This window comes from Nonomuraea antimicrobica, assembly GCF_039536965.1.
GTDB classification, from domain to species: Bacteria; Actinomycetota; Actinomycetes; order Streptosporangiales; family Streptosporangiaceae; genus Nonomuraea; species Nonomuraea antimicrobica.
The window spans coordinates 1-55,223 of sequence record NZ_BAAAZP010000212.1 but is presented as its reverse complement, the minus strand read 5'-3'; the positions used below and the strand labels follow the sequence as shown (position 1 = coordinate 55,223).

Sequence of the window (55,223 nt, the reverse complement as noted above, 5' to 3'; positions counted from 1 at the left end):
CCAGCCGACGATCGCCCGGGAGTAGACGTCAACGACGAACGCGACGTAAACGACGCCGCACCAGGCGGCCACATGGGTGAAGTCGGCCACCCAGGCGGCGTTCGGCCGCTGGGCGGTGAAGTCGCGCCGCAGCCGGTCGGCAGCCCGCTCATGCGCAGGGTCGGCCGTCGTGGTGCGCACCTTCTTGCCCCGCCGGGCGCCTTGCAGGCCGAGCGTGCGCATGCGTCGCTCGACGGTGCAGCGGGCCACCCGATGCCCTTCTCGCAGGAGCTGCTGCCAGACCTTGCGGGCGCCGTAGACGCCGTAGTTGGCGGCGTGGATGCGCTGGATGTGGGCATCCAGCTCGGCGTCGCGCACCGCACGCGGCGACGGCGGGCGATTCTTTGCGGCGTAGTAAGTGCTGGTGGAGATAGGGCAGCCGTGTCCGGTCAGGACACGGCAGATCGGCTCGACACCGAACACGTCGGCGTGCTGGTCGATGAAGGTCACGAGTGCGTGTGTGGCCGGTCGAGCTCGGCCGCGAAGAAAGCCGAGGCGGCCTTCAGGATCTCGTTGGCGCGGCGGAGTTCGGCGTTCTCCCGGCGCAGCCGCTTCAGCTCGGCCGACTCGTCCGTGGTGCGGCCGGGCCGGCTGCCTTCGTCGATCTGCGCCTGGCGGACCCAGGTGCGCAGTGTCTCGGCGGTGCCGATACCGAGCTTGGTCGCGACCGCGTTGATCGTGGCCCACTCGGTCGGGTAGTCCGGCCGCACCTCGGCGACCATCCGCACCGCTCTCCTGCGCAACTCATCGGGGTAGGGAGACTTGCCTGGCATGGACTCGATCCTCTCAAGAGATCAAGTCTCCACCGAACCCGGGGCGATTCACTCCTCCCAGTCGCACGGTCCAGGCGGGTAGCCGTGATCGGGCCAGGTCCGGCTCCGCTCGGCGCGGAGCAGCACGCTGTCGCGACCCAGGGGGCGGACGGCGTTGACAGTCTCCAGGTCGTACGGCAGCGTGAGATCGGCGGACGTGACCCGGTGGGCAGGGTGCCGGAGATCCACTCTCTTCAGCTGGTGGCGCAGGTTTTCCACATCCCTCAGCCGGACGACGCTCACCGCCTCATCGCCCAGCACCACGGGGTGCGTGCCATCCTCTGCATCATCCTCGCGGTGGGCCACCGAGAACGGAGACCTCCAGTTCTTACGGACCCGTAGTTCCTCACCGGCCAGCACGGTGACACGGCCGCCGTCCGCGCGCGCCTCCAGAAGGTCGCGGTCAAACTCCACGCCGACGCGGAGACGCGCTGTCGAGGCCAGATCGATCAGCTCGCTCCCGCGGCCGGCGTTCCACACGAACAGCAACTCGCCGTCCCCATAGAAGCTGAGCTCGACGTTCCACGAGTCGTCGCCGGGCCGGTACACCCTGGTGGAGACCCGCTTGGTCGCCCCGCTGGCGAGGTCTCTGACAACCAGGACACGGTCGGAACGCTGGAGATAGGCGAAGCGCCGGCCGTCGTCGCTGATGGCGAGGGGCGACACCGCCTGCCCGCCGTCCTTGGGAACGAAGCCGAGCGCCTCCTCGATCCGCCACTCCTGGCCGGAGCCGCTCCCCGCCCTCCAGGAATGGTGCGTGGCCGCGGGTTCCCGGATGACCCGCGGGTCGTACAACACCGTGTACTCGAGGCGCGGCGCCTTTTTGCCTGGCAACACGGGCAGTTGTGCCGCTGGCCGTACCGTCGGCGGCGGATCTGGATCTTTCTCAGGCCCGGCCTGTACGGCGAGCACGACACCGGAACCGACGAGACAGATCATTGCCAGCCAGGGCACGAGACGCCTCATGCCGCACCCTTACGCAAGGCATCGGCGGCAACTCCCTGCTCCAACATGTTCCGGCCTGCGCGTACGAAGGTGAACCCTTTCGCCGGCTCCTCGCCGTGGCGATGAACATCAGAACGCCGACGGCGTACGGGGTTGGGATCATCGACCGAGACGGGTGGCGTCGCGGGTTGAAACCACAGCCCGATCGGGCCGAACACCAGGCTGGCCAGCATCGCGATGATGCTGGCACGCTTGTCCGCCACCTCCAGGACCAGCTCCGGCAGCCCCAGCGGGTCGGCCAGGAAGAACACCACCGCTCCGGCCACCAGCAGTACCAGCGCCACCGCCGCCAGCACCGCGCCGACCCGCCGCCATACGGTGCGGCCTTGCGGGGCAGAAGTCGTCATCCCTCCACCATGGGAGGTCTTCCACGACAGGGACATCCGTTGCGGCGAACCGTTACGAATCTGCTTGGCAGCGCTGGTCAGTGTGCGCTGGCGCTTGTGACATCTCCCCGAAGCGACTACGATCCCGGGGGCCGGGGTAACCTTCGATCACACCACGCGGTTTCGCTAGCAGGAGCCCGGCCCTAACCACTGGCTACGCGGCTCCCGGCCGGCCTCGACACACTCTGCCCGCAGATGGTCCGGCGCGAGAACACCAGCCTGCTCACCCAGATGATCGCCGACCTCGAGGCCCGGCTCACCGAACCGGCGGCAGGCTGACCACGACGGCGGCGCCAGGCCGAGCTGGGCGGCTTGTCGAGCCCGGTCACCTTGACCAGGACGGCGAAGCCACCGTCGATGCCCAGCGAGCCGCCTGCAACCCGTCGCGGCGGACGACCCAGTGCAAGCACGGCGGTGACGATGATGGCGTCGTCGGCATAGCCAAGGATCCCGATAGCGCTGGCTGTGGGACGCCCGACCGCCCGCTCAACACCGAGCAGCAGCGGGTCCAGCTTCGGGGGCCCTAAGGAGGAAGTGAGCTCACCAGCAGGAGAAGTCACACACCAACTAACTATCCATAAATCAGTTTGAAGACGTCATTAGCGACGTAGTACGAGCCACCATCCTGCATGAGCACGAACGTCTGCGCGAATTTAAAGGGGGAACCGTCTGCTTCGATCTCCCCTGTCACCAGAACGAGTATGGCGCCGTCTGCCGCGGGCTGCGCGTCGTTGGTGTGGACCTCGTGCTTGACGTTCACGAAGGAAAGCCCGGCCAGCTTCTCCGCGATGGCCGCCGCGCCTTCGGTCTGACTGGATTCAAAGGTCAGAACCGAGTTATCCCGATACAGGCCCTCGAGGGCCCGGCGATCTGAATCGAACGTGTTGTAATAGTATGGAATGAACTGCTCGGCAACGGATGCATAGTCTCCGCCCACAGTCTTCCTTTCAATTAGCCCAAGTACGGACCCCTCTTACTTGAAGGGCTGGAGTTCTGACAGCACAGCCTCGGCTGGACGTCACTCCACCCTATCGATGTTAACGATCATCCTCCTGCACCCCAACCCCCTTGGCGATGGAACGGAAGCCGCTCCGGCCAGAGGGCGGCCGCAGCCAGCCAAGGTGCAGCGCCCCCCGCATCGGCCGTCAGTGGGCGCAGTGCTGCCAGTGCGTCGCTCAGGGCCCGGCCGACGGATCGCCGTCCGGGCCCTGAGCTACGCAGCGCGCCGTGAGGGCGTCAGGCTGTCCTGGTGTCGGGCACAGTGCCGGGTGCGCCGTCCGACCAATCATCTATCAGGCGGTTGTAGTGGGCGGGCTCGCCGTGGTCGACGTGGCCGCGATGGCCTTCGCACTGGATCCACTGCCCGAGATCCTTCTCGACGTCCGGCAACTCCGGGATCTCCCATACCAGTTTCAGCGCGCTGCAGGACCTGTCGGAGGCGATGGCTTCGGCTCCGGGTTTGACGTAGCGCATGGCGGTGCGGGGGTTCTTGTGCCGGGTCTTGCCCATGATGAGCTGCAGCGGGATCTCGGCCTCGCCGAGGTGGGTGGCGGCGCTGTGGCGCAGCTGGTGCAGATCGAGCCCGGCGTACTTGTCGAGCAGGACGCGGGCCCGGTCGTAACCGAGCCGGGCGCGGCAGGTGTGCGGGCAGATGTCGGCGGCCGCGGAGCGGCGGGCCGGCACGGGGCGGCGTTCGGACAGGAACAGCGGCCCGTGGATACGCACGCTGCCGTCGGGGAGCCGGAGCAGGCGGGGCAGCAGGTGGGCGGTGCCGCTGTCCCAGTACACCCACTCGGTGGCGCCGCCCTTGGAGCGGACGGGAGCGCGCCGGTGCTCCAGGTCGAGGTCCTCGACGTTCAGCGCGAGGATTTCCGCGGCCCTGGCCGCCGTTGTGACGGCGGCACGGTTGCGGTTCCAGGTCGCCGGCGCGCTCGCCCCCCACAGCTCGGCAAGCGCATGGCCGACCTCCGCGTCAGTGACCTCGGCCAGCGGCCGGTTCGCGGCCGAGTCGCTCGTTGGTGCGGTCGATGGCCGAGGCGTAGGCGCGGTGGGTGTTGGGGTTGGCGGTGCGTGGGGTGGCCAGGAAGGCGTCGGCGGCCGCGACGAGGGTGGCGCCGCCACCGCGCAGGGCGGTGATCTTCGGCGCGGCGCTCATGCCGGCCGCCGCGCAACGTCCATCGCGATGTACCGGATAACGTGCCGGAGTCGCGCACCGTCCCGGGGAGGAGTTCTCCTGGTCGCCGCGCCACCATGATCGCTCATGTACGTGATAAGAGATCATTATCACGTACATGAGTATGGCCGGGTAGGCCCGGCGTCGATGACGAAGGTGTCCCAGTCCTCCCCGATCAGCACAATGCGCCCGCCGGGGGCGAGCATGCGCTGTGCCTCGCCGGCCACGCGAGTGGGTCGTCCAGGACGTGGTTCACTTCTCCGCCTACCTGAGTCCACCGAGACGGAGGGCGTCCCTGATCTCGCTGAGTTTCGCGGTCGTTGCTGGGGTCCACTCCTTCGCCTGCTCCCCGAGGCGGAGGGCATCCTCGATCTCGCTGAGTTTCGCGGAGGACAGGACGCCCGCTTGCTCGATCAGGTCGTCCCGGGACACCGTGGTCAGCCACGTGCAAGGAGTCATGCCTGGACGAGGGAACGCTATTCGCAGCACGCCTTCAAAGGGCAGTCCTTCCCCGGCTCCTACTGCCACTTCGACGCCCAGACCGCTGAGGTCGACGCCCGCCGGAGCGACGACCTGCATCGCCCGGATCCCGGACGCGTCGTCTCCCGACAGCAGGACGACCGGCCGCCGCTCGTCGAACGCGACCCACCAGACTTCGCCACGTTGCACATGTCCTCCTGACACTGGGTGGCAGACCCGGACGGCGGTCAGGGCATGCCTCTTGGGTGACATCGCCGCGCATCGGCGATGCGGTGCCGTGTTCGGTCGGTTCTACGAGTTCAGGGAGGACGTGTTGGCCATGGCAGCCATTCGGTCGTCGCTGGTCGTGTGTTGCTCGGCCCGACCCACACAATAGCCGCTACGACTGCACTCCCCCTCAGCGCATGAACGGCCTCCCTACCCCGTCCAGGTCAGCCGCGGCCCAGGGGAGACCCCTAAGCGGCGTGCACCGCGACGCCGAACACATCGCCGCCCCGCTGGCCGTCTACGGTTTGTAGCGCGGGATCCGCAGGCGGCCACGCCACCGCCCGACCCGCTCCCACTGCCGGGCACGGGCCTGTCCCATCAGCTCTCCGGCGCGGGCGGCGTCCCCGTCAGGTCCAGCCTTCGGTCAGGGCGAAGCTGCACGGTCCCGCACGGGGAGCGGGTCAGGAGCCCGCCGATGCCGTTCCTCTTCCAGCGCCGGTATGGCCCAGAGCACCGCGCCATGTCCCGCAACTACGTGCACACCTGCCTGGAGCAAAGCCTGGCTGCCAGCGGCCTGACCGACGCCACCGGACAGCCGCTCTCCTTCAAACCGCACGACTTCCGAAGGCTCTTCCTGACCGATGCCATCCGGTCCGGCCTGCCGCCTCACATCGCCGCGAAGATCGCTGGACACAAGGTTCTCGACACCACCATGGGATACGCCGCGATCTACCCCGAGGACGTGGTCGCCCACCATCGCGCCTTCATCGCCCGCCGCCGGTCCCTGCGTCCCTGCGAGGAATACCGCGAGATCATGCCTGAAGAATGGCAGGATTTTCTCGGGCACTTCGAGCTCCGCAAGGTCGCCCTGGGCATCTGCACACGCGACTATGGAACTCCTTGCGTTCATGAACACGCCTGCATCCGTTGCCCCCAGCTGCGACCGGACCCGGCCGAGATGCCCCGTCTGCAGGGCATCCGGGCCAATCTCCAGGATCGCCTGGCAGAAGCCAAGGAGCATGGCTGGCTCGGCGAAGTCGTCGCGATCGAGGCAAGCCTCACTGCCGCCGACCAGAAGCTCGCCGGCATGCGTCAGCTGGCCAGCAGGCACACCACCATCCACCTCGGCATGCCCGACTTCCGCCGGGACGTCGGCCGCGCGAGCCGCCCCTCCTGACACCTCTCGGAGCGACACGCCGACGACGGACACCAGCCGAAAATCTTCGCATCACGCTCCGTGACCCTGCGCGTCGATCACCTACCAGAAGCAGCCTTCAAGATCATTTCGGTTAAGATCAACTAGCGGCTCTGGGCCTCGTCGTCAACGCGGTCGCGCTGTGGAACTCCAAGTACCTGTCGGCCGCGGTCGACCGGCTGCGCGCCGAAGGCGTCCCGGTCAAGGATGAGGACGCCGCCCGGCTGTCCCCGCTCGGCCACGCCCACCTCAACGTCCTGGGCCGCTACTCCATCTCTTCCTCTGCACCGGCCGAAGGCCTGCGGCAGCTCGGCGAGACCCCCGACATCCCCGCTCTCCCCGACGGCGGCGGCGTGGAGGAGGAGGGGTAGACCCCAGGGATCCGGAGAATCGTCCGCCGTGCGCGGCCTGGCTGCGCGATCCTGTCCTTTTGGCCGATCTTTCGAAGGATGCACGGACGGCTGAGGAGGTGCACCCGGCGTGGGGCGAGGTCGTCGACGTTCCTACCCCGTCGCCAAGGGGTGATCACAGCGGAACTGCGGGGAAGTCTCGTAGCCGCTCACTCAGCCTGTCACCTCGCGGGCGAAGCTCGGTTCCGCCGCCTCCAGTCGCGGTACCGCGACCCCCAACCGGCGTGCTTCCGCCAGGGTGTCTCGGCAGATCTCACGCGGCTCCTCGGCCTCGGGGTCGGAGTGCGCCGTGAAACTCACGCGCGCCGGCGCGACATGAGCAGTCAGCCAGGCGAACACGGGGGCCGTCAGCCAGGTAGGCGCCCGGAACAGCAGCACACCGCCCCGGTGCCGTCGCAGGTCAACGCCGCGCGCATCGAGGAGCGGCAGCAGCTCGCGGCCGGCCAGCAGCCCCTCGCGAAGGTCGCCCGTCGCCCCGGCCAGCTTGGACAAGGAACCCAGCCGCAGGCCCTGCGAGAACAGGCCGGCATCCGACACGAAATGGACCCACAGCCAGCCACGGAAGTCAGGCCGCTCCTTAATCCGGAGCCCGGCCTCGCGAAACGCCTGGCGCACGGCCCGCTCCCGGTCGGTCGGAGGCTGGCCGAAAGTGCCGAAGATGACCGACGGCAGCAGCGCCCCACGGAGCACGCCGTCCGCGCCGAAACCGCCACCGGCCTGGGGAAAGCCCCAGGCGATCTGGTCGACAGGGAGTGCGCCGATCGCGGTCAGCGGCTCGGTCCAGATGTTGCCGAAGACCAGCACCGTGGCCTGGCCGACTCGCGGGGACAGGAAGGCCGTCGCCTCCGCGAGGCGGTGGTGCGGCACGCTGAGCACGATCAGGTCGAAGCCGTGGTCCGGCTCCAGCGCCTCGCGGTAGCGCACCGGCCACTTCTCGACGACGCGCTGCCCCCACACCCGGCGCCGCGTATCGAGCAGGTCGAGGTCCACTGCGTCTCCGTACGTCGCAGCGCGGCCCGGCCGGACGTAGAACTCGACGTCATGTCCCGCCTGTTGCAGGGCCCAGCCGTAGACGGTGGCGATCACGCCTCGGCCGAACATCAGGATCTTCACGCTGCACCTCGTGAGATACGATCGATTTGGAGGCCATCTCCATTTTTCAAAATATGGAGGTCATCTCCACTTGTCAACGTGAGGTAGCGCATGACCACCGACAAGCCGCTGCGGGCCGACGCCCAGCGCAACCGCGAGGCCTTGCTCGCCAAGGCCCGGGAGGTCTTCGATGCCGGAGGCTTCTTCGACCTGCGCTTCGATGACTTCGCCCGCCTGGCCGGAGTGGGCACCGGCACGCTGTACCGCCACTTCCCCACCCGGGAGGCACTGGCCGAGGCGGTCTATCACGAGGAGGTCGCCACGCTGTGCGACCGCGCCCGCCAGTTGCAGGCCACGCTGCCTGCGGAGGAGGCCTTGGCGACCTTCCTGCGTGGCATGGTCGGCCACATGGATGCCCACCAGGGCCTCGCCCGGACGCTGGCCACGCTCATGGCCACCGGCTCGGGTGCGCTCGCCGAGGGTAGTCGGGCGCTGGAGCAGGCTGTCACCGACCTGGTGGCCGCCGCCGTGAAGGACGGCGCCGTCCGCGACGACGTGGGTGCCGGTGCCGTCATGATGGCACTGCATGGCATCGGTGCGGCCCATGACCGCACCGGTTGGCGGGCCGAGGCCGACGGTGTCATCACCCTCGTGCTGGACGGGCTGCGCCGATCGCACTCAGGCGACGGTCAGCGCGAGCACGAGCAGGAGAGTGTCGTTGATCAGAGTGGTGTTCCGTAAGGGGATCCCCCACCGGAACACCAACCGCCCGGACAATCGCCCCAGGTCAGGGTGTTCCGTAGAGGTGTTCCGCGAACTGTTCCGGTGAAGGCCCCCTATCCGGAACACCTGGAGCCGTGAACGGAACCCGTGTCGGCTACGCCCGCTGCTCGACCGACGAGCAAGACGTGATCATCCAGACCGAGCAACTCCTGACCCTCGGCGTCCCCGAAGACCGGATCTATATCGACCACGGCTTCTCCGGCACCACCCGCCGCAACCGCGCCGGCCTCGACCAGGCCCTCGCCGCCGTGTGGGATGGCAGCGTCTTCACGGTGACCAAGTTCGACCGGTTCGCCCGCAACATGGCCGAGGCCAACGAGATCCTCACCGGTCTGTCAGGACGCGGCGTGCTGTTCGGCCTGGGCGCGTCCGTCTACGACTGGAACGACCCGTTCGGGCGGCTGTTCCTGCAGACCCTCGCCATGGTCGCCGAGTTCGAGGCCAACCTCGGGCACCTGCGCACCCGCGAGGGCATGGCGCTGGCGAAGAAGAACGGCAAGCTCAAGGGCAAGCAACCCAAACTGCCCGAACCCGCCCGGCGCTCCATCCGCCGGCGATACGCCGCGGGCGAGGTGTCCCTGGCCGACCTGGCCACCGAGTACAGCGTCGGACGCTCCACCATCCACCGCATCATCCACGGGCCAGAGACCTCCGGGTAGAGCGGTCACATGTGAAAATTGGACGTCGCCCTTCGCGCAAGATCATTCTCAGCGCCAACGGCTGTTCCCAGGTTCCCCGACCCCGATCCCCTGCTCTTTAACCACCAGGGGGTCGGTCGCCTCCCACGGCACGTCGGCCCAGGAGGCGTTCTCGGCGATCTCGACGGCCGCGCGGTGGGCGGGGGGGAGCCGTGCTGGCGGGGCCCGTCGGCCAGGGGTTCCCAGCACGAGGCGCACCGCACCCACGCGACCTTGTCGAGCCGGCCGACGTCGGTGTCGACGACGACGTCAATCGTTATCTTGGGTTGTCAAGCAAAATAGCTGGTCAGCCGCTTGAAGGGCTGTCGGGCACGTCAGGCAAGTAGATGGCGCTGACGTCAGGTGTGGTGGGCCATCTTGATGGCTGAGATCAGCCTGCCGCCGGCGTACTACCCCGCCGTCCTTCCCAGCCGCCGAAGGTCGGCAGCAGCTCCTCCAGCTCCGTCATGGCGTGGGTGATGTTGATGCAGATGCAGCCCCCGCGTGGAGACTGTTTGGACACAGTTGGGACGGACCCGCACCGGAGGTTGTGGTGCTCGCCGACGTGGACGCCGACGCGTTCCCGCCCGGTCACTCGGGCCTGATGGCCAGCACGGCGTCGGAGACCGCTCGGAGGGTGGCGATGGGGTCGTCGCCGAGGGGGTAGACGCCGACGTGGTCCGCGCCGGCATCGAGGTGCGCGGTCAGGCCGCGCGCGAGGTCGGCCGGGTCGCCGTGGGCAAGCAGTGCGTCGATGACGCGGTCGCTCCCGGTGCCGGAGAGGTCCTCGTCGGTGAAGCCCAGCCGCCGGAGGTTGCTCGCGTAGTTGGTGACCTGCAACGCCTTCCCGGGCGGTGCGGCCCGGGCGACGGCGCGGGCCCGCTCGACGTCGGGCTCCGCAAGCGCGAAGTGGCCGGGAAGTAGCAGCTTGCCCGCACCCAGGACCTCCCTCGCCCGCCGGGTGTGCTCGGGCGTGACCATGCAGGGGATGACACCCGCGGTGCGGTCGCGGGCCAACCCCATCATTCTCGGACCGAGGGCGGCCAGCACCACCCGCTCGGCCGGGACGCCGGCCAGCGCCAGTTGGTCCAGGTAGGACACCAAGGTGTCATATGGCGACGCCCACTCGGCGTGGACCTCGCGGTGCCCGACCCCGACGCCGAGAAGGAACCGGCTGGGGTGCCTGGCGACGATTCGGTGGTAGGAGGCGGCGACGGTCTCGGCGTCGGCGGTCCACACGTTGACCACGCTCGTGCCGACCACCAGCCGGGTGGTGGCGTCGAGGAGCTTCTCCGCGAAGGCGAGGTCGGCCGGTGGCGATGCGTCCAGCCAAAGCGTGCCATAGCCGGCCCGCTCCACCTCCATCGCGCTCTGCGGGCTCACCTCATGCTCGCGTAGGTGGGCGCCGAGCAGACCCAGATCGATATCCATGATCCGATCCCAGCACCACGCCCCATTCGGAAACCAGGACCAGTTCCGACGCGCTCGATAACCTGGAGGCATCGTCGCAGAACAGGGGGCTCGGTGGAACTGCGGTCACTGCGCTACTTCGTTGCGGTCGCCGACGAACTGCACTTCGGGCAGGCCGCCGAGCGGCTGCACATCGCCCAGCCCGCGGTCAGCAGGCGGATCGCCCAACTGGAACGGGAGCTGGGAGTCCGGCTGCTGGACCGTTCACCGCGCCGGGTTCGGCTCACTGCTGCGGGGCACCGGGTGCTCGTTGCGGCGCGTGATGCGCTGGCGGCCGCGGATCGGGTCCAGGCCGCCGCCGGTGTGCCGGCGGGCACCATGCGCATCGGTACCGCCGCCGGGTTCACCGCTCGTCTGGAACGCGGGATCGACGCGCTGCGCGAGCACTCCTCGGCGCTCGGCGTCGACGTCGTGCTGGTCGACCTTCCGCTGGCGGCTCGTCTGGACACCGTGCGACGGGGGGAGATCGATCTGGCACTGGCCCGGGGGGTGCGTTCGGCACCCGGGCTGCGGGTGCTGCCGACGTGGACGGAGCAGCTGTTCGCGGTCGTGTCCGTGCAGCACCTCGCCGCCGGTCGCTCGACAGTCGACCTGGCCGATGTCGCCGTCGGCGAACTGCGGATCCCGTCGCGGGACCACGGCCTGTTCCTGCCGGAGGCCTTGAAGGCCGCAATACGGAAGGCCGGGGTCGAAACTCGGGTCGGCCGCCTTGCCGGGACGGTCCAGGACACGATCGTCGAGGTCGGTTTCAATCCGCGTAGCTGGACCGTGCTGCCAGGCGACCAGGTCGCGGAGATCCGCTCCACCCGGGTGCGGGCAATCCCGTTCACCCCGCAGACCACGATCACCGGCAGCGTCGTGGTACCGGTCGACCTCCCGCACACCTGCGTCGCTGCCCACCAGGCAGCCTTCGGAGATTGACCCGTCGGATCAAGCGGGCCCGGCGGTGGTGACGACCAGCCTGTACGGCACTCAGGTCGTGGTGCGGGGGGTGGACGACGGGCTGCTGCGCCTCAAGAACGCACCCGGGCGGCGTACCACGATCAAGCGCGGGCGCGTCGTGGGCGGCTCTGAGTCGCGGGTGTGGACCCGGGGCGGCCCGTTCCCCCGAGGTGACCGCCGAGCTCCCTGACCACTTCGTTGTGCTACGCCCCGCCGGTCGCGGGAAGGGCGCGACGGACTCCAGGGTTCAACGCACGCCGATACCCGGATCAGCCCATCAACTACACCCGGCCAACGGGGCGCGAGCCGGCCCGGCTTTCTCGCTTGCGTCCACGCCGACAAGCGCAGTCTCGGTCTGCCGTCAGGCCGGTCCGGCTTGATCAGCTCGGTCGCGATCTCCGCCTCGGTGCCGTACTGCGACGAACGACTAGTTCTGGGTCGAAGAGCAGTTCATGGGGGACAGCTGGGCTGCCGGCGGCTTCGGCCGTGAGAAGCGAGACAGCCGCCTGGCCCATCGCCCCGATCGGCTGGCGGATCGTGGTCAGTGGTGGATCGGCGCAGGTCATGAGGGCCGAGTCGTCGTACCCGACCACGCTGACGTCATCCGGAACGTTCAGCCCGTTCCTGCGGGCGCCCCGGATCGCACCAAGGGCGAGCACGTCGCTGGCGCAGATCAACCCGGTCGCACCCCGCTCGATCAGCCGGCACGCCGCGAAGCGCCCGCCTTCCATCGAAAGGATCGTGTGCTCGGCCAGCTTCGGGTCGCCGGGGAATGCCTGAAGTTTGCGCCGCGACGGTACGTGGGCCGCCGGGCCGACGATGATGCCGATACGCTCGTGACCGAGGCTGCGCAGGTGGCCGTACGCTTGCGCGACCGCCACCTTGTCATCCGCGGACACCCGCGAAAAGCCGAGGCCGTCTGTCGCGGCGTTCATGAGGATCACCGGCAATCTGCGGTGCAGCAGCACCCGGTAGTGATCGTGATCAGCATCGGCCTGCGCATAGTTGCCGCCGGCGAAGATCACGCCGGACACCTGCTGGCCGAGCAGCATACTGATGTAGTCCGCCTCGGAAACACCCCCGTCCGTACGCGTGCACAGCACCGGCGTGAACCCTTTCCTGACCAGCGCGCCCCCGACAATGTCGGCGAACACCGGGAAGATCGGGTTGAGCAGATCCGGTAGCACCAGCCCGACCAGGCGCGGGCGTTGGCCGCGCAATTTCACCGGCTGCTCATATCCGAAGTCGTCAAGCGTCGCGAGCACGGCGTCCCGGGTCGAGTCGGAGATCCCTGAGCGGCTGTTGAGCACCCGGCTCACGGTCGCCTCACTGACCCCGGCGTACTTGGCGACATCGGCCAGTCGTCGCGTCACGGCTCGCTCATTTGAGCCCCGAGTGGGCCAGGCCCTCGACGAACTGGCGTTGCGCGATGAGGAAGACGATGAGGACGGGCAGCACCGTCATGGTGGCGGCCGCCAGTTGGGTGTTCCACATCTCGCCGCCGTAGGCGTCGGTGAATCGGGTGAGCGCCTGTGGCAGCGTGAACAACTCCGGCGAGGTGAGGTAGACGGTGGGTTCCAGGTAGAGGTTCCACGAGGAGAGGAAGGTCAGGATCGCCACGGCGGACAATGCGGGCTTGGCCAGCGGTAGACAGATCCGCCACCAGATGCCGGGGCGGCCCAGGCCTTCCACCCGGCCCGCCTCCTCCAGCTCGGCCGGGAGAGCGATGAAGAACTGCCGCATGATGAAGGTGGCCAGGACACACGGTGCGGCCAACGCGGTGACAAGGATCAACGGCCAATGCGTGTTGATCATCCCGGCCCCTTTGAACATCTGGAACAGCGGCACGATCGTCACCTCGCTGGGCACCAGAAGACCGATGAGCACCACCACGAACAGGGCGTTCACGCCCGGGAAGCGGATCCGGGCGAAGGCGTACCCGGCAAGGCTGGAGACCAGGAGGGTGATCAATGTGACCAGCAGGGCGATGTAGACGCTGTTCAGATACTGCTGGGCGAACGGCTGGAAGGTGAACACCTCGGTGTATGCCGCCAGCGTGGGCTCATCCGTCCACAGCGACGGCGGGGATTTGAAGATCTCGGGCAACGGCTTGACCGAGGCGCTCACCATCCAGACCGTCGGCACCACGAACGGTATGGCCAGGACGCCGAGCGCCGCCACCAACAGCGCCCTTCGCGCCAGTGCAGGCAGCGCTGAGGGCCGCACGGACTTACTGCTCATGGAAGACCCACTTCCGGCGAAGCTGCCATTGCAGCAGGGTCAGCAGCATGACGAACGACAGCAGCATCAGCGCCAGCGTCGAGCCGTAGCCGATGTCGTTGAATTCAAAGGCCTGCTGGAAGACGTAATAGACCAGCACCGTAGTGCTCAGTTCCGGGCCGCCGCCGGTCAGGACGGCGATCTGCGCGAACGATTGCAACGCGCCGACGATGGTGATGATCGCGGTCAGCAGCACTGTTGGGGAGATCAGCGGCAGGGTGATCTTCGCGAAGATCACCCTGCTTCCTGCCCCGTCTATCCGAGCCGCTTCGTACAACTGTGATGGCACCCCCTGCAAGGCAGACAGGAACAGCACCATGTTGACGCCGACACTGCGGATCACCTGGGTGATGATCACCGACAGCATCGCGGTGTCGCCGTGCTGCAGCCAGTTCGGCCCGGTGATGCCGATCGCGGCGAGCAGACCGTTGATACCGCCGTTGTCCTGCAGCAGGAACCCCCAGACCAGGGTCCAGGCCACGACGGAGACGACGACCGGAGAGAAGAACAGCGTGCGGAACAGTGTTGCTCCGCGGAACCGGCGATTGAGCAGTACGGCGATCAGCAGGCCGAGGCTGATGTTGAGGATCACAACTCCGCCGGAGAAGACGGCGGTTGCCAGTAGCACTGACGGCAGCTGCGGGTCGGCGGCCAGGGCGGCGTAGTTGTCGGCTCCGACGAAGGTCTGCTCGCCGGTGAAGACGTTCCAGTCGTTCAGGCTGTACCAGATCGCCAGCCCGACCGGGATCAGCACGAACAGCACGACCCCGGCCAGCTGCGGTGCGATGAAGAGGTAGCCGGCCAGAGCATCTCTGCGACGGGTGGTCCAAAAGGACGGCCGGGACGTGCCCCGGGCGCCGCCGGCCCGGGACATGTCAAGCTCCTTCGTGAGCGTAGCCATTACTTGGTCAGGATCGGATCGATGGCGGCGCAGACCGAGTTCAGGACGGCGGGGATGTCGGCGTCGGCCTTCCACATCGCGTCCAGCGCGGTCGTGGCCTTCTGGGCGATCTCGGCAGGGCTGGTGTGGTTGGGCAGCGTGACGGCCTTGGGCAGCTGGTCGACGACGACCTCCTGCAGCTGCGCGGCGGACAGCACCTCGTTGTTGGCGGCAAGCTTCGCGCCGGTCAGCAGCGACTTGCGCGGCGGCGGGAAGAACTGCGCCAGCTTCTCCGCGTTGACCGGGTTCGTCAGGTAGGCGAGGAAGTCCGCGGCCTGCTCTTTGTGCTTGCCGGCGGCGAGGACACCCACGCCGGCCTGGCCGAGAACGGCGTACCGGCCGATCGGGCCCGCCGGGAGCGGGTGCAGCGCGAAGGTGAACTTGCCGTCGAGCAGCGAGGCGCGGGAGACCTGAGCGACGGTGAACGCGGCGTCGCCGGCGAAGAAGTCGGCCTTCGTGCCAGGGCCGGGCATGGCCTGGGTCTTGAACGCGGCGTTGTGCAGGAAGGTGAAGGCCTGCTGCATCTCGGGGCCGGCGAAGGTGCAGGTCTTGCCGTCCGGGCTCCATGCCGCCGCGCCGAAGCCGGTCCACACCGTGGCCAGCGTATTCCACGACTTGTAGTCGAAGTCCCGGATGACGAAGCCGGCCTTGCCGGTCTTCGCGTGGACGGCGGCGCCGGCGGCGGCGACCTGGTCCCAGGTCAGGGTTTCCGGGTCGATCTTCTGCCCGGCCGCCGCGAGGAGGTCGGTGTTCACGTACAGCGCGAACGGTGAGTTCGAGAACGGGTAGGCGTACAGCGTGTCGTCCCGGCTGAACTCCTTGGTCGCGCTGTCCAGCAGGTCGTCGTAGTTCCAGCCGTCGGTCGCCTTCAGCTTGTCGGTCAGGCCGACCAGTGCGTCGGAGGCGATCAGGTCCCTCGACAGGTCACCCATCCAGGCCAGGTCGGGGGCGTTGCCGCCGGCGATCTGGGTGGTCAGGGTGGTGTTGTAGTCGGCGAAGGGCAGGCTCTCGAACGTGATCGAGGAGACCTCCGGATGCTGGGCACGGTACGCGGCGGCGATCGTGTCGAACAGCTTGAGCTGATCTTCGTTCGAGGTCCAGACCGTCATCCGCAGCTGGACGCCGGTCGCGTTCGCCTCCGTGCCGGTGCTCGACGCGCCGCAGGCGGACGTCAGCGCCAGCGCCGTCGTCAGCGCGACCGCGCCGAACAACTTCCTTGCTGTGTTCATCGTGTGGGTCCTTACGTGCTCTCGGCGCCAGCGCGCCTGGATACCTGCTAGTAGCCGGCGATCTGCGGCCAGTGGAGTTCGACCCCGGCCTCGGTCAGCCTGCTCTGAAGGCGATCGACGAGCTCCGCGTCGAGGGCGACCTGCTGCGGGCTCAGGCCGCGGGCGAGGCAGAACGCGACGAGCTCGCCTGCCGATTCGCCGATGTTCCACTCGACCGGATGCAGCCGGTAGGCGCCGTTGGTGATGTGGGTGGTGCCGATGTTCTTGGCGGCCGGCACCAGGTTCTGGGTGGTCACCGGGACCAGCGCGCCGAGCGGGATCTCGAACGGCGCGCACTCGACGTCGATGTAGTTGTCACCACCGGTGGAGGGATGCAGATCGATCCGGTACATCCCGACGCCCACCGAGCCGTCGAACCGGGCGGGTCCGTCGTAGCCACGGGCCTTGATCGAGATGTCCTGCTCACGCACCGTGGTGAGCGCCTTGATCCGTCGCGATTCACGAATGTACGGCGCCTGCGCGAAGCCGTCGGTGGTGCCGACGAGATCGCCGCGCAGCCGGAGCCCGGGCCAGCCGCGGCCGCCGTCCGGGCGGGGCGCCTCGGTCTGCAGCCAGTACGCGTAGGCGCGGGACTGTGCCTTCGCCGCGGCCAGGTGTGCCGGCCGGTCGTCGGTGTCGATGATCGAGCCGCCGACGTAGTCCAGCTGCGGCCAATTGGCCAGCACGATGTCGCTGTCGTAGAAGTCGTCTGCGAAGGTCTGCCGGGCGGCGATCCGCCGGAACTGCCAAAGATCCTGGTCGCCGGCGTCGAACCGGGGGTCCCCGGTGACGTCTCCGGCGGGGTTGACGTGCATGGTCCGTTCCTCGGGCACGAGCGTCCGGGGATTCGGGGCGACGAACGACAGCATCGGCGCACCCCAGAACGGCGGCTCGAACGAGCGCCAGTACTCGTAGTCGTCCGGCCTGGCGATGGTGTGATCGCCGGCGACGTGATCGAAGACGAAACACCACGCGATCGATTGCACGTTGCCCGGATCGGCGACCTCGGGGGCGCTCGGCTCGCCGGTGTCGGATCGCGCCTCGGCCCCGACGACGTAGTCGGTCCCGGTCAGCGGCAGCACGTCGCCGGTCTCGGTCCCGTCCAGGAAGTACTCGGCGGCGATCACGGTCTCTGCTCCGGTCCGCGGGTTCGCGACCGTGACCGTGCGGACCACCGCGTCGCTCACGTCGGCCGCGACGGGCACCGCGGGCTGCAGGACGGTCAGCCGCCCGGACGACAGGTACGGCGCCAGCAACGCGGTGATCACCGCATGGGCCACCCTCGGTTCGTGGCACAGTCTGCTGACCCGGCCGCGGCCGGGATTGAGCTCCCGATCGGCACGGGCGGCCTCCGACAGCGGATAGTGATCCCGGTAGTAGCGGCGGATGCCGTCGCGCAATGCGCGGTAGCGGGCGGTGACGCCGAACTGCTCCACCCAGATGTGCTCGTCGGGCGGCACCGCCTGGGAGGTGAGCTGTCCACCGAGCCAGGCGTACTCCTCGGTGATCACCACGCGGTGGCCACGCTGCAGCAGGGTCAGCGCGGCGGCGACGGAGCCGAGGCCTCCGCCGATGATCGCCACCTGGGTCGTGATCCTGGTGGTCATGACGGCACGTCCGTCCGCGTGACGATGGTGTCCCCTGGCTCGACCTCGGCGACCAGAAGCCGCCGGGTCTCCAGACCGGCCCACTCCTGCGGGTCCGTGGTGATCAGGAGCTGCAGAAGATCGAGCGCCTCGGCCGCCAGCTGTTGCCGGGGGACGTGGAAGCCGGCCATCGCCCGGCCGTCGATGCGGTGGCCGGACACCTCGCCGAGAGCGGCGACCGACATCTCGTCCGGCACGGCGACCCCGGCGCCGAGCAGGGCGTGCACGACGTCCTCGGCCAGAAACGCGTCCTCCGTGATGATCAAGGTGGCCTCGGTCGCCCGGGCCAGGCGGGGCAGCTCGGCGATCCTCTCCTCGCCGACCAGCAGGAAAGCCAGCCGTCCTTCCGCCGAAGCGGCCTCGACGACGCCCTGCCGGTCCCGCGCAGTCGGCGTATTCCGGCCGCGGTGAACGTAGAGCGCCTGCCGGTGTCCGCCCGCCGCAGCCTGATCGATCAGCGCGGTGGTCGGGGTGACGTAGTCGATGGCCACGTAGGGCACTGCGGCGGCGGTCTCGTCCCGGCGGCCGATCGCGACGAACGGGAACTGCTCGGCGACCAGCCGCTCCAGCTCGGAAGCGACCATCTGCTGACCGAGCAGGACGCACCCGTCGGTCAGCCGCAGCCGGGTCTTGCGGTGGAACAGACTCCGGGTGCCGTTCTCGACGGGTGAGGAGGTGAAGAAAAGCAGGTCCCAGCCGATCCGCTCGGCTGCCCGCTCGATCCCGTTCAGCAGCGGACCGTAGAAGTCCATGCTCTCAGGGGACAGGGCGGCCTCGTACGTGAAGATGCCGATGATCTGGTTGTCCAGACCGGCGAGCCGCCGGGCCGCCGGGTCGGCGACGTACGTGAGTTGCTCGATGGCCTGCTTGACCCGCGCCCGGGTCGCCTCCGGAACCCGCACGTTCGAACCGTCGCGGTCGTTCAGCACCACCGACACCGTCGTCTGGCTGACGCCCGCCAACTCGGCGATCTCGCGCTGCGTGACCCGGCGGCGTTTCGAGGGCATTGCCCCTCCTTCTTGATAATGCGTATCTTCACCGACAGGCGGTGACCATAACGCATGACGACACGGGAGCGCAATGACCTGTTGACACTGGGAGCAGCATCTGGAAACGTGCCGTTTACCTAGCTGAAGATGCGTATTATCAAGGCGCCTAGGACGGGAGCAGATGATGACGCCCGAGGCCTTCCCCCGGCCCGCCCTCACCCGCCGCGGCTTCCTCGGCGCGGCCCTTGCGGCCGGTGTCGTACTCGTCGCAGAACCGACCCCGATCACAGCGCACGCCGCAGCCGGTGACGTCACCCTGACCGCCGGTGGCATCAGCCTGCTGGCCAGCCCCGGCGGCAGGCTCGCGATCCGCGACGCTGCCGGCGTGACCCGGTCGGCCGGATCCAAGTTTCAGGTCAAGGACAGCGTCACCGGCATCCACTTATCCATCGGCGGCACCCCGACGCTGAGCGCGCTGCCCGGCGGAACGCCGGCGATCAGGATGGACTACACCTTCGACGCCGCCGCCGGCCCGACCACCGTCACCGGCTGGTTCAGCCTGTCCACCTCCCACGCCCGGCTGGAATGGCGGGTCACCGGAGCCGGCACCCTTGTCCCCGACGGTTTTCTGTTCAGCCGGGCGATCCAGGCACCGACGGCGCCCGACGACTACATCCCGATCACCGCATGGGTCCGTGACGCCGGCGGAGGCATCCCGTACGAAGACACCCTCGGCGTCGCGCACACCTCCACCTGGGACAGCCTGCACGGCCTGTTCCTGCTGGACCGGTCCCGCCAAGCGTGGACGAACGCGACTTGGGTCCACGCGCCGGGCGTCGCCGACCCGGCCGGCGGTTGGACCAGCCGCGCCGACTTCTTCTTCTCCGAAACCCGTCCGTCAGCCACTGCCACCATCGGCCAGGGCCGCGAACTCGGCATCGAACTCACCACCAACCGCGACTTCAACCTGTTCGCATCGTCCGGTGAACAGATGGAACTCACCGTCCTGGTGGCCAACGGCGGCGACGCCCGGCCGGTCGAGTTGGACCTGTGGGTACGCGGCTTCGACGGCGAAATGCTGGCAACCACAACCGTCACCGGCAGCGTCGCGGCAGCCGGCACCTGGCAGCACACCTTCACCCTGCCCGCGCCGGCCGATGGGATAGCCCTGGCCGAGGTGGTGGCCCGCTCAGGCGACGACGAGGCGTTCGCCCGGAGCAACCTCGCCGTGTTACCGCCGTACGACTATCAGGCCGGCGCGAACAGCATGTTCGGCATCGCCAACTACCCCTGGCTACAGCGGCCGAGCGCCGATGCCGTCCTCGACCTGTGGCAGCGGGTCGGCATCAGCGTGGTCCGGATCGCGTACGACGGAGGACCCGGCCTGCCGCCCGCTGCCTTCGACGCGCGCGGCATCCGGCACAACATCGAACTGCAGCCATCGTTGACCGTGACCGACAGCGAAGCGGCCACCTGGGCCGCGGACAAACTGGCGGTGGCCGCCGGCGCCGGCGCCGGCTACTTCGAAGTCGGCAACGAGCTGAACCGGCCGTTCAACACCGGTGACGCCGCGCAGGCCTACCTCGACAAGGCGCTGCGCCCGGTCTTCGATCGGCGGGTGGCCACCGGTGCCGCCGTCAAGCTGATGAACAACGGGCTGGCCGGGATGGACAAACCGTGGGTGGAGAACTTCATCGCGGCCGGCGGCTGGGACCTGATCGACGCCTTCGCCTACCACCCGGGACGCGGCAACTTCACCCCGGACTACGTTCCGCCCGGTGATGACTGGAGCGCCGGTGGGAACGGCACGTACTGGAACTTCTACGGTGGCCTGCGGCAGCTGAAAGCGCTGATGGCCGAGCACGGCGAGAAGGAGATCTGGCTCACCGAGGCCTACGCGGCGACCAAGCCCAACAGCTGGTGGCACGACACATACCGCCACGCCGCCGAAAACGTGCTGCTCACCTTGGCCCTGGCGAAGGCCGAGGGAATCCGGTGCGTCTGCTGGTACCAATTCCACGACAGCGTGCTCGGCATGCCACAGGTCGCCGATCCGGACAACGTCGAGTACCACTTCGGCCTCATGAACCGCGATCTCAGCCCGAAACCGTCCCTGTTGGCGTACGCGACAGCGGCCCGCACCTTCGACCAGGCCACCTTCCGAGGCCGGCTGACCTTCGCCGATCCGCTGACCTTCGGCCTGTGGTTCGACACGCCCCGAGGCCCGGCGGTCGTGCTGTGGAACCGCGCTGACGGTTATCTGCTGAACACCGCCGGCCAGCGCGCCGACTGGCACTTCCCGGCACCCGAGGTCTGGGTGGACCCCTGGCCGACGAAGACCCCGCTCGTGGCGGCCGCCAACGCCGCCGTGCAACAGGTGAATGCGATCGGGCAGGTCCGGCAGGTGCCAGTCGCCGACGGCAAGGCGACGCTGACCCTCGACGGCGCGCCACGGATCTTCTACGGACTCGTCCCACGGCCGGGTCGCAACGGCCACCACACCCTGGCGGGCTGCCGTCCAGCAAAGTCACACCGGCGGTAGCACCGGGCCGTGTCATGGGCTCACCCCTGGCTGGGTGCCTGCGCGCGACCGCCCACGATCTGGCGGCAGAGCAGTTCACCTCCCTGCTCGTCGGCCCGCTGGAGGCCCGGACGCAGATGGGGACCTTGGCGATCGACGACGCCGCCCTTCGCGCTGTGGCGTGGGCGGCTGTATGGACCTTTCTGCGGGTGTGGGGGCCTGGCGCAGGAGGCCCGCCGGCCCGATTGACCGCCGGGCCCGCTGGTGGTGGGGAGTTCAGGACGGCTTGGAGTTCGTCCAGCCGGACTCGATCAGGGCGGTGGAGTTCCACACTGTGCCGGGTTCGAGGCCGATCTGGGTGGTGCCGGGCCGTACCACGACGCTCTCGATCGCCAGGGCGCGACTGCTCGACTCGTCGAAGACCAGCCGGCTCTGCAGGACGCCGAATTCCTTGCTCCGCTCTTCGACCGCCACCGCCGTGCCGTGGCGGCCCTGCGCGTCGGTGACGTTCTCGATGACCTCGACGTCGTCGAGGTCGGCCAGCATGCGGAACGCGGCCCCGCGCACCGCGGGCGTGACCGGCATGTCGGTGATCAGCCCCACGCTGACCCGGAACAACCACGTGTCCTGCGCCATCGGCACGCTGTCGGACTCGGTGTCGTGGCCGTCGTAGGACTTGGCCAGCCACTTCTTGAGCTTGTCAGGGTCGCTCGGCAGCCCGCGCAGGTCCTTCATGGTGACGTTGCGGCCGAGCCAGAACACCTGCCCGTTCGCCACCGGGCTGCGCTCGGTCCGTGCCGGGCGCGCGGCGGTCGGCAGGGCCACCGACAGCTTCATCTTGTTGCCCGGTATGGCGACCTTGATCTCGGGCGGGGAGCCCGCTCGCTCCCACGCCTTCCGGTCCGCTTCCGTGGCGGGCCGCGCGCCGAGCGTCTGGCTGCGGAACCACTGCTCGCCCTTGAGGGCTCGGGGCGTCCACGTCTCGGTCCTGGACCGTTGCTCGACCACGTAGCCGCCGTGCTTCGCGACGTACAGAGTCCTGCGGGCCGAGGCGCTGTGCCAGTACGCGCCGCTGCCGTCGGGCTGCCGGTCGGCCTCTTCGGCGGCGGCCAGCAGCACTTCCCGCGCCGACAGCTTCACCTTCGGCGTGGTGCTCGCGGTCACGTCCGGGGTGGCGCTGGGGGCGATTCGCGGGCCGCCGTCGGGCGCCCGGGGATCGGGCGCCGGCCCGTTCCCGGACACGATCACGGCCACGGCGGTCACGGCCGCGGCGGCCCCGGCCAGGCTGATCCCCCACACGGGCCGGACGGCCGTCCGCCGGCGGAGTGCCTGCCGCGGCCCGGCCATGGCGCGGGCGAGCTCGGCCGACCTGGTGTGCTCGTCCACCGGCCGGTCACCGAGGTGCGCGGGCCTGACAGCCCGGAGGTCGTCGACGGGGTTCATGCCCACCACTCCTCACTGAGATTCTGCACGCGGGGCCGTGCCGCCTCGGCGGTCCTGGCCGGGTCATCGGCCGCCATGGCCTGCTTGAGCCGTTTGCGCGCCCGGTGCAGCCGGACGCGGAAGGCCGCCGACGAGCAACCGATCACGTGAGCGACCTCCTTCGGGGACAGCCCGTGCCAGGCGACCAGGATCAGCACCTCCCGGTCGTCCTCCGGCAGCGCGGCCAGCGCCCGCAGCACGGCCATCCGCTCGGTCACCTGCTCGGCCACGTCCCCCTCGGTCCAGGACCGCAGCTCCGCGGCGAGCGCCTCCCTGCGCACCTCCGCCCGGATGGTGTCGCGAAGAACATTGCGGGCAACGCCGAGCAGCCACGGCAGCGCCGGCTCGGGCACGTCGTCCAGCCGCCGCCAGGCGATGGCAAACGTCTCGCTCACCACCTCGTCGGCCACCTGCCGCCCCGCCCGGCTGACCACATAGGCCCACACGCGCTGGCGGCATTCGTCGTACATGCCGGTGAACCAGTGCGCATCATCCGCCACCGCCCAGCCCCTTCACTTCGGATCTGTTCTCTCTGACACCAGGAAGTGGTGCAAACCTCCCCCTTGTTACAGCCCACTCCGAACCAGCGGGGCGTCTTCATGTTGGGCTCCGCCAGCGCTGGCCACGGGCGGCAGCGTTCAGGAGCGGCGGCGCAGCAGCAGGCGGCTGAGCCGCCCCTGGCTGACCAGGTCGGCCAGCGCATCTCCGTAGCCGGTGATCTGGCTGCCCTCTCGCAGGAGGTCGGGTGCTTGAACGGGAACAGTCCGCCGTCTGCGCTTGGCGGGTCTGCCTCCCGCACGCAGCCGCGCGGCATCCAGGCTGGCGTCGACGTCGGCCAGTCCGGTGACGGGCGCCTCCGGCAGCCAGGGCCAGACGGTGATGGCCGCGGGGTCGGCGGTCTTCACGGCGCCGATCGGGTCTCGGCCGTCTGCCGCCGCCTGAACGGCTGCGGCTGCCGCAAGCACATAATGGACGCAGGCGTCCCGATAGGGTTCCTCCACTTCGGCCCGGTGGACGGTCAGCGCCTCGCTGTAGGCAGCGGCCGCCTGTTCGAGCGCCGTGGTGAAGCGGGCCGCGGCCTTGTCGATCGCCCGCCGGCAGGCTTGAGCGGCCCGATCCCGGCGCGCGACGCTGGCCTTGACGCTCGGCGGCGGCGCCGGCTGGCCCTTCTTGGTGAAGGGGACCTCGAGGGCGGGGACGAGACCGGGGAGGGCGGCCAAGTGCTCCAGGCCGGCGTTCGCCTCGGTCAGGTAGCCGCGCAGTTGCAGGCAGCGCGCCCGTAGGGCGGCCAGGGCCTGGTCGACCTGCTCGGGCCACAGCGGTACCCCGTCCGGGTGCGGGGCGTCGACATCGGGATAGCTGCGGACGTAGTCGGCCACCGCTGGCGATAGTGGGCGCGGCCGGCCTCGGTCAGATGCATGCGATAGGCGTACCGGCTACCCGAGGGCGCCTGACGTGCCTGCACGTACGGCTCTGGCTCGCGTTTGGTGAGCCACTCCCATGCCATCGAGATCTGCCAGGCAGGATGACCACCGTCACCGTCGGCGGCCCACACCTCGGTCAGCATCTTCCACAGGCCTTGCGACAGCATGCCGCGCTTGGGCGACAGAGCCCGCCCCGGATCGACCCCTCCGGCGCGGGCGACCTTGCGCCCCCACGTGGTCATCTGCAGCAGAAGGTGGTACTCGGCGACCAGGGCGGGCTCTTGCCGGGTGTCGATCAGTTTCGCCTCTTCCAGGACTTTCAACGTGGAGCCCGCACCCTGATCCCGCACTGCCGACTACCTCGCCGACACCGCCACCTTCTACCCGGTGACCATCCAGTCCGCGTTCAGCATTACTCCAACCGCCGACGCCGACGTTTGGAGCGTCATGCCCGACCAGGCGTTTCCCACTGGGGAGGTTCTGAAGGCGGGAACAGAGTCGGATGGTACCGCATCACGCGCCTACCTCAAGTTTGACGCCTCTCCCTTTGTCGGTCAGGCCATCAGCAATGTGACCCTCTCGCTGCTCAACATCGACGGCCCGAGCTGCGGGACGACCGTCGGCGCCGGCATCCAGGTGCGTCGCGTGACCAGTGCGTGGAGCCCTTCCACCGTCACGTGGAACTCTCAGCCTTCCAACACCACAGATAACGCCGTCACCAACAGGTCCAGCATTGGCGGAAGCTGCAATCCGGCTCCCATGACCTGGGACATCACCTCCATGGCACGGCAGTGGGCCGGCGATGCCGGCGATTACGGCGTCGTCCTCATGTCTCCAGCCGAGAACAAGAGCGCCAACTACCGGATCTACGCCTCAGTCGACAACACAATGGAAATGGATCCGCCCAAGCTCACTGCGACCTTCGCCCCCGTAGGCGGGCCGGTCGTGGTCAACCCGGCCGGGCCAGACGGCGTCGAAGTGTTCACCGCCCCGAGTAATTGGGGCGGTGATGTCCTGCAGATGGCGGAAGCACAAGCGCACGCCCTGAGCGCCGCCTACGATCGGGCCGAAGCCCACGGAAACGATCTCGCGCCACCATACGTCGACATGGTGACCGGCAACGTCATCGTTCCAGCTGCCTCTGAGGCAGGACAGCAGACCGCCTCAGAGATTCTCGCGGGAACAGCCTATCTTGGCCTGGGCAACATCGACTGGACGGTGCCGGGCACTTACGAAGGTGATGACATCGATGAGGACGTCGAGCCACCCGCAGGGCCGACTGAGGAGTATAGCTTCAATCCTCAAGTGGCAGACGTGGGGAACAGCTACGGCCGGCTTACCTCTATAGCACGTGAGATATTCACGCTGAATACGAGTCAGTTGCCTGGCGTTGGCGGAATCGTCTCTGCAGCGCCGTGGCCGGAGCGCAACAAAGTTCTGCTTACTGCGAACGCCGTAACGCCGGAGTTGCGGTTGGCGTTGGCTCAGCGGTACGGAACCAATAGCATGGTCATCTGGCTGAAGCCGGGTGCCACCCGGATGCAGGTCATGGATTCACGCGACAATGACAGCGACAGTTTCATTAATGGCGGGAGCCGGTACGTCACCAACGATGGAACTCAGTGCACAACGGCCTTCGCATGGCGAGGGACGGATGGCGAAAGATACATGACTACTGCCGGACACTGCGTTCCCGAAGACGCTGACATTGAGAACATCATGAGGGGCAGTCAGAGTATCGGGACCGTCTTCTGGTCCAGTTGGAAGGACAACACCGGCTCCATCCCGCTTCCGGGCAGGACGTCTGCCTACGGCGATATCGCGCTGCTTGACTACACGGGGCCGATCGAGCCGACGGCGTCCATTTTCGTTGGCGGCACCGATTCTCCCACGAAGCGGCCAGTGCGGCGCAGCTGGACCCGTCGCGTCGTATACGGTGACCTCTACTGCGTGGGAGGCGCTGCAACCGGCCAGAGCTGCAACTGGAAGGTTAACGCGATCAACAAGACCTTCCCTATGAACTACGCTGGTAGTCAGCAATGGGTAGGCGACTTGCTCAACGGCGCTGAGGTATGCGCGACGGAGGCTGCCCGAAGGCCGGAGACTCCGGCGGTCCAGTATTTACTCTGGAGTCAGACGGATACGTGGTTGCAAAGGGCATACTCTCAGGCGGCGGTAAGCATGAGGGCGACACGCTGTGCCGGGCAACCTTTAGTGACATACATGATGCACGCCTCGGTTTCGGCGGCGACGTCATGAAGCGCCGATAGAAGATAGGATACCTCCATGGCCGCCACGACTAGCGCGAAGATCTGCCGGGCGACGATTTTTCTGGCAGGGACCCTTTCCTTGGCCAGTTGTGGCGGCCCGGAATGGCAACCTATTAATTGGGCGACGCTGTCGGCGGATGGCCGAACGCTCACGGTGGAACTGACATTCTCAAGGCCGGCCGACGCAGTGCAATGTGAGCGTGTGACAAATACGGAAGTAGAAGAGTCGCCTTCCCGCGTGGTCATCGGTGTTCAGTTGGAGGCGAACTGTCCTGCGCCAGCAGCGAACACCCTTATGAAGGGGTACGCGCGTCAGGTGAGCCTCAAGCTTCAGCAGCCACTTGGTGCACGTATCGTTGTGGATAGTGCGCGCCACCAGAGAGTTGAAATAAATAGGCCGCAACGCAACTCATGAAGCAACAAACAGCCTCTTCATCTTCCCGGATTTTAATGCTTCCGGCTGTGGCGAATGCTTTAACTGGAATAGCCGGATGGATGCCCGCGCCACCAAAAGATCCCATGACGAGGGGCCAATGTCAGCTCGTGCTGGCGAGGCTGATCGAGACCCACGAGTGCGACCGCCACATCCGCGCCGCCCGCCTGCGCTACCGCCGCCGCCGTGAGCTGCTGCTCGCCCGGCTCGGCCCTGGGCCCGGCCAGCCGCTGCCCGGGGTCGCCCTGCCCGGGGTGGCCGCGGGGCTGCGCGCGCTTCTTCTGCTTCCCGATGGGGGTCCCGCGGAAGTGGAGCTGCTGGCCGAGTTCGAGCGCAGAGGCATCGCGCTGCGCGCCGCCTCTCCGCTCTGGCGCGGCGACGGCCCCGGCGGCCTGCTCATTGGGTACGCTGCCGCGTCCGAACGCGCCTACCCGCACGACCTCGAAGCCCTGGTCCGAGCACTCGCCGGAACCTGACGGCGGCCCCGTACCTTGTCGATGTGAGCGCAGGAACGGCAAAGGAGGGACATGGGCCGACACTACCGGAAGAGCATCGAGGTGGGCCTGTTCCGGATCAACCTGCCACGTCGTGGGTGGACCGTGATCCACGCACTCGTCGGCCTCCACCTCGACGCCGGTGTCCACAGCCGGCCAGGCGGCAAGGCCGCGTGGGGCCCACCCGCCCACGCCGCGCTGCGGATCTAGAGACCGGTGAAGGAGTGCCCTCGGATACACCGGTAGGAGCCGTCATCCTGGGGTTGGCCGTAGTCCTGGCCGTGGATGGGCACGCAGTGGGGCAGACCGCGACCGAGGGCCGGCGAGCCGGGGGGGGCGTCCTCAACGGGCGCCGGGCGCAGGGCCGCGAGTGCCTCGGCGACGGCGTGTTGAGCGGACCTACCTCGCCGCACGAGCCGCGAACCTTCAGCGGGAAACTACTGCTCCCCCAGCGGAGTCGGCGTTCATAGCGCCGAAGCAGCCGGTGCCGTGGTTCCCTGCGTCGGATGGAATGTCAGCGCCGACGGATAAGATCAACTGCCATGAGTACCCAGTACGAATGGTCTGGCCTCTTCTCAGTGAAGGGCCTGGTGGCCCAGAATCCGGACCGCTCACCATCTGATTCGGGCCACGGCCTCCGTCCCCCAGCCAGTGAGTCAGAAGTTGGCCAACTTGAAGACCGGCTGGGCACGAGCCTGCCGCCGAGTTATCGGCAGTTCCTCTTGTTCGCCAACGGTTGGGGCGACGAAGAGTTCGGCTACCCCCTACTGCCGGCCGCGAAAGTCGGCTGGCTCCGTGACCTTGAGCCCGAAGTCGTTGAGGTGTGGTCGTCCCCTCAAGGCGCGAAGCCTTGGAGCGTGCCTGATGAGCTCTACTTCGTCTACGGAGCGGAGCAGGACTGCATCAATCTGAGAGGGGAGTATGTGCCCGACACCCTTCTGGTCGGGTACGGGGACGATGGAGAATACCTCCTCAATCCCCACGTCAAGACCTCTGACAGCGAGTGGGAGGCATGGTTTCTCGCGCCTTGGCTGCCGGGCGCCGATCGTCACAGGTCCTTCTGGGACCTGATGAAGACTCAGTAGCGTCAGCCCCAACGCCGACGGCTCGGACGGCGTGATCAGCTGAGGAATGCCGCGCCTCTGACATAGGTGCGCTGCCCCAGTAGACGACCAGGTGATGGGCATCGGAGGGCTGGTCGTGCCGGACACGCCGCGCGACTTGCTGTTCATCTTGGACGCCATCCACAACCTCGACAGCGGACCCAAGCCCGAGACGGTGGTCACCGACACCGCCAGCTATGTTGTTACATGGACACCTCTCGTCCCACAGGCTCCACTGGACACATGACCTGACCAGTTCGTCAGCCGAGTGGGACCCGGGTTGCGGAGGTGTCGGTGCGGGTCCGAAAACAGCGTTTGGAGAGCGGTACGCGTGTCGAACTGCTCGATGCGGCGGGCGAACCGGTTGAGATCGTCTCAGAATTCCTGCAGTTCCTCCTCGACAGGGCGATGGAACACGACACGCCGTCGTTGTTGTTCCATCAGGCCGCGGAGTTCTTGAGCAGCGCGAAGGTCGAGCGGCCGGGTGTCGTCACCTTGATGGAGATGGTCGGGACGGCCCGCAAGGGGGCCACGGCGTTAACGTCGGAGCGGGTCGCGCCGCTGCTGACGGATCGGATGCGCCGAGATCTGGACGGGCTGCTGGTGGTCGAGACCGAGCTGGGGACCACCCGGTTGACGTGGCTGACGACGCTGGGGGTGGCTCGTCCAGCTGGTCCACCGCCGACTGCGCCACCAAAGCGAGCAGGATCGGGAACGACTTGCAGCAGGTGGCCGAGGCCGAGGCGCGCGCCGAGCAGGCAGTCGACGAGCTCGCCCGGCTGCGGGTGGAGCTGGAGGCCGAGACGCGGACCCTCCAGGAGGCCGCCGCCGTCGAGGTACGGGCCGCCCGCGATGACCGGGACGAGGCTGTGGCCGCCGCCGAGCAGCGGGCGACCGCCCAGGTGCAGGCCGCACGGGAGGAGGCCGCCGCCGAGGTCGAGCGCGTTCGGACCGCGAGCGCGGCCGTCGTGGCGCAGGCCGAGCGGGAGCGGGAGGAGGCCCGCGCCGTACTGGAACGGATGCGCGCCGAAGCAGCCGAGCAGGTGGCCGACGCCCGCCAGCGCGTGACGCGAGCCGAGCAGTCAGCCGACGACGCCCGCGCCGAGTTGGAGCGGGAGCGCGCCGAAGCCGACACCCGCCGCCAGGAGATCGCCCAGGCCCACACCGCGCAGGTGGAGGCGATCACGGGCCGGGCCGTGCGCGCCGAACAGCAGGTCGACCAGGAGCGCAGTGAGCGCGCCGCGTTGGCGAGCCGGGCCGAGCGGCTGCAGACCGAGCTTGACGCCGTTCGCGCCGAGCTCGCCAAGCCCGCCCCGAAGCCTTCCCGTTCCAAGCAGTGAAGGAGGGCGGGCCGGACACCCCGCCCGAGGCCACCTGCGAAGAGAGGACGAACATGGACACCTGGTTGTGGCCACTGCCCGGGATCGCGCTCGCGTTCCTGCTGGCCGTGCTGGTCAGGCACGGTCTATGGCGGCGGAGCTACCGGCACCAGGCGCAGGAAACGGCCGTGGTCGAGGCGGAGCAGATCTTGCGCTGGGAGGCGGAGGGGCACCTGTACCGCCCCTACCGGATGACCTGGATCGTGGAGAACCCGCTCACCATCTACGGCGACACGACCCCCGGTTATTGGCCGCAGATCCAGGCCCGGGCCAAGCGCGATTCGCGCGGCAGTCGGCCGGGGATGCCGCCGTCGCCTCGCCCGTGCTACCGCGTGCAAGTGGCGGTGGTCGACCCGGGCGGGGGCGGGGTGACCGAGTGGACCTGGGAACACGGCGAGCTGGTCGACGAGCAGCGCAGGTAAACCGCCGGTACGGCAAGCACTGACCTGGCCTGGCCGTACAGGCCGGACGACGGAGAGTGGAGGCTGTACCGCCTGCAGTAGAGGGTGAGCGTGGAAGAGCCCGGGGCCGGGGAGGCTCCGGACTCTTGTGCGTCTGGGGCAGGTTGGGATGCAGACCAAGTACCGGTGAAAAGGGGCAGTCCCCTGGTCGGCCCGGAACTCCCAGAGCTTCAGCGGATCCAACCGCGTGGCCCTGAGGGGGAACTGAACTCACCAGGAGTAGAATTCAGGCAACAACTATCAATCATCAAGTATGAAATCAACCATATTGATGATGGCATAGCCGATGTAGTACGCGCCGCCATCCTTCATGAGCACGAACGTGTCGGCGAAGTTTAGCGACAGTTCACCACTTGGAATGAACTCCCCTTGCACCACAACGAGTAGGGAGCCGTTTGCCATGGGCAGCACGTCGATGGGCAGGTCGATGTCGTGCTTGATGCCCTTGTCGCTCCAGGACTGGATGACCTGGAGCTTCTGTACGATGCTGCGCACGCCTACGGCCGGGTCGCCTGAACCGTCGATCCTGTTTTCTGTATAGATCAGAACCGAGCTCTCCCGGTACATGCTCCCGATATCTTTGAAATTTGTATCGAACGTTGAGTAATAGGACTCGATGAACTGTGTGGCTTCGGATGCATAGTCTTCGCCCACGGTCTTCCTTTCAATTGAGCCTCAGTTGGACCTTCATACCTGGAGGCTGGAGAGTTCTGGCAGCACAGCCGGCTGGACGTCACCCCGCCCCCTTGCGATGATAACGATCATCCTTCGACACTCTCACCCCCTTTGCGATGGAATGGAAGGCACTCCGGCCAAGGGGGTGGGCGCAGCCAGCCAGGTTGAGCGGCGGCTCGCTTGACGACGCCACGCTCGCGGCCTTCATGGACGAGAACGGGAAATACCTGTGAGCCGCCGCCGTGATGAAATGGGCTGGACCCGCGCCGAGACCGACGTCGCAGCAGTGATGATCTGGCTGCGCAGCAACCACGGCCGCGAGGTCACCTACGCCGACATCGCCGCCGGCGTCGGCATCAAGGACGGCGCCCGCCTGCGGCGGCCGTCAAGATCGCCCGCGTGGTCGCGGCCAACCGGGGCGATCGCCTGGAAAATTCCTGCCATCACAAAGCCCCGCCGGCGCCGGGTCTTCGTCACCCGCTACATGCGCTCCGGGCACGGCGACGAGTTCAGCGCCCGCGACGCCATGTCGGCCGCACGAGCGGCGATGACGTCGGTCAAGGGCATGCACCGCAATCGTCACCTTCGAGGCCGCCAACCCCCACTCGATCGCGCGCCAGGAGTTCGGCATGATGGCCAAGGCCGCCGACGAGTGCATCACCAAGGTCGCCGGCATCGAGGTGGTCGGCCCGCAGGCGGTCCGGCGCGAGAACACCAGCCTGCTCACCCAGATGATCGCCGACCTCGAAGCGCGGCTCACCGAGCCGGCGACAGGCTGATTGGGTGCAGCACCCCCCGCATCGGCCGTCAGTGGGCGCAGTGCTGCCAGTGCGTCGCTCAGGGCCCGGCCGACGGATCGCCGTCCGGGCCTTGAGCTGCGCAGTGCGTCGTGAGGGCGTCAGGCTGTCCTGGTGTCGGGCACAGTGCCGGGTGCGCCGTCCGACCACAAATTTTCCGAGCCGTCGAAGTGGTCGGGCGCGCCGTCAAGGAATCCTCTTTGACGACGTCATTGGGGAAAAATTTGCCGACGACGGCACGGACGTGAATCAAGACGGTGTTGTTCTCGTCTTCAGTCAGGAAGCGCAGGGGCGGGGGAAGCGGGACCGGCGTGGGGGTCTGGTTCTCGGTCATGTGATCACCCTGGCATAGGGGCGTTGCCCCCTCACCACGGCCGCTTCGCGGACGGCGCCCTTCCCCGGTTTCCTGCGTCGAACCTCGCTGGGCTGCCGCAAGCGGGGGCTCAAAAACACAGCTCGATGCACCCCCTGGGGATTCCGGGCCCATGCAGAAGGGGTGAACGGCGGACGCGCCGGCCGATGCCGCGCTGGCCGCCGCTGCCCGGGAACGCCGACCACCTCCTGGTGATCACCGCGCTTGCGGGGCAGGGCCGCGAACCTCGCGCTTATGGCTGCCCGGTTCAGCACCGCGCCTTACCTGCCTGACAAGATCATATCGCTCTGACCTGCGAGAAGAGGCAAAGACCCAAGATAACGATTGTCACTGGTGGGTTCGTTGGATTCTCCGCCGTTGCTGTCCGACCAGTTCACCGATAGGCCTGTGGCTGGCCGACCTCAGCCCTGCCGATGGCGGATCTGGGGCCGAACACCGTCGTCACCAGGTGTTCGGAGCCGGGATCAACGACCGCGAGCGGCTGTGTTATCGCAGGTAACGGGAAGGTTCGTTGGATTTTCGGCCAGGACTACGGGCACCCCGACGTCGAGGCGGCCGTCGCCGCCCTCACCTCCGGGGCGATCGACGCGTCCTTCCGCGCCGTCGCCATGCCCGGCCGGCCCCTCCCCGCGGAAATCGAGTCCGTCCGGGTCCTCGACGAGCCGCTCCAGCTCCTCACCGGGCCCGCTCACGCGCTGGCCGACGCCCGGTCGGTGACGATCGCTCAGCTCGCCGGGCACCGGATCTGGATGCCCGGCATCGTCCCCGGCACCGAATGGGCCGCCTACTACGACGACCTCGTCGCCGAGTTCGGCCTCACCATCGAGGCAACCGGCCCCAACTTCGGCTCCGACGCCCTCCTCGACACCATCGCCGACACCCCGGCCCTGGCCACCTTCATGGGCGAACACACCCGCCTGGTCTGGCCCACCGACCACGGCCTGCGCCGCATCCCGGTGACCGACCCCATCCCCGTCTACCCGCACTCCCTCCTGTTGCACCACCCCAACCCTCACCCAGCACTGGCCGCCCTCCGCGCCCACTTCATCGCCACACCAGCCAGCCACGACGCCGCCGAGACCTGGGCACCCGCCTGGGTGATTCCACGCTGAAACGCCGCCACGTCCGTGATCATCGCGGCCGGCCACCCTCATCCCATGCCTGGCGATCATCCTTCTGCTCTCCGCCGCCACGACGACCTGACACGGCCCGCCCCACCCGCGCACACCCGACGGGCAGCCGACCGCGCTACGCGGCTCATCTCAGACACCATGAGGTCCAGGCCTACCCGGCGGCTGGGGCACGTTCGGGAGCGGAAGGCCGCTCCCTCGGCATCTACAGTCCAGCCCAGCACCGAAGCCGTCGCCGCCGCGCTCGCCGAACACGACCCAGGCCGCCGACGCCACTGACCGGCCGCAACTCGCTGAGGAGAGCGCTCGATGCCCCGACCGACACCGCACTGGTCCGTCTGCTCCTGCTGCGCGGTGCACCGGACCCGTCGATGCCAGCCGCGACCGGGTCGGGGGCGGGCACGAGGTACTCAGCGACGGCACGGCGGCACCATGCGGTCACTTCGGGGGCGTCACCCGCAGGCCGGGATCGAGCGGCCCGCCGGACGACAGCGACGCGACATGACGAAGGGCCCGCTGCTCAGTCGTGCTCATCGTGACGCCTCGAAAGCGTGCAACAGGAAGGCCAGCACATCAGCGAGCAGGGCATGTTCCTGCTCTCGGGTCGAGCCGGCGCCGTGACCGCCGTGCTCCTCAACACGCAGCAGTACCGGCCGGCCGGAGGCGCTGGCCGCCTGCAGGCGGGCGGCCAGCTTCGCCGGCTGCCACGGCGGCACCCGCGCGTCGCGCCGCCCGGTGGTCAGCAGCACCGCCGGGTACGGCACGCTGTCCTCGACCCGCAGGTAGGCATCAGCGATCAGCAGACCGCGCAGGCCATCCTCAGTGGTGACGCTGCCGAACTCCGGCACGTGGATCGGCCCGTTCTCGCTGAACTCGGTCCGTGTGGCGTTGACCGTCGGCACCTGCATCGCCATGGCAGCCCACAGCTCCGGCCGGCGCACCAGCGCGCCGCCAGTGGGGATGCCGCCGGCGCTGACGCCCTCGCCCGCCAGCCGTCCCTGCCGGGTGTAGCCCAGGGCGATGAGGTGCTCGGCGCAGTCGATGAAGTCCGTGATGGTGGCCTCCTTGCGCAGGCCACGCCCGGCCTCGTGCCACTCCCGGCCATAGGCGCCGCCACCGCGCAGGTGCGCCACGGCGTAGACGCCGCCGCGTTCGTACCAGGCGAGCATCTCGGGACGGAACTCAGGCAGCTCGGACATGCCATGGGAGCCATAGCCGGTGAGCAGGACCGGGTTGTCGCCATCCAGCTCCAGGTCCTTGTGGTGGATGACGGTGAGCGGGATCTGTGTTCCGTCCCTCGCGGGCACATGCAGGGTGCGGGCGTGCACGTCGCCGAAGTCGACCGGTGAGCGCGGCGCCAGCCCGGTGTCCTCGAGGGTTTCGCCGTCGTAGCGGTAGAGCCGCGGCGCGTCTGTCCAACCGGCCGCCAGCAGCAGGGCCTCGGGCCGTTCCGGGTGGGTGGTCAACTCCCAGATGGCGCCCTCTACCGGCAGCGGGAGGTCGGTGGGCTCGCCGCCGGACAGGGGCGCATGCCGTACCCGATGGACGCCACCGTCGAGATCGCGCACCAGCAGCCGGTCGCCGACGACCCGCACCGCCTCCACCACGCGCTCACCCGCGGGCACGACCACCCGGGCTCGAGACAGATCCGGTACGGCAAACGGAACGGCCAGCACGTGGGAGCGGGGCGCGTCCCGATGGGAGACCAGATAAAGGGTGTCGTGGCTGGTGGCGAAGGCGGTCACACCGTCCGCCACGCCCGCTACCTTCCGCCACGGGCAGGTGGCCGGATCGGCGAGCGCGGCTCGTGGCGCCACGTACAGCGAGCAATCGCTCAACTGCTCGCTGGTCCAGGGGCCGAGTGCGCCGCGGGAGACGATCGCCAGCATCCACTCACCGCGCGGCGGCACCACAAGGAAGGGCCGATCCTGCGGGGTCAGCTCGACGTGGGGGTTGAGCCCGCGCGCCAGCACCACCTCATCCCGCGCCGGGTCGGTGCCCAGCCGGTGCAGGAAGGAACGGCTGTCCAGGCGGCGCTCCTCCGGCGGAGCGCCCGCCGGAGGAGCCACGAAGCGGTGGAAGACGAACGACCGGCCGTCCTCCAGCCAGCTCAGGAAGGCAAAGCGCGTCGTTGGCGGGATCGTCTCCAGGATGGCACCGGAACCGGCGTCGATGACCTGGATCGTGCTCTCCTCCGACCCGGACGGGAAGACGGCGCAGGCGATGTGACGGCCGTCGGGGGAGGGCACGTACCAGGCGATGGCGTGTTGCGCCTCGCCGGGCACGGTGTCCGGGTCGAACAGGACCCTGCTCGCTCCCTCGGGGTCACGCACCATCAGCACGGGTACGCTGGCGCCCGGTTCGCGCGCCAGGTAGAAGATCCTGTCGCCCGCCGGCGTGAAGTCCGAGTACTGCGGGAGCGCGCCGCCCAGCTCGCGGATCCGGGTCAGCAGCTCCTCCTGGCGGGGCAGGGTGTCCAGCTGCTCGCGGGCATGGCTGGCCTGGCCGTCGAGCCAGCGGTGGAACTCCTCGCCGTCCGCCTCCATCCACCGGTAGGCATCGTCGAGCGTGATGCCGTGGTGAACGTCGCGCACCACGTCCACTCGGGCGATCGGGGGGCCGCTGATGTCGCTCATCCGCGTGATCATAATATCGGGGGCCGCAAAACGGCGCGGCGTGACACCGGGACCTACCAGGACACGTGAGACGGAACAGCAGACGATCTCGTGGCGCATCCCCCAGGACCCCGAGCGGCACCACCGATGCGTTGGCCTGGCGTTATCGCGTCAGGACGAGGAGCGGCAAGAGCGATCCCGGTGAACTACTGCAACGTGGTGCTCTGCTGAAATCATCATGACCATTCGGCCTTTGACCTGCGGGTGTTCACATAGCTGCAGCGGAGGATCGTCATTGGGGGTGCAGTGGCGAAGGATCCGGGATGGAAACGATCAACAATATGGGATCACTAGATCGAGGAAACAGCCCTTTGACCTGCACACTGAAACACTGTGAACAGTGGCTACTGAAATTTCGCTGACCGGTCCCACACGTCAGCGGACCGATGGTCTTCTTGGGTTCTTGACCTCTTCTCGCAGGTCAGGTCAGAGCGAGATGATCTTTTCCGGCAAGTAGGGCACGTTGGCCAGCCGTCATGGGCATGACGCAACGAGGGGCGCCCGGCAGTCGGGCCCAGCCCATCGTGATCATGAGTCACCCCGCGATAACCTGCTCAGGCAGGGAGTTTCGGGGCTGCTTCTCATCGTTGGTGATGCTTCGTTCAGCATGGCCAAGTCGCTGGTCCCGCTCCGCGGTCGGGGACGCGCCGGAGACGGAAGCTGATCCGGATCGGGTGGCCGTCTTGGCGAACAGCCCTGCCGTTTTGCGTGTTTCCGGGTACGCGCGTGTCGCTTTCGCGGGCGCGTCACGATGCCTGTCGCACCGGTTCGCCGGCGAAGGGACAGAGATGTTCGAAACGGGGGAGGCGTAGCAGTGCGAGACCAACTCCTCGGGGGCCGTTACAGGTTGGTGCGACAGCTCGACGAGGGCGGAATGGGACAGGTATGGGAGGCACGGGACGAGACGCTGGGCCGTTCCGTCGCGGTCAAGTTGATCTCCATGCTCGCGGGTGGCGGAAACCACGGCGACGATGCACGCACCAGGTTCCTACGCGAGGCTCGGATCACCGCCCAGCTGCAGCATTCCAACATCGTGACCATCCACGACTTCGGCGAAACCGGCACCGGGGACAACAGGGTCCCGTTTCTGGTGATGGAGCTGGTGCGGGGTGAGGGGGTGGACGCCAAGCTGCGCCGAGGCGCCGTCACCTTGCCGGACGCGGCTCGATGGGGCGCGCAGATATCTGACGCACTTGCTGAGGCGCACGACGCCGGAATCATGCACCGGGACATCAAGCCGTCCAACATCCTCATTACGCCTTCCGGCAATGTGAAGGTCCTCGATTTCGGAATCGCGCGGGCAGCCAGCCCCAATGCGACCGTAGACCAACTCACCCAGACCGGCTTCATCGTGGGCACACCCGCGTACATGGCCCCCGAACAAGCACGCGGCTTCCCAGAACCGCGCAGCGACCTGTACGCGCTCGGTTGCCTTCTCTTCGAGTTGATCACAGGCCAGTTACCCTTCCAGGCCCCCGATATCGTGGGCTACCTCTCGGCGCACCTCACCCAGCAACCGCCCGCCCCCAGTTCGGTGCGGGCGGGCATCCCGTCCCCCTGGGACAACCTCGTGCTCACCCTGCTGCGGAAGAACCCCAGCCAGCGGCACCCGAACGCCGCCAACCTTGCCCAGGCACTACGACAACTTGACCACATACCCAGGCCCGAATCCCCAGACGGCCGCACCCGACCCCTCACAGTGCCGGGCACGACCCCGTGCCCGCCCGCAGTCTCCGCGCCGCGGCCGCGCTCTCCCAAATCCTGGGACCGCGACTCCACCGACGAGACACCGTTCACCGTGGACGCCCTGCTGCCGCAGCGGTTCACCAACGACATGAGCATCGAGTTCGCGCGAATCGCCGAGGACACCCGCCTCTCCCGTGAAGCGGGCCCCAGCGACCTGGCCAAGGAACTCACGCGCCGTGACTGTACCGAAGTGGTCGTCGGTGTCTACGCGGAGCAGCCCGGTCCCCACGCCACGCCCGAGAACCCCGTCTACGTCTCCGTCCAGGTCTTCGCGTTCCCCGACGCGGCGACGGCCCGGGACGCGCACAATTACCTGGGCGGGGACGTGCGCTGGCGCCTCACCATCTGGAGCGCCCGCGACGGGGGCGGCCTCGCCCCCTGTCCCGACAAGGTCCACCGCAGCTACCGATGGCGGTGCAACTGGTTCTTCCACCGTTACGTGACCGTGGCGCTGGCCTACCGCGCCGACCTCACCAACGACGGCTCCATCCAGCCCTGGCTCGCTGCGGCCGCCCGCCGGGCCGCAGTCTCCGCCGGGCCGCAGAACCATCACGGTTAGGTGTTCCACGCCATCTGGCGGTCCGATACAGGTGAACTGCAGCACGGCGACGAATTGAGTATCGGTTCGACTACTTTTGGTTCGCTATGGGCGGGCGGGCTCTATTTTGCGGCATATGCCGGGGGTGGAGTTCCTGACCGATGACGAAGCGTCCGCGTACGGCCGATACGGGGAAGTGCCCTCGCGCGCGGACCTGGTTGCTCGGCGTAGCCGAATTCGGACAGCAGGCCTTCCTGGGAAGGGGCGATCACACGCGGGACCGGCCGTCCGGTCCGGAGGCCCGGTGGCCCGGTGGCTCGTACGACGCCGCCATCGCCTCGTTGTCGCGGCCGGAGGTCCAGTACGTCTCGTGACCTGGTCGCGGTCTCCACGATGTCGATCAACGGCGCCGGCCCGTCCGCTCCGGTCAGCGGTGTCCGCGGATCGACTTCGACCATCGGGCGACGGCGCCGGGCGGCGGCGATCGCCGAAACGCGTGCGTACGGAATGGTGACGGCTCGGCTGCCGGGGCGGGCGCCGCCACGAGCGTCAGTCCGAGACGAGCCGGAGGAGCGCGGTGCCCTCGGCGCCTGCCAGCACCTGCAGGACGACGGCCCCCTCCTGCCTGTCCGGCGGCTCGCTCGCGATCAGGCTGCACCCACTGCTGCTGCCGCCGGGAGTGAAGACGGCGAGGCAGCCCCAGCCGTCGCCGCTCGCCTCCCCGCTCGTCCTGCTGTCGCCTGAGGTCACCTTGTAGCCGACCTCGTTCCTGCCGACCTTGGTCAGGGACAGGGTCGCGGGACCGTCGGGGATCTCGAAGCGGATCGTCACGGGCCTGGACACCGCGATCTCGCAGTTGCCGTCGGTGCAGGCCGCCAGGTCGTCTCCGTCGGCCGCCGTCACCGCCGGGGACGGGGTGGGAGGCGCGAGAGACGGCCTCTGCGAGGAGGGCTCGGCGCTCGCGGTGCCATTGCCGGGATCGCCGCATCCGGTGACGGCCAGTGCGGTGAGCGCGGCCAGCACCACGCAGCCGACCGCACGTTGCGTACGCCCCGCCGGGGCCGGGTCTGGCATGGTGTTCAGCCCTTCGCGTCTCGTTCAGAGGTCCGGTGGCGAACCATACCCAGGCTGTAATCAACCATTCTGCTCCGGAAGGCTCAACGGTCACGGCCGCCGGGCGCTTAGGCGGCTGAACCTCGGACGGATGCGGGCGCGGTCGGTGAGGGTCTGGCCTGGCGATGCGGTCAGTGGGGGCCGGGTCTGGGGATGGGGATGCCGGCGGAGCGGAGCTTGTTCTCGACGAGCGCGATCCCCCGGGCCGCGGCCGATCCCTGCTCTTCGCCGTGGAGGGCGATCAGCTCGTACCGGGTCGCGGCATCGGTGCGGGCTCGCAGACCGGTCATGATCTCGAGCTGTGCGGGGTTGGCGAGCAAGTGGTCGGCCACGGCGGTGGCGAGCTCGGGGACGCGCGGGTCGTCCGATTCGTAGCCGAAGCTTGGGTGGCGGGCTTGATCAAGTCGACGAACCGGGGGTCTTCGAGGGCGTGCTCGACATCGGTGAGGTAGTCGTCGAAACCCTCTGGGACCAGGGCCCTGGCCGGCATCCAGCCCTCCCTGGCGGTCGCCACCGCGTCCGCGGGAAAGCCGAGGCCGGACATCCGCTCCAGCAGCGCCACGGCCCGGTCGGGCAGCAGTGCCCGGTCTCCGTCGGCGAGCCGGCGCAGCATGTCACGCCGCACGATCACTTCCTCGATCCGTTGGGTGAGCCGCCGCTCGACCTCGGCGAGCGCGGCGGAGAACAGCGGGGTGTCGGCGTCGAGCAAAGGCCCGATCTGGCCAGCGGCACCCCGGCGGCGGCCAGCCACCGCCAGCAGGCCGAACAAGCACCTCACCAACTGGTAGACAAGCGACAGCAACCCCCGCGATGGTCGCAGCCGCCACCCTGATCACGCAGCAAATCCCCGTTTCAGACACGAAACCGGGTTTCCGAGCGGGACACCGTCTACTGCCATGACCGGTATGTCGCCGACTTCAGCTGATCACTCAGCGCCACCACCGATTACGGGCCGGAGCCCAGTGATCGGCTCTGTCTCTCTTCGTACGGTCCCGTCCTCAGGCCCGGCATCCTGAGCGCCGATCAGCGGTGATAGGTGAAGCCCGCGAGCCCCGCCGCGCCCGCCACGCACACCCCCGAGCCGTCGGGGAACCACGCGACACCGTGCAGCTTGCCGTCCAACACGATCCCGCTCTCGCATCTGCGCAGGCCGAAGTCCCACACGCGCAGGCATCCGTTGGCCGCGGTCGTGGCCAGGCGGGTGCCGTCCGGGGAGAAGGCCACCCCGGTCAGCCGGTCGTCGTGCCCGAACCGCGCTACCCGCTCGCCCTCCATGACGTCGAACAACTCGACGACACCGCCGGTCGTGCCCGCCGCCAGGTACTGGCCGTCCGGTGCGACCGCCAGCGCCTGGATGTTCTTGTCCGCCTCCATGCCGGGGCCGAGCGGGCGGCCGTCGCGCGTCCACCGTCGTACCTCCCGGCCTGCCGCGACGGCCACCCAGGAGGAGTCCGGGCCGATGGCGACCGCACGGACGTCGTCGCCGTACGGTCCCAGGACCACCGACCCCTCGCCGTCACGGATCAGGACGCGGACCTCGTCGTCGGCGGCGACGGCCATCCAGGTGCCGTCCGGTGCGATCGCCGCCGACGGCAGATCGGCCAGGGTCCTGCCGGACTGCACGTCCTCGGTCCTGCGCACGGTGCCGTCCGCGTCGAGCACCCGGATGAGCCCGTCCGCGTCGCCCGTGAGCAGGAACGTCCCGTCGGGGGAGACGGCCACGCTCTCCGCCCACGCCTCGGGCCCCTGTCCGCGCGGGCTCCCGTCGGCGTTCCACAAGTGGACGCCGTCCCTCCCGGCCGTGGCGAGGTACGAGCCGTCCGGTGCCACCGCGACGGCACGGGAGCCGTGCGGGCCGCCGCCCGGCTCGGCCGGAGCCTCCCGCAACGCCAGGACCAAATCCCAGATCCGCACCGTACTGTCGAGGCTCACCGAGGCCAGCCGGCCGCCGTCGGGCGTGAACACCAACCCGTTGATCCCGGCGGCGTGGCCGTGCAGGCGGGCGCGTACCGACCCGCCCAGGTCCATGACCACCACGTTGTCGTCGAAGTCGGCGATCGCGAGCCAGTCGCCGCCCGGTGCGATGGCCAGGGCACTGCCGCTGCAGGACGTGTCGAGCAGGGCGCGCCGGCTGCCGTCGGCGTTCACCAGCAGGACGCCGTTCTCGACGCCGATCAGCGCCAGCCACTCTCCCGAGGGCGCGATCGCCACCGCCCCGGCGCCCTCGTCCTCGAGGACGGTCGCCCGGTGCGTCCCGTCGGCGTTCCACAGGTGGACGCCGTCCCGCCCAGTGGTGGCCAGCCACGTCCCGTCAGGGGAGATGGCGATGCGCTCGTAATCGTCGCCCTCCTCGACGCGGGCGCGCAGCGTCCCGTCGGCCCCCCAGAACCACAGGAACCCGTCCCCGCCCGCAGCCAGCCACGTCCCGTCCGGCGCGATCGCCACCGCCTCGACGCCGTCGGGATGACCGGTGAGGACGTCACGCGGCATTCCGTCCGGCTCCCACAGGCGAACGGTCTTGTCCCAGCTCGCGGTGGCCAGCCAGGAGCCGTCACGAGCCGAGGCCACCGACCTGACGACGGCGTGGTGGCCGAGCAGGCTGTGCGGCCGTACGCCGTCCAAGCCCCAGCGCGGCACCAGAGCATCACCCGCGGCCGCCAGCCACGCTCCGTCCCCGCTGATCGCCAGGTCGGGTAGCCCCACAAAAGCATGGCGGAACGTGCGCAGCAGCGCCGGATGCGGCAGTCCCGGCGGCGTCCAACGGGACTCCAGCCAAGGACGGTCCCTGGCCTGCATCAACCTGCGGAACTCCGCGGCCTGGCCAGGCATCGCGTACAGGCGGGCGGCGAGCGTGGCCATGACGCTCACGCTGATGCCGTGACGCGCCAACTCCAGCACGTGGGCCGAGCCACCCAGGACCCGGCCGAACGCCTCGGCCGGTCCGGCGCCTGCCTTGGCCAGTTCCGCCATCGCAGCCTCGACGCCGGACAGTTGAATCTGGGTGGCCAGCCATAACCCATCGCAGACCACCTCCCGCAGCCCTTCCACGTCTCCGGCGTCGGCATGCAGGCTCGCGATGCGCCGCACCAGCCACTCGCCGGTGCCGGGCAGGTCGGCCCAGCCCTCAAGGTCCTGCCCCATGCCGGCGTCGATCAGCGCCCGGCGCGCCCGGGCCAGGCCCTCCGGGCCGAGCAACTCGCGGACGCGGGCGCCCGCCTCGCGCACGAGCACCAGATCCGCCTCGTCGGTACGCCGCCTGAGCAGGGACAGCCCCTCCAGCCTGGCGATCAGCTCGTCAAGCCGACCGCCTGTCATGCCGCCGTCCGCGCTCCACAGCATCGCGGCCACACCGATGGGGACGGTCTCGTCCGCGCCGAACAGGCCGAGCTCCAGGAACCGCTCGGCGGCGGCCGGGTCGACCGTGCGCAACCAGCCGACGGAGTGATCCACGAGGGTGCCGATCAGCGCCGCCCGCGAAGCGGGGTCGGTGAGATCCACCCGTTCCGCGATCGCCCCCGCGATCCGCGCCGCCACCGCGCCGGCCGGTTCTCCCGCGACGCCCTGATCGGCGATCGCCCCGTGGACCATGTCCAGGGCGAGCGGCCAGCCACCGGTCAGCTCCGCCAGCCGGGCGGCCGCCCCCTCCTCCAGTTCGGGCAGGTCGCGACGCAGCAGCTCGACAGCCTGCGCCGACGCCATCGGCCCGACGGGCACCGTAACGGCGAACTCCGGCAGGTCATCGGCGACGGCGGTGGTGACCAGCCACGTCCACCCCGGCATCCGGAAGACCAGCGGCGCGACCTGGACCGTGTTCGGCAAGCCGTCGATCACCACCAACCGGGCCCCGGGCGTGAAGATCATCTCTTCCATGACCTCTGACACCGCGTCCTCGTCGTGGATGTCTGGAATGTCGTCCAACTGGGCCTGGAACTGATCCTCCTCGCCATACAGGTGGCCCAGCACGTCGACCAGCTCGGGAATCCACTGCTCCGGGCCCGCGCCGCCGGCGTTGACCCAGCCGACGCCCTCGGTGAAGTGCTCTGCCACCTCGGAGCGGTGCAGCGCGGCCGCCACGACGGCGGTGACGCCCATCCCCTCCACGCCGCCCGCCTCCGGGACCACCGTCACAAGGCCGCCGTCCCCGGAGGTCAGCGCGGCCACAACCCGATCCACCTCCGCCGGACGCTCGATCCACCCGTCCGTACCGGGAATCGCCCCTGCCCGCGCCATCTGCGCCCCCTTCGTCGCTTAGGAAGATCAACGCCGCGGGGCGCCGAAAGGTTCGCCCCGCGTACCCGGCGTCCCAGAAAGTGGCCCCGGCCGGCCCGACGCGGGCGGCCCGGCCGCCCCTGCACGGTACGCGGAGCTCCGGCCCCGGCCTGCGACGTGGATTGCGCCCTTGCTGATCGCACACGGTAATGCCAGAGACATCGGGGCCAGGTGCCGGCCGTCGCTTGACAACCCCAGATAGGCCGATGAGGACACCCGAACGGCGGCGCGGGAGGCTCTGGAAGAGTTCGACGCCCGCCAGGCCGCCGCTGACGCGGCGGACCCCGCCGCGGCCGGGCGGCCGGACGGGCCGGTGTTCAGTCCGCCGTCTGAGCCGGATCGGCCTGCCCGCCGCAGAACACCTCGTTGACGAGCCGTTGCTGGGCGTTCCGGAACGCCGCCGCCATGGACGGGTCGGCGTCGTCGACGCAGTTCAGCGCGGCGGTCAGGGCCTTGCTGCCGTCGGGCGTACTGTACATCGGCGCCGCGTGCCCCACGGAGGCGCCCGTCAGCGCGGAGACGAACGTGTGCAGGTCCTGGACGGTGGAGATCATGTCGCCGCCGGTGGAGATCCAGGAGGGGTTGTGGCGGGTGACGTCGGCCGTCGTCCGCTCGCTCGCGTTCACGTAGCTGTAGCAGGCGTGGGCGTACGGCCCGGGGATCTCCGGCGAGGCGTCCGGCGCCACGAAGTTGACCAGGCGGCTGGTGTGCTGCAGCAGCGTCCGCGCGGTGATCCGCCGGTCCACCGCGAACTCGGGCAGGCAGCCGTCCACCGGGTCGTCCAGCCCGATCGTGCCCTCGGCCACCAGTTGCAGCATCAGGGTCGCGGTGAAGGTGTTGTGTTGCTGCCGATCCGTACGTGTCCGTCGATCGGCGGCCTGGCGGTCCCCCTCAACCGTGATCCAGCTCACAACCCCTTCCGATGTCGCTGTACGCGGGCACGCCCCCGGCGACGCTCGGCTCAGCCGGCGTGCAGGATCCGAAGACGACCGGGCTCCGCCGGGTCTCGATCGACGACCTGGACCGGCGCCCAGGCCCACTGCCAAACGCCGATGCCCGGCGTGCGGGAGAACCGGATCTGCCCGCGGGTGCCTTCGGCCACGACTTGTGGCCAGGATTCGGCGATGCGCGCCCGGTCCGCGCCATGCGAACGCAGCATGCCTGCGAGGACGGCGACCGCGTCGTAGCCCTCGAAGGCGACGAAGGAGGGCTCTGCGGCCAGCCGCTCGCGAAGGGCCGTCCCGACTCGTGCACCGAGCGGGCCGAGGCGCTCGGGCAGGTAGCGCAGGAACGGGATCGCGGCGCCGTCGGCGCCCAGCGACGACGCCCATTCGGCGAACTCCGGCTGCCCGGCCGGAGCGCCGATCATGACCTCGGCGAGGCGCCGGTCACCGCGGACGGACCTGACGATCGGCACCGCCGGCTCGGGGTGGCCGACCAGCAGAAGGAGAGCTGTCGCGCCGTTGTCGGCGAGCGCGTCGCACACGTCCGCGGGGGCGAGCGCGCCCATGTCGAGTTCGATGATGTCGCCGCCGCGTGGAGCGAGACGGTCCCGCAGGATGCGGGCCCCGGCCGCCCAGTAGACACTCGGCTGGGCGGCAACGGCGATGCGGCTGTGGCCCGCGCCGAGGAGGAAGTCCGCGTAGATCCCCCAGCCGCGCGACTGCGCCGGGGCGAGGCGCGCGACCCAGTCCGTCGGTTGTTCGGTGAGCGCGTCGAGGATCGCTGACGAGCAGAGGAACGGCAGGCCGAGGGCGTCGGCCCTGGCGGCTGCGGCGCGGGCTACGACGCTGTGGTACTCCCCCGCCAGGGCGGCCACGCCCAGGTGAGCCAGTTCGTCCACGGCCGCGGCGGCCCTCCGCGGGTCGGCCGCGGTGTCCCGGACCACCAGCTCCAGCGGTCTCCCGTCGATCCCGCCGTCGTCATTGACCTCGCCGACTGCCAGCTCGAGCCCGGCGAGCAAGTGCCGGCCCGCCTCGACCCAGCCGGGCGGAGTCAGCGGAACGAGGGCGCCGATCCGCACGGGTGATCCGTGGGTCCGCTCCACTCCAGGTGGCGGTGGTGGCGTGCTCATGCGTCGGCCTCTCCCGTCTGGCGGTTCGGTTGCAGTCTGCCCGGCATCGCAGAACGGCAGCGTCCCGGGGGGCGCGTTCCGCTCATCTCGCCGTGGCGGGCGCGCCCGGGTGACCAGGCCACCGTTCCCGTTCCCCCTTCGGATGCCGCCTGCGGCCCGTGCGGTCGAAGGCGACACACGGTACGCATCGCGAGCGCCGGCAACGACGGCGTGGTACGCGTGTCGCCGCCGGTGGACGACCTGCTGGCCCGGGGCCCGAACCGACGGCCGGGCGGGCAGTGCTGAGTAGTTCGTCTGGGGTGAGGTCCAGCGGGGGGTGGTGTGGTTCAGGCTGGGACATGGTTGCTCCTGAGGGGATTGTGGCGGTCGCGTTCGGGGTCGACGAGCAGGGCGAACAGCACTCCGGCGACGGCGAGCAGGATGCCGCTAAGCAGGAAGGCGGTGGTGTAGCCGGCCTCGGGAGTGGCGGCGCGGTCCAGGAGCCATCCGGTGATGATGGGGCTGGCGATGCCGGCGGTGACGCTGAGCCCGGAGAAGGCGCCGAGAATTCCGGCGCGCTGAGCGGGCGGCACGAGTTCGGCCACGGCCGGGTTGGCGAAGGTGTTGACGGTGACGGAGATGCCGTAGCCGAGCATCAGCAGGGCGATGGCGGGAAGCGGCGTGTGGATCAGCGGCAGGCAGGTCAGCAGGATGCCGGCGCCGGTGAGGCAGGCACCGCCGAGCAGGCCGCGGGCCCTTCTGGAGGTGACGCCGGTGCGGAGCAGCCGGTCGGTGACCGCTCCGGTGGTGACCAGCGCCACGATACCGAGCGCGCTGGGCAGCCCGAACAACGACCCGGCCGCCTCGGGTGAGAAGCCCAGCGCGTTCTCGAAGTAGGAGGGCAGCCAGGTGAAGATGATGGCGGCGAGCGCGTTCTGGGCGAAGTAGGCGAGGAAGCAGCCGATGAAGGTGCGGTTGAGCAGCGCGCGGCGCCAAGAAATGCGGGTCGTGTGGCCGGGCTGCGGCTGGTCGCCCCGGGCGGGGGCGGCGCCGTACGGTCCTTGCCGCCCGGTGGCCAGCCACAGTACCGACCAGGCCAGCGCGAGTGCTCCGACAGTGAGGAAACCGGCGCGCCACCCGAACCCGATGATGATCAAGGTGAGCACGGGCGCGAGGGCGATCTTGGCGACGGCGGCACCCGCGGTGTAGAGCGCTTGAGGCAGGCCGCGCCGCTCGTTGGGGAACCATGAGTACAGCACGGTCATGGACAGCGGGTTGGCGGGTCCTTCCGCGGCTCCGACGACGATCCTGCTCGCGTACAGCATGCCGCCGGTGGCGGCGACGATGGCGGGCACCTGGCCGATCGCCCACAGCAGGCCACAGACCAGCAGGACCCACCGCGGGGAGATGCGCTGTGCGGCGAAGCTGACGGCGATACAGGTGAGGCCGAACAGTACGTAGGAGGCGCTGCCCAGGGTTCCGAAACCGGCGGCCGACATGCCGAGTTCGGCGCTCATCGGCTTGGCGACCAGGCCCAGCAGGGCTTTGTCGAGGAACACCACGACCGAGGAGAGCACCAGCACGGCGGTGACGCCCCAAGCGCGGGCCTTGTAGCGGGGTGATGACGGGGGAAGGGCGCCGTACGGGGCGAGGCTTTCGTTGACTGTCACGGCTGTTGGCTTGCCTTTCTGCGGGGGGCGGAGGGCTATCGGGGAAGGGCGGCCAGCCACTGCATGAGGGTGTGATTGATCTCGTCGGGCTGTTCCTGGTGGATGAAGTGGCCCGCGTGAGGGTGCTGCACGATCCGGCTGTGGCCGTGCGGCAGGCACAGGCGCTCCACCTCGGCGCGTGCCGGGTGGCGGTGGAAGGCCAGCACCGGTTGGCGGCGTTGGCGCAGGACGGGTTCGGCTTGGGGACGAAAGCGCAGGCTGCTGGGGCCGAAGGCGCTGTGGCGGAAGGTTTGAGCGCGTAGCCATGCCGGCCGTGTCAGGACTTCCAGCAGGTGCCAGGTGCGCAGATGCTCCGGGGTGGCGGGGGTGTGGAAACGGTCGCTGATGAGGTCCTGCGCGATCTGGTCGGCGTTCGGTCCCTCCAGGTCGTCGGCCAGGCGGGTCATCCACTCCCGCTCGCTGGGATCGCCGGCGTAGTCGGGGTCGACCAGTGCCAGGGCTTGGACCAGGTCGGGGTGGCGGGCGGCCAGGACGGTGGACACCGAGCAGCCCATCGAATGGGCGAGCAGGACGACCGGTGCCAGATCGGCGTGCCGGATCAGGGCCGCCAGGTCTTCGGCGTGGTCGCCGAGGTCGTAGCCCGATGGCGGAGTGCTGGAGCGTCCGTGTCCGCGCAGGTCCACGACCACGGTGCGGTAGTTGGTCCGCAGGGCGGGGATCTGGTGGATCCAGCCTTCGGCCGCGCCCCACAGGCCGTGCACGAGGAGCAGGTTGAGCGGCGGACCTGGGTGGGTGGCGGGCGGGTATTCGGCGTAGAACAGGCGTACACCGGAGCGTTCGAAGTAGGGCACGGAAGGTTCTTTCGGGATGTTGGTCGTCAGGCCGTCGGTGCGAGCTGGGCTCCGCCGCACACGTGCAGGATCTCGCCGGTGATGAAGGCGGCCCGCTCGCCGGCCAGGAAGGCGACGGCATCGGCCACGTCCTGAGGGCGGGCCAGCCGGCCGAGCGGGGTCATCGCCCGGTGGCGGGCCGCGAACTGCTCAAATTCTTCTTCGGTACGACCTGCCCTGGTCAAGGGGGTCTCCACCACGCTGGGTGCCACGGCGTTGACGGTGACGCCGAGCGACCCCAGTTCGACGGCGAGGGTCCGGGTCAGGCCCACGATGGCCGCCTTGGAGGTGACGTACGCCGTGGGGCCCCCTCCGAGCCAGGTGCGGGAGCTCACGTTGACCACGCGGCCCCCGCCATGGCGCTGCCACCAGGGCCGCATCGCCTGGCAGAGCAGCATCGGCCCGCGCACGTTGACCGCCATCGTCGTGTCCCAGGCGTCGGGGGTCTGCCCGGACAGCGGCAGGCGCGGGTTGATGGCGGCGTTGTTGACCAGGCAGTCCAGACGCCGGCCCGCGTGTTCCAGCCGGGCGATCTGCTCGCGGACCGCATCGGGGTCGCTCACGTCCACCCGGTACCCGGAAGCGTTTGCGCCGCTGGACGCCGACAGGCGGTTCGCCGCCTGCGTCACAGCGGCTTCGTCGACGTCGAAGAGTGTCACCTCGAAGCCGTCGGCGGTCAGCTGGGCGGCGATAGCCTGGCCGAGGACGCCCGCCCCTCCGGTGACGATCGCCCCTTTCGCGCTCACGCTCGCTCTCCCGTCGTCGGCTCGAACGTGGCGTGGCCGCGCAGGTAGGCGGCGTTGAAGGCGAGGGCCTCGTGCGGTGGCCGATCGGTGCTGAAGTCCTCTACCGACACCCATCCGCGGTAGCCGGAGCTTTCGAGCCGCCGCAGGATCGCGGGCACGTCGAGCACGCCGTCGTTCATCGGCGTCCATCGGTGCCGCCACGGGCCGCCGCCCTCGGCACGTTCGAAGGCGGCGTTCTTGAGGTGCACGTGGGCCAGGTGCTCGCCAAGGATCTGCAAGGCCAGCCGGGGATCCTCCGACCCCTCCACCACGGTGTTGCCGGGATCGTAGATCACTCCCACCAAGTGCGGAGGAAGCTCTTTCACGACCTGCTTGGCCAGCGCGGCACTGGGACAGATCGTCCGCTGGTGCATCTCCAGCAGCGCCTGCACGCCGAAGCGGCCGGCCAGCTCCGCGACCTCGCCGAAGAACGCGATGGCCTGGCCGAGTGCCTGATGGAACCCGCCGTCCGTGGTGGGCGGCGCCCACAGGCGGATCCGCGGCGCGCCCGCCTCGGCCGCCAAGCTCATCAACTGCTCGACCCCCCGCAAGTCGCCGACCTGGACGTAGCCGCTCAGCCCGACGACAGCCAAGCCCACGCGGTCACAGAGCTTGCGCGCGTGGCGGATGTCGTCTCGTCGCGGGCGCAGGGTGCAGCGGTTGTTGCGCAGGAAGTGCGCCGGTCCTTGCGAACCGGTCTCGGCGGCGACCCGCCATTCGACTCCGGCATACCCGGCTGCGGCCGCCGCCTCGGTCGCCTGGTGCGGCGTCAGCTCCGGCAGGCAGGCCGAACATACGCCAAGCCTCATCTTGCTCCTCGAAGAACGCAGCATGGAGGGCTGCTCACTGTTTCGCGTCACCATCGGTGATGGCCGTCGACATCAGTACAGGGCCGGAGACACGTCGCAGTCCAAGTCCTTCTAAGCACGCCTACTATGTTCCGCAGGCATAGCCCAGCCGCCGGGTGAGGAGGGACCGTGGAACTTCGACACCTGCGATACTTCGCCGCGGTGGCGGAGGAGGGCTCGTTCTATCAGGCCGCTCAGCGTTTGCTGGTCTCGCAACCGTCGCTGAGCCGGCAGATCATGGATCTGGAACGGCAGCTCGGCCAGCGGCTGTTCGAACGCACCTCCCGGGGGGTGCGGCTGACGCCGAGCGGACAGGCGCTGCTGCAGCACGCCCGGCAGATCCTCGGTCTCGCCTCGACCACGCAGGAGATCGTCTCGGAAGCCGCCCGGGCGCGGCAGGTGGTCTCCGTCGGCGTACCTCCCGCCACACCCGGTTCCTGGCTGTCCTCGGTCGTCGAGGCGGTGGACACGGTGCTGCCCCATGCCGAGCTGAACTATGTGGAGGCCACGAGCTTCGACCAACTGCGTCTGCTCCACGAGGGCAGGCTCGATCTGTGCCTGGTCCATCAGCAGCCGCCCGGCCACTACGCCTCGTGGCTGTTGCGCCGGGAGATCCTCGGGCTGGCAGTGCGGCCCGGCCATCCGCTGGCCGGCGAGCCTGGTTACCGGATCGGCGATCTGCACGCTCTGCGGGTGCTCGTGCACGCCCGTGAACGCGAGCCAGCCCGTGAGAGTGTCACGGCGGCCGTACTGGCCATCGGCGTCCGGCCGTACTGGCAGTTCGCCCAGTTCACCGAGCACGTCCTGGCCTGCGCACAGGCGACGCGGTCCGACGCCGCGCTGGTCGCCTCGCACGTCGCCGCGCTGAAGCTGCCCGGCTGGCACTGGCGGCCCGTCCAGGAGCTACCCCAAGCCGTGATGACGACATGGCTGGTGTGCCAGCGGCCCACGCGGGCCGTGGTGGACGAGGTGGCCGGCGTCCTGCGGTCCGTGCCAGCCTGACCAGGCGTGATCGTGCCGGTGCTCCGGTGAGGCTTACCAGGCCGCACCTGGGTCAGGGCGGCCCGGCCGGCGCGCTCACCAGCGGTCCCAGCGCAGCACATCCTCCCGCGGGATACGGGGGGCGGGCTTGAAGTCGGTGCCGAGAGTGAAGGCCAGCGGGATGAAGGCCGCCAGCAACTGCGCAATCAGCTTCCCGGCTCCAGTTCGGCTCGCGCCGTTGGCTGTACGACGACAGGTCGGCCGCTTGCGAGTTCGGGCACGTACTTGTAGATCGTGGAGCGGCTGACGCCGAGCAGGCGGGCGATGGATGAGACGGTGTTCTCCGGCCGGGTGAGCAGGTCCCGGGCGTGCCGGATCTGCTCGGCGGTCATCGCCGACGGGCGGCCGAGGGCACCACGAGGGTGTCGCCGACGCGCAGGTAGTCCAGCGCCTTCCAGAGCTCCTCGCGCTCGGCGTTCTTGCCGGATTTCTGGTCGGCGAAGATCCGGATGCAGCCCGCCGCGGTGAGGGCAGTCATCTGGCGGTCCAGGAGCTGGTCGGCGGTGGAGACGCGGGCGTAGCCGATCAGCGCCCCCGGCGGGCCCTCGGGTTCGGCCGCCAGTGGGTTCTCGCCGGGAGATCCCTCCAACGGCGGACCTTCGCGAAGCGCGAGGTTCTCGGTCGTGGTGTTCACCACGAGCCGCCGCCGGGGGCCAGCATGGTGACGGTCACCTTGAGTGGCTCATCAGGGGAGGTCTGGCTGCCGCGACCGTAGGCGGCCTGGGTGACCATCCATCGGCCGATGCACCCCTGGCAGAACCGGCGAGGTGGGCGGCCTGGCGTCCAGGACGATGGTTCCAGCGCCTCTTCCACGATTTCGAAGTCGACGTCCATCTCGCGGCACAAGATGCAGTCGTTACGGGCGTGGGGGTAGGGCAGTACGGGCTCGGCGATGGGCTCCATGACTTGAAAGTGTGGAGATAAGGGTGCTGGTGCACTTGTTGAACACCCGATTTTCTCAACACGTTTTCAACAGGTCGCGGAGCCGGGGAGGGGCGTCCGGAGCCCGTCGGGCTGTGGTGTTGAGAATCGAACGATTCTCAACTTGGTCAACAAGGTGCCGTGACCTCAGAGCGGTCAGGCCGGGTCGGGCGCGCAGGCGGTTTCGGGTGACCGTCCGTCCTCGACTTTCGCGATGGGCTCGCCGGCGAGATGTTGTAGCGAGCTCTGCAGTGTGGTCCGGGCCAAGGGGGCGAGGTCGGCCAAGAGCTGGTTCTCGATCGTCTCGATGTCGGCGCGGGCGGCTTTGAGGGCGCGGTCGCCCTCGGGGGTGGCCTCGATGATGCGGGCCCTGCGGTCGGCGGGGTCGGGGCGGCGGCGCACCAGGCCGGCGTCCTCCAGTTCGTCGAGGATGAGGACCAGCTTGCTCTTGTCGACCGATACGGCCTGGGCGAGGGCGAGCTGGGTGCGGGCGGGGGCTTCGACCACGGCCACCAGCACCGTGTAGCCCCACAGGGTCATTCCGTGCTCGCGCACCGCGGCGGTCTCAGCGGTGGCCAGGCCTTGCTTTAGTCGCGCGAACAGCCAGTGCAGGTCCTGGTGCAGTCCGCTCCCGTGCGGGCCTTCGGATGTGGGGGCGTGGGCCATGGACAGCATGATACCAAGCCAAGATGTTCTTGACTTGAAATTATCTTGGTCTATATTGATTGCGATTCCAGACCATCTTGAATGTGAGGCAACCTTGTGATGCATCTTCTGCATCTGGACGCCAGCGGACGCAGCGAGTCGTTCTCCCGCAGGCTCGGCGAGACCTTCGTGGCCGACTGGCGTGCCACGCACCCGGACGGCGTCTACACCTACCGGGACCTGGTGGCCGATCCGGTGCCACCCATCGACGAAGACCGGGTCCGCCTCGCCACCCAGTCATCGGTGAACGGGGTGCGCGACATCGAGACCATGGACCAGGTGGCCGCCGGCGCTCCCGAGCTGACCAGGAGCTGGGCGACCACCCGCCCGCTGGTGGAGCAGCTCCTCGCGGCCGACGTCCTGCTCCTGGGCGTGCCGATGTACAACTTCACGGTGCCCGCCGCGTTCAAGGCGTGGATCGACCGCGTCACCCTGCCCTGGCTGCCGCTCAAGGGGAAGTCAGCCGTGGTGCTGAGCGCGCGCGGCGGCGCCTACGGACCCGGCACCCCCCGCGAGCACTTCGACTTCCACGAGCCCTACCTGCGCGCCTACTTCTCCGTGCTCGGACTTGACGACGTCACCTTCGTCCATGCCGAACTCACCCACGCCACGGTCATGCCCTTCCTCGCGCAGTTCCGCGAGCAGCACGAGACCTCCCACACCACGGCGCTGGGCGCGGTGCACGCCCTGGCAACCCGGGTGCGCGCCGAGACGCCGTCCTGACCGCGACTCCCCGACCCATCAGCGAAGCGAAGACAGAAGGACAACCCACACCATGAACACTGATCTCAGCGGCCGCGTGGTCCTGATCACCGGCGCGTCGACCGGCATCGGCGCTGCGACCGCCCGCGCCTACGGCCGCGAAGGCGCCCGCGTGGCGATCACCTACCGCAACCATCCCGACAGCGCCGAGAAAGTGGCTGCCGATGTCGAGGCCGCCGGCGGGCAGGCGTTCATCGTCCGGCTCGACCTCGAGGACCTGGCCACCATCGACCATGCCGTCGCGACCGTCGTCGAGCGCTGGGGCGGCATCGAGGTCCTCGTCGCCAATGCCGTGCGCTGGGGCGGCGATGGGCCGCCCGACCCCAGCGTCCGGTTCGAGGACGTGCCTCTGCAGGAATGGGACGCCATGATCGGCGCCAACCTGATCGGAACAGTGGCGACGGTCCGCGCCGTCCTGCCCGGCATGCGCGCCAGGAGCTGGGGCCGTATCGTGCTGATCTCCTCAAGCGTCGCCGAGGAGGGCCTGCCCGGTCCGGGGCCCTATGGCACCGCCAAATCCGGCCTGTACGGCCTCGCCCGCAGCCTGGCCTGGAACGGCGGCCGTGATGGGATCCTGGTCAATGTCGTGGCGCCGGGCTTCACCCTCACCGACAGCCGCCCCGACATCCCCGCGTTCGTCACCGACACCCTCGCCGCCGCCACCCCCACGCACAGGCTGTCCACCTCCGACGACGTGGCCAACCTCATCGTCTTCCTGGGCTCGGAAGCCAACGGCAACCTCACCGGCGAGGTGATCCGGGACGGCTCCGCCGCCGCCCGAGCACCGCACATCGGCGGATAGCGGGCCCACCCCGCAACCACATCAATACGCTCCCCACCCCCTGGCAGGTGGGGAGCGCTACCAACTCGCCACGGACCGACTATCCGGGTACATCCCAACCCTCGCGGAACCAGCGGTCGCATCCGGTACCGGCCCTCCGCTCCCGAACGTGACCCCAGCCGCCAGGTAGCCGATCCGCCGGTCTTCGGTCTGTCCGTGGGGTATCGGGATTAGAAGGTTTGACGACACCCATGTGAAGGCCGTCGAGCGGACCAGGTGAAATCGGACAGCAGGGAACGAAACACCCCGTCGGGCAATTCGATCCGGCTGCTGATTGACGACAGGATTTCCCGACAGAACGGGGCTCCGTACTACCGAGGAGCGCCGGTGCGGATCGTTTACTCCCGCTCGTCCACCGCGACCCAGTCGCTGCTTCGGCGGCGGCACATTCTCACCGTGGCCGGGTTGTTGGTCCGGACCGGAGGAGTCGCCGAGGGGTTCCATCCGGTGGAGGGGGTGCTGCTGTTCGAGGACCCGGCGACCGCCTCCAGGATCTCCGCACTGGAATGGGCCGCGTTCGCCAAGGTCGCCTCCGCTGCGCACCCCGGCGACGCCCTTACCGTCTGAGAGCTGTTCCGGCTCTGCCGCGACCTGATGGACATCCACGCCGTCCGGGAGTGGTGCCAGGCCCGCGGCGTCGTGCTGCGAGTCTTGTCGGGGCCGCTGTCCAACTTCCACGACCTGGCCGCCGACGACGCCACCACCGCCACCGCCCTGATCATCAACGTGATCACCGCCGTCGGGCAGTTCCAGCGCGACCTGCGAAACGAACTGACGCTGAAGGGATCGCTGCGGCCGAAGCCGAAGGCCGCTACCGTGGCCGGCCACCCGCACTCGCCGGAGGCCGGCTTGAGGAAGTGCGGGCGGCGTTCTGTGACGAGGGCGCCTCGATCGCGGGTCTCGCGCGTGAGCGCGGGGTGAGCCGAGTCGCCGTGCGCACCGCACTGGCAGACCTGCTGCCCGACCTGCTGCCCGACCTGCTGCCCGACCCGAGGATCCCGCCCCCTCAGTCCTGATCGAGAGATGGGCC

General features: G+C 69.0%; 57 protein-coding genes and 3 pseudogenes. 24 read left to right on the top strand and 36 right to left on the bottom strand.

Features of this window, described 5'->3' with window-relative positions; genetic code table 11:
• From ABD844_RS46045 to ABD844_RS46010, 8 genes and pseudogenes are all read right to left on the bottom strand, one after another.
• Nucleotides 1–812, bottom strand: a pseudogene (locus ABD844_RS46045) (IS3 family transposase); the annotation flags it as partial.
• A gap of 48 nt (nucleotides 813–860) precedes the next feature.
• The gene (locus ABD844_RS46040; RefSeq protein WP_344893902.1) at nucleotides 861–1,685 is read right to left on the bottom strand and encodes a hypothetical protein; all 825 of its coding nucleotides are present in this window, start codon (nucleotides 1,683–1,685) and stop codon (nucleotides 861–863) included.
• A 128-nt stretch (nucleotides 1,686–1,813) separates the two neighbouring features.
• The gene (locus ABD844_RS46035; RefSeq protein WP_344893899.1) at nucleotides 1,814–2,203 is read right to left on the bottom strand and encodes a hypothetical protein; all 390 of its coding nucleotides are present in this window, start codon (nucleotides 2,201–2,203) and stop codon (nucleotides 1,814–1,816) included.
• A 182-nt stretch (nucleotides 2,204–2,385) separates the two neighbouring features.
• A complete protein-coding gene (locus ABD844_RS46030) occupies nucleotides 2,386–2,802 on the bottom strand; it encodes a hypothetical protein (RefSeq protein WP_344893896.1) in 417 nt (138 codons plus the stop codon).
• Nucleotides 2,803–2,813: 11 nt separating this feature from the next.
• Nucleotides 2,814–3,179 (bottom strand): nuclear transport factor 2 family protein, encoded by a 366-nt coding sequence (locus ABD844_RS46025; RefSeq protein WP_344893893.1) that lies wholly within the window; start codon nucleotides 3,177–3,179, stop codon nucleotides 2,814–2,816.
• Nucleotides 3,180–3,478: 299 nt separating this feature from the next.
• Entirely contained in the window at nucleotides 3,479–4,081 is a 603-nt protein-coding gene (locus tag ABD844_RS46020) for a tyrosine-type recombinase/integrase (RefSeq protein ID WP_344893911.1), read from the bottom strand.
• Nucleotides 4,082–4,214: 133 nt separating this feature from the next.
• The gene (locus ABD844_RS46015; RefSeq protein ID WP_344893914.1) at nucleotides 4,215–4,397 is read right to left on the bottom strand and encodes a hypothetical protein; all 183 of its coding nucleotides are present in this window, start codon (nucleotides 4,395–4,397) and stop codon (nucleotides 4,215–4,217) included.
• Nucleotides 4,398–4,679: 282 nt separating this feature from the next.
• On the bottom strand, nucleotides 4,680–5,084 hold the full coding sequence (locus ABD844_RS46010) for a type II toxin-antitoxin system PemK/MazF family toxin (protein WP_344893890.1): 405 nt from the start codon (nucleotides 5,082–5,084) through the stop codon (nucleotides 4,680–4,682).
• Nucleotides 5,085–5,577: 493 nt separating this feature from the next.
• On the opposite strand from ABD844_RS46010, the gene ABD844_RS46005 reads away from it, so the two are divergent.
• Nucleotides 5,578–6,279, top strand: a complete 702-nt coding sequence (locus tag ABD844_RS46005; protein ID WP_344893887.1) for a tyrosine-type recombinase/integrase — start codon at nucleotides 5,578–5,580, stop codon at nucleotides 6,277–6,279.
• Nucleotides 6,280–6,410: 131 nt separating this feature from the next.
• Nucleotides 6,411–6,668, top strand: coding sequence for a Tn3 family transposase (locus ABD844_RS46000; RefSeq protein ID WP_425568769.1), 258 nt, complete (start codon nucleotides 6,411–6,413; stop codon nucleotides 6,666–6,668).
• Between the two features lie 192 nt (nucleotides 6,669–6,860).
• Here ABD844_RS46000 and ABD844_RS45995 read toward each other — a convergent pair whose 3' ends face one another.
• Nucleotides 6,861–7,808 (bottom strand): ketopantoate reductase family protein, encoded by a 948-nt coding sequence (locus tag ABD844_RS45995; protein WP_344893908.1) that lies wholly within the window; start codon nucleotides 7,806–7,808, stop codon nucleotides 6,861–6,863.
• A gap of 102 nt (nucleotides 7,809–7,910) precedes the next feature.
• Between ABD844_RS45995 and ABD844_RS45990 the strand changes: the two genes are divergently transcribed.
• Together ABD844_RS45990 and ABD844_RS45985 are read left to right on the top strand one after the other, a co-directional pair.
• Nucleotides 7,911–8,540 carry a TetR/AcrR family transcriptional regulator gene (locus ABD844_RS45990; protein ID WP_344893883.1) on the top strand — a complete coding sequence of 210 codons (630 nt, stop codon included), beginning with the start codon at nucleotides 7,911–7,913 and terminating at the stop codon, nucleotides 8,538–8,540.
• A 116-nt stretch (nucleotides 8,541–8,656) separates the two neighbouring features.
• Nucleotides 8,657–9,241, top strand: coding sequence for a recombinase family protein (locus ABD844_RS45985; RefSeq protein WP_344893880.1), 585 nt, complete (start codon nucleotides 8,657–8,659; stop codon nucleotides 9,239–9,241).
• Between the two features lie 609 nt (nucleotides 9,242–9,850).
• Here ABD844_RS45985 and ABD844_RS45980 read toward each other — a convergent pair.
• Entirely contained in the window at nucleotides 9,851–10,690 is an 840-nt protein-coding gene (locus ABD844_RS45980; protein ID WP_344893877.1) for a TIGR03620 family F420-dependent LLM class oxidoreductase, read from the bottom strand.
• A 93-nt stretch (nucleotides 10,691–10,783) separates the two neighbouring features.
• Here ABD844_RS45980 and ABD844_RS45975 point away from each other — a divergent pair, with 93 nt between their 5' ends.
• Nucleotides 10,784–11,650, top strand: coding sequence for a LysR family transcriptional regulator (locus tag ABD844_RS45975; RefSeq protein ID WP_344893874.1), 867 nt, complete (start codon nucleotides 10,784–10,786; stop codon nucleotides 11,648–11,650).
• A 25-nt stretch (nucleotides 11,651–11,675) separates the two neighbouring features.
• Nucleotides 11,676–11,861 (top strand): hypothetical protein, encoded by a 186-nt coding sequence (locus ABD844_RS45970; protein WP_344893871.1) that lies wholly within the window; start codon nucleotides 11,676–11,678, stop codon nucleotides 11,859–11,861.
• A gap of 190 nt (nucleotides 11,862–12,051) precedes the next feature.
• On the opposite strand, the gene ABD844_RS45965 is transcribed toward ABD844_RS45970, so the two are convergent.
• The 6 genes from ABD844_RS45965 to ABD844_RS45940 are packed head-to-tail and all read right to left on the bottom strand — an operon-like array spanning nucleotide 12,052 to nucleotide 18,812.
• Nucleotides 12,052–13,044: a LacI family DNA-binding transcriptional regulator gene (locus ABD844_RS45965; RefSeq protein ID WP_344893868.1), complete on the bottom strand. Its 993-nt coding sequence runs from the start codon at nucleotides 13,042–13,044 to the stop codon at nucleotides 12,052–12,054.
• 7 nt (nucleotides 13,045–13,051) lie between these two features.
• Nucleotides 13,052–13,912 carry a carbohydrate ABC transporter permease gene (locus tag ABD844_RS45960; protein WP_344893865.1) on the bottom strand — a complete coding sequence of 287 codons (861 nt, stop codon included), beginning with the start codon at nucleotides 13,910–13,912 and terminating at the stop codon, nucleotides 13,052–13,054.
• Nucleotides 13,902–14,825 (bottom strand): carbohydrate ABC transporter permease, encoded by a 924-nt coding sequence (locus ABD844_RS45955; protein ID WP_344893862.1) that lies wholly within the window; start codon nucleotides 14,823–14,825, stop codon nucleotides 13,902–13,904. Before ABD844_RS45955 ends, ABD844_RS45960 begins: the two co-directional genes overlap by 11 nt.
• 26 nt (nucleotides 14,826–14,851) lie before the next feature.
• On the bottom strand, nucleotides 14,852–16,120 hold the full coding sequence (locus ABD844_RS45950; RefSeq protein WP_344893859.1) for an ABC transporter substrate-binding protein: 1,269 nt from the start codon (nucleotides 16,118–16,120) through the stop codon (nucleotides 14,852–14,854).
• A 47-nt stretch (nucleotides 16,121–16,167) separates the two neighbouring features.
• On the bottom strand, nucleotides 16,168–17,766 hold the full coding sequence (locus tag ABD844_RS45945) for an FAD-dependent oxidoreductase (RefSeq protein WP_344893856.1): 1,599 nt from the start codon (nucleotides 17,764–17,766) through the stop codon (nucleotides 16,168–16,170).
• Entirely contained in the window at nucleotides 17,763–18,812 is a 1,050-nt protein-coding gene (locus tag ABD844_RS45940) for a LacI family DNA-binding transcriptional regulator (RefSeq protein ID WP_344893853.1), read from the bottom strand. The genes ABD844_RS45945 and ABD844_RS45940 overlap by 4 nt, the downstream gene beginning before the upstream one ends.
• 163 nt (nucleotides 18,813–18,975) lie before the next feature.
• Between ABD844_RS45940 and ABD844_RS45935 the strand changes: the two genes are divergently transcribed.
• Together ABD844_RS45935 and ABD844_RS45930 are read left to right on the top strand one after the other, a co-directional pair.
• Nucleotides 18,976–21,336, top strand: a complete 2,361-nt coding sequence (locus tag ABD844_RS45935; protein WP_344893850.1) for a hypothetical protein — start codon at nucleotides 18,976–18,978, stop codon at nucleotides 21,334–21,336.
• 14 nt (nucleotides 21,337–21,350) lie between these two features.
• Nucleotides 21,351–21,521 (top strand): annotated as a pseudogene (locus ABD844_RS45930) (TetR/AcrR family transcriptional regulator C-terminal domain-containing protein); the annotation flags it as partial.
• A 70-nt stretch (nucleotides 21,522–21,591) separates the two neighbouring features.
• Here ABD844_RS45930 and ABD844_RS45925 read toward each other — a convergent pair.
• The 3 genes from ABD844_RS45925 to ABD844_RS45915 all read right to left on the bottom strand — a co-directional run bounded on the left by ABD844_RS45925 (nucleotide 21,592) and on the right by ABD844_RS45915 (nucleotide 24,176).
• Nucleotides 21,592–22,758 carry a CU044_5270 family protein gene (locus ABD844_RS45925; protein WP_344893847.1) on the bottom strand — a complete coding sequence of 389 codons (1,167 nt, stop codon included), beginning with the start codon at nucleotides 22,756–22,758 and terminating at the stop codon, nucleotides 21,592–21,594.
• Nucleotides 22,755–23,297, bottom strand: coding sequence for an RNA polymerase sigma factor (locus tag ABD844_RS45920; protein ID WP_344893844.1), 543 nt, complete (start codon nucleotides 23,295–23,297; stop codon nucleotides 22,755–22,757). Before ABD844_RS45920 ends, ABD844_RS45925 begins: the two co-directional genes overlap by 4 nt.
• Before the next feature lie 138 nt (nucleotides 23,298–23,435).
• The gene (locus ABD844_RS45915; RefSeq protein WP_344893841.1) at nucleotides 23,436–24,176 is read right to left on the bottom strand and encodes a hypothetical protein; all 741 of its coding nucleotides are present in this window, start codon (nucleotides 24,174–24,176) and stop codon (nucleotides 23,436–23,438) included.
• A 432-nt stretch (nucleotides 24,177–24,608) separates the two neighbouring features.
• Between ABD844_RS45915 and ABD844_RS45910 the strand changes: the two genes are divergently transcribed.
• From ABD844_RS45910 to ABD844_RS45880, 8 genes and pseudogenes are all read left to right on the top strand, one after another.
• Nucleotides 24,609–26,480, top strand: coding sequence for a DNRLRE domain-containing protein (locus ABD844_RS45910; protein ID WP_344893838.1), 1,872 nt, complete (start codon nucleotides 24,609–24,611; stop codon nucleotides 26,478–26,480).
• Between the two features lie 27 nt (nucleotides 26,481–26,507).
• Nucleotides 26,508–26,906 (top strand): hypothetical protein, encoded by a 399-nt coding sequence (locus ABD844_RS45905; RefSeq protein ID WP_344893836.1) that lies wholly within the window; start codon nucleotides 26,508–26,510, stop codon nucleotides 26,904–26,906.
• A gap of 128 nt (nucleotides 26,907–27,034) precedes the next feature.
• The gene (locus ABD844_RS45900; RefSeq protein ID WP_344893833.1) at nucleotides 27,035–27,400 is read left to right on the top strand and encodes a hypothetical protein; all 366 of its coding nucleotides are present in this window, start codon (nucleotides 27,035–27,037) and stop codon (nucleotides 27,398–27,400) included.
• A gap of 51 nt (nucleotides 27,401–27,451) precedes the next feature.
• A complete protein-coding gene (locus ABD844_RS45895; RefSeq protein ID WP_344893831.1) occupies nucleotides 27,452–27,628 on the top strand; it encodes a hypothetical protein in 177 nt (58 codons plus the stop codon).
• Between the two features lie 332 nt (nucleotides 27,629–27,960).
• Nucleotides 27,961–28,503: an SMI1/KNR4 family protein gene (locus ABD844_RS45890; protein WP_344893828.1), complete on the top strand. Its 543-nt coding sequence runs from the start codon at nucleotides 27,961–27,963 to the stop codon at nucleotides 28,501–28,503.
• 426 nt (nucleotides 28,504–28,929) lie between these two features.
• Nucleotides 28,930–28,980 (top strand): annotated as a pseudogene (locus ABD844_RS53490) (hypothetical protein); the annotation flags it as partial.
• Between the two features lie 179 nt (nucleotides 28,981–29,159).
• On the top strand, nucleotides 29,160–29,861 hold the full coding sequence (locus tag ABD844_RS45885; protein WP_344893825.1) for a coiled-coil domain-containing protein: 702 nt from the start codon (nucleotides 29,160–29,162) through the stop codon (nucleotides 29,859–29,861).
• Nucleotides 29,862–29,914: 53 nt separating this feature from the next.
• Entirely contained in the window at nucleotides 29,915–30,322 is a 408-nt protein-coding gene (locus tag ABD844_RS45880; RefSeq protein WP_344893822.1) for a hypothetical protein, read from the top strand.
• A 279-nt stretch (nucleotides 30,323–30,601) separates the two neighbouring features.
• Here ABD844_RS45880 and ABD844_RS45875 read toward each other — a convergent pair whose 3' ends face one another.
• A complete protein-coding gene (locus ABD844_RS45875; RefSeq protein WP_344893819.1) occupies nucleotides 30,602–31,015 on the bottom strand; it encodes a ketosteroid isomerase family protein in 414 nt (137 codons plus the stop codon).
• Nucleotides 31,016–31,665: 650 nt separating this feature from the next.
• Between ABD844_RS45875 and ABD844_RS45870 the strand changes: the two genes are divergently transcribed.
• Nucleotides 31,666–31,815, top strand: coding sequence for a hypothetical protein (locus ABD844_RS45870; RefSeq protein ID WP_344893816.1), 150 nt, complete (start codon nucleotides 31,666–31,668; stop codon nucleotides 31,813–31,815).
• A gap of 58 nt (nucleotides 31,816–31,873) precedes the next feature.
• Here the strand turns inward: ABD844_RS45870 and ABD844_RS45865 are convergent, their stop codons facing one another.
• The gene (locus tag ABD844_RS45865) at nucleotides 31,874–32,167 is read right to left on the bottom strand and encodes a hypothetical protein (RefSeq protein ID WP_344893813.1); all 294 of its coding nucleotides are present in this window, start codon (nucleotides 32,165–32,167) and stop codon (nucleotides 31,874–31,876) included.
• A gap of 452 nt (nucleotides 32,168–32,619) precedes the next feature.
• Here ABD844_RS45865 and ABD844_RS45860 point away from each other — a divergent pair, with 452 nt between their 5' ends.
• Nucleotides 32,620–33,318: a LysR substrate-binding domain-containing protein gene (locus ABD844_RS45860; protein WP_344893810.1), complete on the top strand. Its 699-nt coding sequence runs from the start codon at nucleotides 32,620–32,622 to the stop codon at nucleotides 33,316–33,318.
• A 548-nt stretch (nucleotides 33,319–33,866) separates the two neighbouring features.
• Here ABD844_RS45860 and ABD844_RS45855 read toward each other — a convergent pair.
• Complete coding sequence (locus ABD844_RS45855) at nucleotides 33,867–35,972, bottom strand: prolyl oligopeptidase family serine peptidase (protein WP_344893807.1); 2,106 nt, start codon at nucleotides 35,970–35,972, stop codon at nucleotides 33,867–33,869.
• A gap of 790 nt (nucleotides 35,973–36,762) precedes the next feature.
• On the opposite strand from ABD844_RS45855, the gene ABD844_RS45850 reads away from it, so the two are divergent.
• On the top strand, nucleotides 36,763–38,316 hold the full coding sequence (locus ABD844_RS45850; protein WP_344893805.1) for a serine/threonine-protein kinase: 1,554 nt from the start codon (nucleotides 36,763–36,765) through the stop codon (nucleotides 38,314–38,316).
• 528 nt (nucleotides 38,317–38,844) lie between these two features.
• On the opposite strand, the gene ABD844_RS45845 is transcribed toward ABD844_RS45850, so the two are convergent.
• The 10 genes from ABD844_RS45845 to ABD844_RS45800 all read right to left on the bottom strand — a co-directional run bounded on the left by ABD844_RS45845 (nucleotide 38,845) and on the right by ABD844_RS45800 (nucleotide 49,884).
• Nucleotides 38,845–39,369 (bottom strand): hypothetical protein, encoded by a 525-nt coding sequence (locus ABD844_RS45845; protein WP_344893803.1) that lies wholly within the window; start codon nucleotides 39,367–39,369, stop codon nucleotides 38,845–38,847.
• Nucleotides 39,370–39,539: 170 nt separating this feature from the next.
• A complete protein-coding gene (locus tag ABD844_RS45840) occupies nucleotides 39,540–39,698 on the bottom strand; it encodes a hypothetical protein (RefSeq protein WP_344893800.1) in 159 nt (52 codons plus the stop codon).
• Nucleotides 39,695–40,210, bottom strand: a complete 516-nt coding sequence (locus ABD844_RS45835; protein ID WP_344893797.1) for a hypothetical protein — start codon at nucleotides 40,208–40,210, stop codon at nucleotides 39,695–39,697. The genes ABD844_RS45840 and ABD844_RS45835 overlap by 4 nt, the downstream gene beginning before the upstream one ends.
• Nucleotides 40,211–40,431: 221 nt before the next feature.
• The gene (locus ABD844_RS45830; RefSeq protein ID WP_344893794.1) at nucleotides 40,432–43,638 is read right to left on the bottom strand and encodes a WD40 repeat domain-containing protein; all 3,207 of its coding nucleotides are present in this window, start codon (nucleotides 43,636–43,638) and stop codon (nucleotides 40,432–40,434) included.
• Between the two features lie 356 nt (nucleotides 43,639–43,994).
• A complete protein-coding gene (locus ABD844_RS45825; RefSeq protein ID WP_344893792.1) occupies nucleotides 43,995–44,588 on the bottom strand; it encodes a serine hydrolase in 594 nt (197 codons plus the stop codon).
• A 50-nt stretch (nucleotides 44,589–44,638) separates the two neighbouring features.
• Nucleotides 44,639–45,700, bottom strand: coding sequence for an ABC transporter substrate-binding protein (locus ABD844_RS45820; protein WP_344893789.1), 1,062 nt, complete (start codon nucleotides 45,698–45,700; stop codon nucleotides 44,639–44,641).
• A gap of 377 nt (nucleotides 45,701–46,077) precedes the next feature.
• Nucleotides 46,078–47,400 carry an MFS transporter gene (locus ABD844_RS45815; RefSeq protein WP_344893786.1) on the bottom strand — a complete coding sequence of 441 codons (1,323 nt, stop codon included), beginning with the start codon at nucleotides 47,398–47,400 and terminating at the stop codon, nucleotides 46,078–46,080.
• 35 nt (nucleotides 47,401–47,435) lie between these two features.
• A complete protein-coding gene (locus ABD844_RS45810; RefSeq protein ID WP_344893783.1) occupies nucleotides 47,436–48,251 on the bottom strand; it encodes an alpha/beta fold hydrolase in 816 nt (271 codons plus the stop codon).
• A 26-nt stretch (nucleotides 48,252–48,277) separates the two neighbouring features.
• Entirely contained in the window at nucleotides 48,278–49,036 is a 759-nt protein-coding gene (locus ABD844_RS45805) for an SDR family NAD(P)-dependent oxidoreductase (protein ID WP_344893780.1), read from the bottom strand.
• On the bottom strand, nucleotides 49,033–49,884 hold the full coding sequence (locus ABD844_RS45800) for a sugar phosphate isomerase/epimerase family protein (RefSeq protein ID WP_344893777.1): 852 nt from the start codon (nucleotides 49,882–49,884) through the stop codon (nucleotides 49,033–49,035). Before ABD844_RS45800 ends, ABD844_RS45805 begins: the two co-directional genes overlap by 4 nt.
• 168 nt (nucleotides 49,885–50,052) lie before the next feature.
• On the opposite strand from ABD844_RS45800, the gene ABD844_RS45795 reads away from it, so the two are divergent.
• Nucleotides 50,053–50,925: a LysR family transcriptional regulator gene (locus ABD844_RS45795; RefSeq protein ID WP_344893774.1), complete on the top strand. Its 873-nt coding sequence runs from the start codon at nucleotides 50,053–50,055 to the stop codon at nucleotides 50,923–50,925.
• 185 nt (nucleotides 50,926–51,110) lie between these two features.
• Here the strand turns inward: ABD844_RS45795 and ABD844_RS45790 are convergent, their stop codons facing one another.
• From ABD844_RS45790 to ABD844_RS45775, 4 genes are all read right to left on the bottom strand, one after another.
• Entirely contained in the window at nucleotides 51,111–51,296 is a 186-nt protein-coding gene (locus ABD844_RS45790; protein ID WP_344893771.1) for a helix-turn-helix domain-containing protein, read from the bottom strand.
• Entirely contained in the window at nucleotides 51,293–51,553 is a 261-nt protein-coding gene (locus ABD844_RS45785) for a recombinase family protein (RefSeq protein WP_344893768.1), read from the bottom strand. Before ABD844_RS45785 ends, ABD844_RS45790 begins: the two co-directional genes overlap by 4 nt.
• 41 nt (nucleotides 51,554–51,594) lie before the next feature.
• Nucleotides 51,595–51,867, bottom strand: a complete 273-nt coding sequence (locus tag ABD844_RS45780; RefSeq protein WP_344893765.1) for a hypothetical protein — start codon at nucleotides 51,865–51,867, stop codon at nucleotides 51,595–51,597.
• Nucleotides 51,868–52,041: 174 nt separating this feature from the next.
• Nucleotides 52,042–52,551, bottom strand: a complete 510-nt coding sequence (locus tag ABD844_RS45775) for a MarR family winged helix-turn-helix transcriptional regulator (RefSeq protein ID WP_344893762.1) — start codon at nucleotides 52,549–52,551, stop codon at nucleotides 52,042–52,044.
• A 99-nt stretch (nucleotides 52,552–52,650) separates the two neighbouring features.
• On the opposite strand from ABD844_RS45775, the gene ABD844_RS45770 reads away from it, so the two are divergent.
• The 4 genes from ABD844_RS45770 to ABD844_RS45755 all read left to right on the top strand — a co-directional run bounded on the left by ABD844_RS45770 (nucleotide 52,651) and on the right by ABD844_RS45755 (nucleotide 55,114).
• On the top strand, nucleotides 52,651–53,313 hold the full coding sequence (locus ABD844_RS45770; protein ID WP_344893759.1) for an FMN-dependent NADH-azoreductase: 663 nt from the start codon (nucleotides 52,651–52,653) through the stop codon (nucleotides 53,311–53,313).
• A 52-nt stretch (nucleotides 53,314–53,365) separates the two neighbouring features.
• Entirely contained in the window at nucleotides 53,366–54,154 is a 789-nt protein-coding gene (locus tag ABD844_RS45765; RefSeq protein ID WP_344893756.1) for an SDR family NAD(P)-dependent oxidoreductase, read from the top strand.
• 366 nt (nucleotides 54,155–54,520) lie between these two features.
• A complete protein-coding gene (locus ABD844_RS45760) occupies nucleotides 54,521–54,760 on the top strand; it encodes a hypothetical protein (protein ID WP_344893753.1) in 240 nt (79 codons plus the stop codon).
• 3 nt (nucleotides 54,761–54,763) lie between these two features.
• Nucleotides 54,764–55,114 (top strand): recombinase family protein, encoded by a 351-nt coding sequence (locus ABD844_RS45755; protein WP_344893905.1) that lies wholly within the window; start codon nucleotides 54,764–54,766, stop codon nucleotides 55,112–55,114.
• The last annotated feature ends 109 nt before the right edge of the window (nucleotides 55,115–55,223 follow it).

What these genes read in the sequence shown, in the direction of transcription:
- ABD844_RS45800 (WP_344893777.1), bottom strand. Translation starts at nt 49,884, where the DNA reads ATGAGGCTTGGCGTATGTTCGGCCTGCCTGCCGGAGCTGACGCCGCAC.
- ABD844_RS45955 (WP_344893862.1), bottom strand. Translation starts at nt 14,825, where the DNA reads ATGTCCCGGGCCGGCGGCGCCCGGGGCACGTCCCGGCCGTCCTTTTGG.
- ABD844_RS45790 (WP_344893771.1), bottom strand. Translation starts at nt 51,296, where the DNA reads ATGACCGCCGAGCAGATCCGGCACGCCCGGGACCTGCTCACCCGGCCG.
- ABD844_RS46005 (WP_344893887.1), top strand. Translation starts at nt 5,578, where the DNA reads ATGCCGTTCCTCTTCCAGCGCCGGTATGGCCCAGAGCACCGCGCCATG.
- ABD844_RS45990 (WP_344893883.1), top strand. Translation starts at nt 7,911, where the DNA reads ATGACCACCGACAAGCCGCTGCGGGCCGACGCCCAGCGCAACCGCGAG.
- ABD844_RS45870 (WP_344893816.1), top strand. Translation starts at nt 31,666, where the DNA reads ATGATGGCCAAGGCCGCCGACGAGTGCATCACCAAGGTCGCCGGCATC.
- ABD844_RS45765 (WP_344893756.1), top strand. Translation starts at nt 53,366, where the DNA reads ATGAACACTGATCTCAGCGGCCGCGTGGTCCTGATCACCGGCGCGTCG.
- ABD844_RS45895 (WP_344893831.1), top strand. Translation starts at nt 27,452, where the DNA reads ATGGGCCGACACTACCGGAAGAGCATCGAGGTGGGCCTGTTCCGGATC.
- ABD844_RS45850 (WP_344893805.1), top strand. Translation starts at nt 36,763, where the DNA reads ATGCCTGTCGCACCGGTTCGCCGGCGAAGGGACAGAGATGTTCGAAAC.
- ABD844_RS45960 (WP_344893865.1), bottom strand. Translation starts at nt 13,912, where the DNA reads ATGAGCAGTAAGTCCGTGCGGCCCTCAGCGCTGCCTGCACTGGCGCGA.
- ABD844_RS45980 (WP_344893877.1), bottom strand. Translation starts at nt 10,690, where the DNA reads ATGGATATCGATCTGGGTCTGCTCGGCGCCCACCTACGCGAGCATGAG.
- ABD844_RS45935 (WP_344893850.1), top strand. Translation starts at nt 18,976, where the DNA reads ATGATGACGCCCGAGGCCTTCCCCCGGCCCGCCCTCACCCGCCGCGGC.
- ABD844_RS45945 (WP_344893856.1), bottom strand. Translation starts at nt 17,766, where the DNA reads ATGACCACCAGGATCACGACCCAGGTGGCGATCATCGGCGGAGGCCTC.
- ABD844_RS45775 (WP_344893762.1), bottom strand. Translation starts at nt 52,551, where the DNA reads ATGGCCCACGCCCCCACATCCGAAGGCCCGCACGGGAGCGGACTGCAC.
- ABD844_RS45950 (WP_344893859.1), bottom strand. Translation starts at nt 16,120, where the DNA reads ATGAACACAGCAAGGAAGTTGTTCGGCGCGGTCGCGCTGACGACGGCG.
- ABD844_RS45770 (WP_344893759.1), top strand. Translation starts at nt 52,651, where the DNA reads ATGCATCTTCTGCATCTGGACGCCAGCGGACGCAGCGAGTCGTTCTCC.
- ABD844_RS45860 (WP_344893810.1), top strand. Translation starts at nt 32,620, where the DNA reads ATGGCGGATCTGGGGCCGAACACCGTCGTCACCAGGTGTTCGGAGCCG.
- ABD844_RS46035 (WP_344893899.1), bottom strand. Translation starts at nt 2,203, where the DNA reads ATGACGACTTCTGCCCCGCAAGGCCGCACCGTATGGCGGCGGGTCGGC.
- ABD844_RS45925 (WP_344893847.1), bottom strand. Translation starts at nt 22,758, where the DNA reads ATGAACCCCGTCGACGACCTCCGGGCTGTCAGGCCCGCGCACCTCGGT.
- ABD844_RS45855 (WP_344893807.1), bottom strand. Translation starts at nt 35,972, where the DNA reads ATGAGCGACATCAGCGGCCCCCCGATCGCCCGAGTGGACGTGGTGCGC.
- ABD844_RS45865 (WP_344893813.1), bottom strand. Translation starts at nt 32,167, where the DNA reads ATGACCGAGAACCAGACCCCCACGCCGGTCCCGCTTCCCCCGCCCCTG.
- ABD844_RS45845 (WP_344893803.1), bottom strand. Translation starts at nt 39,369, where the DNA reads ATGCCAGACCCGGCCCCGGCGGGGCGTACGCAACGTGCGGTCGGCTGC.
- ABD844_RS45940 (WP_344893853.1), bottom strand. Translation starts at nt 18,812, where the DNA reads ATGCCCTCGAAACGCCGCCGGGTCACGCAGCGCGAGATCGCCGAGTTG.
- ABD844_RS45840 (WP_344893800.1), bottom strand. Translation starts at nt 39,698, where the DNA reads ATGACCGGTCTGCGAGCCCGCACCGATGCCGCGACCCGGTACGAGCTG.
- ABD844_RS45995 (WP_344893908.1), bottom strand. Translation starts at nt 7,808, where the DNA reads ATGTTCGGCCGAGGCGTGATCGCCACCGTCTACGGCTGGGCCCTGCAA.
- ABD844_RS45905 (WP_344893836.1), top strand. Translation starts at nt 26,508, where the DNA reads ATGGCCGCCACGACTAGCGCGAAGATCTGCCGGGCGACGATTTTTCTG.
- ABD844_RS45830 (WP_344893794.1), bottom strand. Translation starts at nt 43,638, where the DNA reads ATGGCGCGGGCAGGGGCGATTCCCGGTACGGACGGGTGGATCGAGCGT.
- ABD844_RS45890 (WP_344893828.1), top strand. Translation starts at nt 27,961, where the DNA reads ATGAGTACCCAGTACGAATGGTCTGGCCTCTTCTCAGTGAAGGGCCTG.
- ABD844_RS45780 (WP_344893765.1), bottom strand. Translation starts at nt 51,867, where the DNA reads ATGGAGCCCATCGCCGAGCCCGTACTGCCCTACCCCCACGCCCGTAAC.
- ABD844_RS46015 (WP_344893914.1), bottom strand. Translation starts at nt 4,397, where the DNA reads ATGAGCGCCGCGCCGAAGATCACCGCCCTGCGCGGTGGCGGCGCCACC.
- ABD844_RS45880 (WP_344893822.1), top strand. Translation starts at nt 29,915, where the DNA reads ATGGACACCTGGTTGTGGCCACTGCCCGGGATCGCGCTCGCGTTCCTG.